Source organism: Duganella rivi, from assembly GCF_009857435.1.
Taxonomy (GTDB): Bacteria; Pseudomonadota; Gammaproteobacteria; order Burkholderiales; family Burkholderiaceae_D; genus Rugamonas; species Rugamonas rivi.
Window position 1 is genome coordinate 115,343 of sequence record NZ_WWCK01000008.1, and the last position, 57,142, is coordinate 172,484.

Below are 57,142 nucleotides of genomic sequence, written 5' to 3' on the forward strand. Positions count from 1 at the left end.
AGCCAGCGGCCCAGCCTGCTGCGTTTGGCGGCAACCAGAACGTTTACTCGATGCCGCCGCAAGGTGGTTCGGCTACGCCGGAAATCGGCTCGCGCCTGCAGCCAGCTGCGGCTCCAGTGCAAGCGAAGCAGCCAGTGCACAACCAGTGGGGCGTGCCGGGTGACTTTGACCAGACCACCTTCCTGCGCGTTGCCAAGGGTAACTTCATCCGTCTGCAAGCTGCCTGGGATAAGGGCGACGTGGCCGATATCCGTGAATTCACCACGCCGGAAGTGTTTGCTGAGATGAAACTGCAAATCAGCGAGCGTACCGTGGCTGATTACACGGACGTGGTCAGCATCGACGCTGAACTGCTGGGCATTGAGACCAGCGACACCGAGTACCTGGCCAGCGTGAAGTTCACCGGCATGATCAAGCCGGCGCCGGATGCATTGGCTGAGCCGTTCCATGAAGTGTGGAATCTGGCCAAGCCGGTCAACGGTTCGAGCGGCTGGCTGTTGGCTGGTATCCAGCAACTCGCGTAAAACCCCGCAGGGCCACACTGGGTCTGACCCCGTACGGGGTCAGACCCTGCGACGACTCACCGGTTTGGGGTGAAAGCTGGTTAAACTGGTAAGATCAAAACCGCCCGCTTTTCCGGGCGGTTTTGTTTTGAACGACAGGAACATGATTTCATTTAATCCGAGCAGTTTCTCCGCGGCGCCGGCCAGCGCCGCCATCAATCACTTGCTGGCGCAGGAGCCGTGGGCGCGGCAGGAGTTGTTGCGCCATGCCGGCAAGATCGCCTGCATTGACGCCGGCTCGGCCGCGCTGCGCCTGCGCGTGACCGCCGACGGCTATCTCGAAGCCGCGCCGGCAGACGAAGAGGCGCGCGTCACCATCCGCGTCAAACTGTCGGACCTGCCGCTGATCGCGCAAAACCGCGAGCGCGCTTTCTCCTACGTGCAAATCGAGGGCGATGCGGAATTCGCCAATGCCATCTCCAACCTCAGCAAAACGCTGCGCTGGGAAGCCGAGCATGACCTCGAAAAAGTGATCGGCCCAATTGCCGCCGTGCGCGCCGTCTCCGGCGCCAAGGCCGCCTTCGACGCCATCAAGACCGGCCATCAGAAGCTGGCCGAGAACGTCGCCGAATTCCTGCTCGACGAGAAACAAGTGCTGGTGCGTCCGCAAACGGTAGAAGCGTACTCGGCCGAGGTCACACGCCTGCGCGACGACGTCGAGCGCGCCGCCAAGCGCCTCGCGAAGTTGGAACAAAAGCTGGAACAGAAACTGGGATCCCAATAATGCTGAAATTCTTGCGCCTGCTGAAAATCCTGCGGGTCTCGGTGCGCTACGGCCTCGACGAAATTGCCATCTCCGGCCTGAAGAAGCCGCGCATCGCCAAGCTGATCGACACGGTATTTTTCTGGCGCGACCTGTCCGCGCCGCGCGGCGTGCGCCTGCGCATGGCGCTGGAGGAGCTGGGGCCGATCTTCGTGAAATTCGGCCAGGTGCTGTCCACCCGCAGCGATCTGATCCCGGCCGACCTGGTGATCGAACTGGCGCGCCTGCAAGACCGCGTGCCGCCGTTTGACACCGAGCTGGCCATCAAGCAGATCCGCAAGTCGCTGGGCGCGCACCCGGACGAGCTGTTTGCGACCTTCGAGCGCACGCCGGTGGCCTCGGCCTCGATTGCGCAGGTGCACTTCGCCACGCTGCGCGACGGCCGCCAGGTGGCGGTCAAGGTGCTGCGTCCCGGCATGAAAAAATCCATCGACGACGACGTCGCGCTGATGCACGTTGCCGCCGAATGGATCGGCAACCTGTGGGCCGACAGCAAGCGCCTCAAGCCAAAGGAGGTTGTCGCTGAGTTCGACAAGTACCTGCACGACGAACTGGACTTGATGCGCGAAGCCGCCAATGCCAGCCAGCTGCGCCGCAACTTCGCCGATTCGCAGCTGCTGCTGGTGCCGGAAATGTACTGGGATTACTGCTCGTCAAGCGTAATCGTCATGGAGCGCATGCACGGCATCCCGGTGTCGCAGATCGACCGCCTGGAGCAAGCGGGCGTGGACTTGAAAAAGCTGTCCAGCGACGGTGTGGAGATTTTCTTCACGCAGGTGTTCCGAGACGGTTTCTTCCACGCCGATATGCACCCGGGGAATATCCTGGTGTCGATCGAGCCGGAGACTTTTGGCCGCTACATCGCGCTGGACTTTGGCATCGTCGGCACGCTCAACGATTTCGACAAGGATTACCTGTCGCAGAACTTCCTGGCCTTCTTCCGCCGCGATTACAAGCGCGTGGCCGAAGCGCACATCGAATCCGGCTGGGCGCCGAAAGAGACCCGCGTCGACGAACTGGAATCGGCCGTGCGCGCTTGCTGCGAGCCGATCTTTGATCGCCCGCTGAAAGACATCTCGTTCGGCCAAATCCTGCTGCGCCTGTTCCAGACCTCGCGTCGCTTCAACGTGGAAGTGCAGCCGCAACTGGTGCTGTTGCAAAAGACGCTGCTCAATATCGAAGGCCTCGGCCGCCAGCTCGATCCTGATCTCGACCTGTGGAAGACCGCCAAGCCCTACCTGGAAAACTGGATGGCCGAGCAGGTCGGCGTGAAGGGATTCATGCAGCGCCTGAAAGCCGAGGCGCCGCGCTACGCCCACCTGTTCCCGCAACTGCCGCGTCTGGTGCATCAGGCGCTGGAGCGGCATGCTGAAAAGCCGGCCGACAACACCGAGCTCATCAAGGTGCTGATCAATGAACAGCAGCGCACCAATCGCTTACTCAGCTTGGTGATTTACTTTGCCGGCGCTTTCGGTCTCGGTATCGCCGGCTTCCAGCTGTATCTGCGCTGGCATCACCTGGGCTGAGCGCCGTGGCGGACTTCCAGCAGCGCGACCCAAGCTCGCCGGCGTTCTGGGATGAACGCTTCGAGCGCAACTTCACACCGTGGGACAAGGGTGGCGTGCCCCAAGCCCTGCGCGACTTCGCCGCCAACAGTGCGCCGCTGGTCACCCTGATTCCCGGCTGCGGCTCGGCTTACGAACTGGCCTTGCTGGCAGAACTGGGCTGGGATGCGACCGCCATCGACTTTTCCCCCGCCGCCGTGGCGCAGGGCAAGGCAGCGGCCGGCGCGCACGCGGCGCGCGTGGTCGAGGCGGATTTCTTCCAATGGCAACCGGCCGCGCCGCTGCAATTGATCTACGAGCGGGCGTTTTTGTGCGCCATGCCGCGCGCCATGTGGCCGCAAGTGGCGGCGCGCTGGGCGGCGCTGCTGGCCCCCGGCGCACTGCTGGCCGGCTACTTCTTCTTTGATGATGCGCCCAAGGGGCCGCCGTTCGGCATCGGCCGCGCGCAGCTCGACAGCCTGTTGGCGGCAAATTTCGTGTGCATCGCCGATGACGCCGTCAACGACTCCATCCCGGTGTTTGCCGGCAAGGAGCGCTGGATGGCGTGGCGCCGTTTATGAGTCGTCGCTTAGCGGCTTGGCCATCGCAGGCGTGATTCCTGCGTGATCGCGGCCCGAGGGCGCCAGCAACAGCAGCACCAGGCCGCAAGCGAGCAGGGCCAGCCCGGACGGTTCCGGCACCGAGCTCACCACCGGCGTCGCAGCGGTCGCCTTGGCGCGCTGTTCCGGCGTTGGCAACTGCGCTTCATCGGTATTGGACGCAGTCTCCAGCGCCGGCGCAATATTGATCGTTTGGGCGCGTTCAGCCGCCAAGGTGATGGCGGCGCGCTGGTCAGCGTCGATGTATTCGCGAGCCCGCATGGCGTAGGCCGGGCCCGCGCCCAGCAACGCACCCAGCAGGACAAGGGATATCAGCCGTTTCATGGCAGCCCCGCATGGTGAACGTTAGTTGTGATAAGTCGGCAACTCGTCGCGCTTGACGCGCGGACGGTGGCGATAGGCTTGCAGCCCGACCACTACCGCCATGCACACCAGGATGGCGCGACGATGCAACGGTTCTTCCGGCGATTGCGGTACAAACTTGGGAGCGGCGGCCAGCGCTGGGCCGGCGATGCTTACGGCCAAGAGGCCGGCGTAGAGGTATTTTTTCATGAGATTTCCCACTGAATCAAAGAGTTAGAGCGTCGTCGGTCGAGGACGGCAAACGAGGCGGCGATTCAGGGACTGGGAAATCTTCGCTTGGTAGGCAGTATTAAATCATGCTCCCGAACAATGCGCGAATAGATTTTTGCTATGAAATCCATAGGCGCCCAAAGCTTGGTGGCAGGAAACAGCCAAGTTAAGGGTAAAAGGCTTTATAATTCAGGGTTTTGATGATTTTTGCGGAGTAAGTAATGCCGATCTACGCGTACCGCTGCGAGGCTTGCGGTTTTGCCAAGGACGTCTTGCAGAAGATTTCCGACCCGCAGCTGACTGTTTGCCCGGAATGCGGCAAGGAGTCGTTTAAGAAGCAAGTAACTGCCGCCGGCTTCCAGCTGAAGGGCTCGGGCTGGTATGTCACCGATTTCCGTGGCGGCACGCCGCCGGCGACCGGCACCGCGACCGGCCCGGCCAAGACCGATTCTGCACCCGCTGCGGCGCCTGCACCGACGCCAACGCCAACGGGCGGCTCCAGCGACAACTGAAGCGCTCCATCCACCATCAAGGAATTCGATGCGTAAATACTTCATTACCGGCCTGCTGATTTTGGTGCCGCTGGCGATTACGGCCTGGGTACTGAACCTGGTGATCAGCACCATGGACCAGTCGCTGCTGTTCGTGCCTGAGCGCTGGCAGCCGCGGACCCTGATCGGTTTTGATATTCCCGGCCTGGGCACTTTGCTGACCATCGTCATCGTGTTCCTGACCGGCTTGCTGACCAACAACCTGGTCGGCAATTACGTGGTGAAGCTGTGGGAAAAACTGCTGACCCGCATCCCGGTGGTGAGCTCGCTGTATTCGAGCGTGAAGCAAGTGTCGGACACGCTGTTTTCGTCGTCCGGCAACGCCTTCCGCAAAGCGGTGCTGATCCCGTATCCGCACCAGAATTCGTGGACCATCGCCTTCCTGACTGGCACGCCGGGCGGGGACGTGAAAAACCACCTGGTCGGTGAGTATGTCAGCGTGTACATACCGACCACGCCGAATCCGACGTCGGGCTTTTTCCTGATGATGGCGAAGAAGGATGTGGTCGAGCTCGACATGTCGGTCGATGCCGCCCTGAAGTACATTGTTTCGATGGGGGTGGTGGCGCCGGAAGAAGCGCCTAAAGTCATCGTCGAAGACACCAAGCTGAACTAAGCAAGATTAACTGAGTAACCTAACCTGAACCGAGAAATAAACATGTCCTCAATGCGTACTCACTACTGCGGCCTCACCACTGAAGCGCTGCTTGGCCAAACCGTCAGCCTGTGCGGCTGGGTACATCGTCGCCGCGACCACGGCGGCGTGATCTTCATCGACCTGCGCGACCGCGAAGGCCTGGTGCAGATCGTTTGCAACCCGGAGCAGGCCGAGGTATTCAAGGCGGCTGAAGCCGTGCGTAATGAGTTCTGCCTGCGCGTGACCGGTGTGGTTAAAGACCGTCTGGCCGGCACCGTCAACGCCAACCTGAAATCGGGCAAGATCGAAGTGATCTGCTCGGAACTGGAAGTGCTGAACGCCTCCGTGGCCGTGCCGTTCCAGCTGGACGACGACAACCTGTCGGAAACCACCCGCCTGACCCACCGCGTGCTGGACCTGCGTCGTCCACAGATGCAAAACAACCTGCGCCTGCGTTACAAAGTGACGATGGAAGTGCGTAAGTACCTGGACGAACTGGGCTTCATCGACATCGAAACCCCGATGCTGACCAAGTCGACCCCGGAAGGCGCGCGCGACTACCTGGTGCCATCGCGTGTGAACGCCGGTAACTTCTTCGCGCTGCCGCAATCGCCACAGCTGTTCAAGCAGCTGCTGATGGTGGCGAACTTCGACCGCTACTACCAGATCACCAAGTGCTTCCGCGACGAAGACTTGCGCGCTGACCGCCAGCCGGAATTCACCCAGATCGACTGCGAAACCTCGTTCCTGAACGAACAAGAAATCCGCGACCTGTTCGAAGACATGATCCGCAAAACGTTCAAGAACACCATGGACGTTGACCTGCCTAACCCATTCCCGGTGATGGACTTCGCCGAAGCCATGGGCAGCTACGGTTCGGACAAGCCGGACATGCGCGTGAAACTGAAATTCACCGAACTGACCGAAGTCATGAAAGACGTCGACTTCAAAGTATTCTCTGGCGCTGCCAACATGCCTAACGGCCGTGTGGTAGGCCTGCGCGTACCGAAGGGCGCCGACATGCCGCGTTCGGAAATCGACGCCTACACCCAGTTCGTCGCCATCTACGGCGCCAAAGGCCTTGCTTACATCAAGGTCAACGAGAAGGCCAAAGGCCGTGACGGTCTGCAATCGCCGATCGTGAAAAACCTGCACGACGCCGCACTGGCCAAGGTGCTGGAGCTGACCGGCGCGGAAGACGGCGACCTGATCTTCTTCGGCGCGGACAAGGCCAAGGTAGTGAACGACGCCATCGGCGCGCTGCGCGTGAAGATCGGCCACTCGGAATTCGGCAAGGCCAACGGCCTGTTCGACGACGTCTGGTCGCCGCTGTGGGTGATCGACTTCCCGATGTTCGAATACGACGAAGAGTCGGATCGCTGGACTGCGACCCACCACCCGTTCACCGCGCCAAAAGACGGCCACGAAGACATGCTGGAAACCAATCCGGGCGCCTGCATTGCCAAGGCCTACGACATGGTGCTGAACGGCTGGGAACTGGGCGGCGGTTCGATCCGTATCCACCGCGAAGAAGTGCAGTCGAAAGTGTTCCGCGCGCTGAAGATCGACGCCGACGAAGCACGCCTGAAGTTCGGCTTCCTGCTGGACGCGCTGCAGTACGGCGCGCCTCCGCACGGCGGCCTGGCATTCGGTCTGGACCGTATCGTGACCCTGATGACCAAGTCCGATTCGATCCGCGACGTGATCGCCTTCCCGAAAACCCAGCGTGCACAAGATCTGCTGACCCACGCTCCTTCGGAAGTGGACGAGAAGCAGTTGAAAGAACTGCACATCCGTCTGCGCGCAGCCGAGCCAAAAGTGGCTGGCTAATTGATGGTGTAAAAGGGCGCTTCGGCGCCCTTTTTTTGTGCCTATGACGCCTTACAAGATTCCTGAATCAGTGCTGGTGGTGATCCACACGGCCGACCTGCAAGTGCTGCTGATCGAGCGCGCCGACAAGCCGGGCTTCTGGCAATCGGTGACCGGCTCGCTGGACGCGGCCGACGAACCGTTGCTGACCACCGCCACGCGCGAACTGTTCGAAGAAACCGGCATCGTCGCCGACGGCGAGAACATCGTGCTGCGCGACTGGCATCTCTCAAACATTTACACCATCTACCCAGTCTGGCGCCACCGCTACGCCCCCGGCGTAACGGAAAACACCGAGCACGTCTTCAGCGTCGAAGTCCCGCGCGACATCGCCATCACGCTGAGCCCACGCGAACACCTGAACCACGTCTGGCTGCCGCACCTGGAAGCCGCCGACAAATGCTTCTCCTCCTCCAACGCCGAAGCCATCCTCCAGCTTCCGAAGAAATTCGCTGGGCCAAAGAAATAGGCCAGAATCTAGTTGCCAACTTTTAGTAATTGCTATATTTTCACGTGATGCTTTAAGACCACATGTATTGCAACTAAAAAGACTAACTTTATGGAATTCGATAATAATTCGCTGATTGATGCTGCTCCTGAAAACAACTTTGAAGAACGTGCGGAGCGATTGTCTAAGGATGAGTTGACTCAGTGGACTGCGCAAAGTGAGTTTGATAGAAATATATTAGATAAAGTGAAAGGAAACGGAGTCAAGCTCCTGCTAGGGCCTCGAGGCTCAGGTAAGTCTACTTTGTTTCGGGTAGCGTACTTTGAGCTTTTGGCCCAAGAGAAATGCCTTCCGGTATATATTAATTATTCACAGTCATTGGCGCTTGAACCGCTATTTCATAATACGACTAATGCTACGAAAATTTTCAGACAATGGGTATTACATAAGGTAAGGGCGGCAGTCGGAGAGGCTCTAACTGAAAAGTATGTATCCGTTGATGATTTTAGTATTTCTGATTCATTGAGTGTAATTAGAGAGCTCGAGAAAGGAAATGCTCCGACCGAGGATATGCCAAGTATTGCCCCATCGGAATTGATCGAAGAGATTGAGGGTATTTTGAATGCGGGCGGACTTACTCGTGCCGTTTTGCTAATGGATGATGCTGCGCATGCATTTTCCGAGGAGCAGCAGCGTGAGTTTTTTGAGATATTTAGACAGCTCAAATCCCGTCGTATATCTGCTAAGGCTGCTGTTTACCCAGGTATCACTAGCTATTCGCACGGATTTAATGTTGGTCATGAAGCGGAAATTCTAGAAATTTGGTATCAGCCTACGCATGAGAATTATCTTCCATTTATGCGTGACATTGCTAATCGACGTTTGTCTGCTGAAATGAAATTGAAATTTGGGGATAATTACACTGATTATATTGACTTACTTGCACTAGCAGCCTTCGGACAACCGCGTGCTTTTTTAAATATGTTGTCTGATTGTCTGGATGCGAAGCGTACAGTATCAAGAAAAAATGTCCTAGACTCAATTGAAGAATGCGCTGCCTATGTTGATGGTGTTTTTTTGGCACTTGCAGATAAACTTCCGCGTTACTCAAGATTTATTGAGGAAGGTAAAAGTGTAAAATCAAACACGTTGTCTACTATAGCTTTTTACAATAGAAACAGGGACGGAAAATCAAAGACCACAACCATTGGTATTAAAGAACCTGTTCCTAGTTCACTTGATAAAATATTGCAGTTCTTCGAATATTCTGGTCTTTTTAGAAAAACAAAAAAACATTCTCGTGGCTCGCTAAGCTATGAGCGATATATGATTCACAATGCAGCGATAATTACATCAAATTCTCTTTCGTTAGGTCGATCGTTCTCAGTTAGAGATATTATCGACAGTCTACAGACTAATGATTCTCACATCTATGTACGAACGACTACCGAAAAAATTGTAGACGATGATTTTGCAAATCTTCGGCTTAATTTACCTCCTTGCGTGGCATGTGGTCATGAGAGAAGTGGGGAAAGCCAAAAATTTTGTGGTAATTGTGGAGCAAAGTTGAAGGATTCTTCTGTGTATATGGAACTGTTGCAGAAGCCGATTTCAGCTCTTCCACTGAGTGCCTCAAAATTAAAAGGAATCGATACAAAGACAAAGATAAAAACAATACAGGATCTTTTGCTGGATGAAAGTCAGTCGCTTTTGAAAGTCCCGCGGATTGGAAAGATTTGGGCGCGTCGTATTAAAACTATGGCCGAGGAGTTTATTAGTGTCTAAGCCTCCTCTGCCGCTGCCAAACGAACAGCCTAGTACATTGCAGATAAATATTACACAGTTTCTTCAATCTAAAGATTTTGAGGAGAAATCACCTTATAATGTCTTTTTGGAGGGGCAGAAGTTACTGATCGTAATCGCAAATCAAGACCCTACCGATGTCGCAAATATTCAACTTCTTACTTTAGGCCTTTCATCTTTAATTGAGCATTATTTTCGTTCGGTAATAAGTAAAGCATTATTGCTCTGTCCTCAATCGAAAGATGGGGCATTGCGCAATGCTCAAATTTCCCTGGCGGCTGCAAGTTATTATAAAAATGAAAATCTAGGTAGGGCGATTTTCGACAATGTTAATTTTTCAGATAGTAAGATCATCATGGAGCAAACTGATGATTTTCTCGGGATAAATTTGAAATCATCGTCGGATAATGTTAAGACAGCATTAAGTGACCTTCAGAAAATATTTATACTCAGGCATGCGGTAGTTCATGCTAACGGATTTTTAAGCCCTAAAAATTTAATGGAATTAAAATCGAATTATCAAACCATAACCGCTGTTTCAACGTCATATGCTTCTTTTGAAAACATGGTCGAGGTGGCTCTTAATTCCATTCAAACTTATAATTCTTTTATATTTTCATGTTTACTAAAGCGAGCATATCAAAAAGAATATATAAAATTTGATTCCGCAGAGGCCGATATTAAGGAATTCGAGAAATATTGGCTCTTGTTTCTTGGTGAAGATACGCCGGAAGCTGATGCAAGTATCTCTTCTAATTATCAAAAAGCGAAATTGCACTTTGCGAGTTAGTTTTCATGTAGTCACCGCTTCTTACAGGCGCAGCGATGAGATGCGAAGATTTTAGTGCAAGCAGAGTTGCATTGTTTTTACCATGATTTGACATGGAATTTTGCGTTGCTGAGCGTTTCTTAGATAACCCAGTTTGACGCAACTCAATCGGAGCATGGCGAACGCGGCCTAACATCAGGGTTCATTTCGACTCTGTGTGCCGCTTGCCATGCCTGTCATCTTGCGCTACAAAGGTTATGCGCTGTTTTTTTATTCCAGCGAGGGTTTTCCGCGCGAACCTATGCACATTCACGTCCGTGGCAACGGCGGTGACGCAAAGATCTGGTTGGAGCCGGAGATTATGGTGGCAAGCTCTGCCGCTATCCCGGCCAAAAAGCTGCGCGAGCTTATCAGCTTAGTGCGGGAGCAACGTGAGCTTTTTATTGAAGCTTGGAAGGGGTATTTCGATGAATAACGCTTTGGCATTGCGCTTGTCGTTCGACGATCAGACCATGTGGGTGCATCTTGTCGATGGGCGTACGCTGGGTGTGCCTCTGAGCTTTTTTCCTCGTCTCCAAAATGCGAATCCTGTACAGCGCTTGCAATATACTTTCAGCGGCAATGGCAAAGGCCTGCATTGGGATGCGCTCGATGAAGACATTAATGTTGAGCACTTGTTGATGGGGTATTGTGACACCACTAATGTGCGAAGCCGCACACCGGGAGGGGCGATCTCGGGAGTAAAATAGGGTTCATGAGACTCCGCGTTGCTACCTACAACATTCACAAGGGCGTTTCCGCCATCCGTGCCGAGCCGCGCGTGCTGGCGCTGAAGCAGGCTATCGGCATGTTTGATGCCGATGTGGTTTTTTTGCAAGAGGTGCAGGGCAAGCATGACCTCAAGGCCGCCAAGTATGGCGCCGAGCACCTCGGCCACAAGCATTGGCCCGCTGCAGCGCAGCATGAATTTTTTGCCGGCGAGTCGCGGCATTTGCACGCGGCTTACGGCATGAATGCGATCTACGATCACGGCCATCATGGCAACGCGCTGCTTAGCGCTTTCCCGATCGATAACCACGCTAATCATGATGTATCCGACCACGCGTATGAGCAGCGCGGGATTCTGCATTGTGTGCTCCGTACGCCGCAGGGGCCGGTGCATTGCTATGTGGTTCACCTTGGCTTGTTCGAGGGCAGCCGCAGGCGCCAGACGCAGGCCTTGATTTCGGCCGTGCGCGAGTCGGCGCCGAATGGCGAGCCGGTGGTGATTGCCGGCGATTTCAACGACTGGCGCAATACGCTCAGCGAGGAGCTGCGCAACGCGCTTGGCGTGGTGGAAGCCTTCGAAGAAATCGGCGGCAACTCGGCGCTGGATGACATCATGCGCAAGCTGCGCCGCAAGGCCGGCGTTGCCCCGGCCCGCACTTTCCCGGCCGGCCTGCCGTTCTTCCGTCTCGACCGCATTTACGTGCGCGGCTTCAAAGTGGAGACGGCAGAGGTAATGCATGGTAGTCTGTGGGCCAAGCTCTCAGACCACGCTCCCATCGTCGCCTCGCTGACGCTGGCTTGAGCACCGACTATGCGCCCAGTAAATTTTTTAGCCGATAACGAAGTCACGCTGCTGCACACCGGCACCGATTATTTCCCGGCGCTGATCAATGCTATCGACAACGCGCAGTACGAGGTGTATTTCGAAACCTACATCTTCGCCGGCGACGACACCGGCCAGAAGGTGCTGGCCGCGCTGATCAATGCCGCCCAGCGCGGCGTGCAGGTGCGCGTAATTACCGACTGGTGGGGCACCGGCCGTCGCCAAATCAACAGCATGCACCAGCAGTTCGCCGATGGCGGCGTCGAGCACCGCATGTTCAATCCCTGGTTCAAGCGCGGCATCACGCGCACCCATCGCAAGATTTGTGTGGTCGATCGCAAGGTGGCCTACGTCGGCGGCATCAATATCAACGACGATATGTTCTGCGATTACGATCACAGCAAGCCGCTGCCGGCGCCGCGCTGGGATTTCGCGGTGCAGGTGCGCGGGCCGCTGGTGGCCGATATCCAGCTGGAAGCGGTGACGCAGTGGCGCCGCCTCGGCAAGCTCAGCATCATTAAGCGGATCGGCCTGTACCGCGACATGCGCAAGGTGCAGAAGATCGCCGCCGAGCACGCCGTGCAAGCGGGCTTTGTGGTGCGCGATAATCTGCGCAATCGCCGCACCATCCAGCGCGCCTATTTGCAAGCACTGGGCCGCGCGCGCAAGACCGTGCTGCTGGCCAATCCTTACTTTGCACCGGGCCGCAAGTTCCGCCGCGCGCTGGCCGCCGCTGCCGAGCGCGGCGTTGAGGTGGTGCTGCTGATCGGCGTCGGCGAGATCTGGCTGCAGGACGCGGTCGCGCATTCCTTCTACCCCAAGCTGCTTGCAGCCGGCGTCAAAGTGGTGGAATATCACAAGACGCAATTGCACGCCAAGGTGGCGGTGATCGATGACGATTGGGCGACGGTCGGCTCCAGCAACGTGGACGGCCTGAGCCTGTTCCTCAACCAGGAAGCCAACGTGGTGATCAAGGACGCAGTGTTCGCGCAGAGCCTGCGCCGCCACATCGAGGAGGCGGTTGCCGACGGCAAGGTCATCACTTACGATGACTTCGAGCACGTCGGCCACGTGAAGCGCATCGGCTACGAGATCGCGTTCGTGTTTTACAAATTATTGATGCGGGTGTTCGCTGTGGAGAAATACGCGTGAGCGAAGGTGTACGACTGGATAAATGGCTGTGGGCAGCGCGCTTCTTTAAAACCCGTTCGCTGGCCACGGACGCGGTGGATCGCGGCAAGGTTACCGTCAATCGTGACCGCGTCAAGCCGGCGCGCACCGTCAAGATCGGCGATGTGCTGGAAATCGATAACGGCTCCGATCAATGGGAAGTGGACGTGATGGGCCTGTCCGATGTGCGCGCCGCGGCCCCGATTGCCCGCAATCTGTACGAAGAGACCGATGTCAGCGTTGCGCGCCGCGCTGCGGTCACGGAAAACCGCCGCCTGTTCCGCGAACCGAGCGCTGATTTCAAGGGCCGCCCGACCAAACGCGATCGCCGCTTGATAGGCAAACTCTAACTTAGTTTCCCTTCCGCATTGCTGCTATGCAGCAATAGAACGCCACCTCTAACGGTACTGTTTGACATTCACCTGTAAGTGGATAATAGTACGAGCGTTCGCAATTCTTTTCACACAGAGTAAATTTAACTGGAGCAGAATATTCCTTTCTCCTCTAATGACCTTTTACTCTGGGATGCAATCTTATTAATACCTCAACTAAATTTATGCGCAAAGGCGAGTTAACCCGCGCTGCAATCCTGGATGTGGCCCTCGATCTGGCCAGCCGCGATGGTCTGGAAGGTCTGACCATAGGATTGCTCGCGGATAAGATGAACATGAGCAAATCCGGCGTGTTCGCGCACTTCGGATCGCGTGAAGATTTGCAGTTGGAAGTACTGAAGCTGTATCACCACCGTTTCGAGCAGGAAGTGTTCTTCCCTAGCGTCAAAGAGCCGCGCGGCATTCAACGCCTCAAGGCCATGTTTGCGCGCTGGGTCAAGCGGGTCAGCGTGGAAGTGGCCTCGGGCTGCATCTACATCAGCGGCGCCGTGGAATACGACGACCGTCCCGGCCCGATCCGCGAAGAGCTGATGGCCATGGTCGGCGCGTGGCAAGGCGCACTGCTGCGCTGCGTGAAGCAGTCGGTCGAATGCGGCGATCTCAAAGCCGATACCGACCCGCAGCAGCTGGTGTACGAGATGTACGGCCTGATCCTCGCCCTGCACCACGATGCGCGCTTCCTGCGCATCCCAGGCAGCCTGGAGCGGGCCGGCAAGGGCTTTGAGCGCTTGATCGAAACGTATCGCAATCCGCAATCGCCGGCAGCGGTGGTCGCACAACTCAGTTAAGTTGCATTAATTAATTCAAACATTCAAAAGTAGTCATCAGGAGAAAATCATGGGTCAATACGTCGCGCCAATCCGGGATATGCAATTCGTTCTGCACGAGCTGTTGAAAGTGGAAGACGAACTGAAGGCGCTGCCGAAGCACGCGGAAATCGATGCCGACATCATCAATCAGGTGTTGGAAGAGGGCGGCAAGTTCACCTCGGAAGTGCTGTTCCCGCTGAACCACTCGGGCGACCGCGAAGGCTGCAAACACGACGCCGCCACCAGCACCGTGACCACTCCTAAAGGCTTCAAAGAAGCTTACAAGCAATACGTCGAAGGCGGCTGGGCTGCGCTGGCGTGCGATCCAGAATACGGCGGCCAAGGCCTGCCAGTGGTGATGAATAACTCGTTCTACGAGATGCTGAACTCGGCCAACCAGGCGTGGACCATGTACCCAGGCCTGTCGCACGGCGCCTACGAGTGCCTGAAAGAACACGGCACCGACGAACAGAAAAAACTGTACCTGCCGAAGCTGGTATCGGGCGAGTGGACTGGCACCATGTGCCTGACCGAGCCGCACTGCGGCACCGACCTGGGCATGCTGCGCTCGAAAGCCGTGCCACAGGCCGACGGCTCGTGGCTGATCACCGGCAACAAGATCTTCATCTCGGCCGGCGAACACGACATGTCGGAAAACATCCTGCACCTGGTGCTGGCACGCGTGCCTGACGCGCCGGAAGGCTCGAAAGGCATCTCGCTGTTCCTGGTGCCTAAATACCTGCCGAAAGAAGACGGCTCGATCGGCGAACGCAATCCAATCTTCTGCGGCGCCATCGAAGAAAAAATGGGCATCCACGGCAACTCGACCTGCCAGATGAACCTGGACGGCGCCAAGGGCTGGATTATCGGCCAGCCGAACAAAGGCCTGAACGCGATGTTCGTGTTCATGAACGCCGCCCGTCTGGGCGTTGGCATGCAGTCGCTGGGTCTGACAGAAGTCGCTTACCAGAACGCGCTGATCTACGCTAAAGACCGTATCCAGATGCGCTCGCTGACCGGCCCTAAAGCACCGGACAAGCCAGCCGACCCGATCATCGTTCACCCGGACGTACGCCGCATGCTGTTGACCGGCAAAGCCTACGCTGAAGGCGCGCGCGCATTCACCTCGTACGTCGCGCTGCAGATCGACCGCGAACTGAACCACCCGGACGAAGATGTGCGTAAAGAAGCCGCCGACGAAGTCGCGCTGCTGACCCCGATCATCAAGGCCTTCATCACCGACAACGCATGGATTGCCACCTCGGAAGCAATGCAAGTGTACGGCGGCCACGGCTACATCAGCGAGTGGGGCATGGAGCAGTACGTGCGCGACGCCCGTATCAACCTGATCTACGAAGGCACCAACACCGTGCAGTCGCTCGATTTGCTGGGTCGTAAGATCCTGGGCGACAACGGCGCCAAGCTGCGTAAATTCGGCGAGAAGATCAAGTCCTACGTGGAAGAGAACGGCCTGGACGAAAAAATGTCCGAGTTCATCACCCCGCTGGGCGACCTGGGCGACAAGGTCACCAAGCTGACCATGGAAATCGGCATGAAAGCTTTCCAGAACGCCGACGAAGTGGGCGCTGCCGCCGTGCCGTACCTGCGCGTTGTGGGCCACCTGGTGTACTCGTACTTCTTCGCTCGCATGGCACAGATCGCCCTGGAAAAAGAAGACAGCGGCGACACCTTCTACAAATCGAAACTGGCTACCGCGCGCTTCTACTTCGCCCGTCTGCAACCAGAAACCGCAACCCTGATCCGTCAGGCACGCTCGGGCTCCGCCAACCTGATGGCACTCGACGCCGACCTGTTCTAAGCAACCAGAGGAAACGACATGACCAATTTCATCGTTAAAAAAGTAGCCGTGCTGGGCGCCGGCGTAATGGGCGCGCAGATTGCGGCCCACTGCGTCAACGCCAAAGTGCCTGTGGTGCTGTTCGACCTGCCAGGTAAGGAAGGCACGCCTAAGAATGGCATCGTGCTGAAAGCCATCGAGAACCTGAAAAAACTGTCGCCTGCACCACTGGGCAACAAAGAACACGCAGCGCTGATCGAAGTCGCCAACTACGAAGACGACCTGGCCAAGCTGGCCGAGTGCGACCTGATCATCGAAGCCATCGCCGAGCGCATGGACTGGAAACACGACCTGTACAAAAAGGTCGCTCCACACATTTCGCCAAACGCGATCTTCGCCTCGAACACCTCGGGTCTGTCGATCACCAAGCTGTCGGAAGGCTTCGACGCGGATCTGAAATCGCGCTACTGCGGCGTACACTTCTTCAACCCACCGCGCTACATGCACCTGGTTGAAATCATCCCGACCGAGTTCACCAAGCCAGAAATCAGCGACCAGCTGGAAGGCTTCCTGACCTCGACCCTGGGCAAAGGCGTAGTCCGCGCCAAGGACACCCCGAACTTCATCGCTAACCGCGTTGGCGTGTTCGGCATCCTGGCCATCGTGCACGAAGCTGAAAAATTCGGCCTGTCGGTAGACGTGGTCGACGATCTGACCGGCGCCAAGCTGGGCCGCGCCAAGTCGGGTACCTTCCGTACCGCCGACGTGGTCGGCCTGGACACCATGGGTCACGTGATCAAGACCATGCAAGACTACCTGCCGAACGATCCGTTCGCAGCCGTCTACAAAACCCCTGCGGTGCTGGCCAAGCTGGTAGAGAAGGGCGCGCTGGGCCAGAAGACCGGCGCCGGCTTCTACAAAAAAGTAGGCAAGGAAATCCAGCGCCTGGACTTCGCTACCGGTGAATACGTCGCCGGCGGCGCCAAGGCAGCCGACATCGTGGCCCGCATCCTGAAAGAAAAGGATCCGGTCAAGAAGATGAAGGCCATGCGCGAATCGACCAACCCACAGGCGCAGTTCCTGTGGGCGATCTTCCGCGACGCTTTCCACTATATCGCCGTGCACCTCGACACCATCGCCGACAACGCGCGCGATGTTGACTTCGCCATGCGCTGGGGCTTCGGCTGGAACGTCGGCCCGTTCGAAACCTGGCAGGCATCCGGCTGGACTCAAGTGGCCCAGTGGGTGAAAGAAGACATCGACGCTGGCCACGCACTGTGCTCGGCACCGCTGCCGGCGTGGGTATTCGAAGGCCCGGTCGCTGAAAAAGGCGGCGTCCACACCCCTGAAGGTTCGTGGTCGGCTGTATCGAAATCGTTCGTGCCACGTTCGGAACTGGCCGTGTACAAGCGCCAGGAATTCCGCGCCCCAGTACTGGGCTCGGGCGAAGTGGACGGCCGCAAAGCCGGCACCACCGTGCACGAAGACGACGACGTGCGCATCTGGCACTCGGGCGACGACGTCCTGGTGATCTCGCTGAAGACCAAGATGCACGTGATCAGCCCAGGCGTGATCGCCGGCTTCCGTAAAGCACTGGCCGAAGCTGAGAAAAACTTCAAAGGCCTGGTGATCTGGAGCGCGGACGCAGCCGAAGGCGGCGCCTTCTCGGCCGGCGCCGACCTGCAATCGGCACTGCCAGCCTTCATGGCCGGCGGCGCCAAAGCAGTCGACCCGATCATCCGCGAACTGCAAGACACCTTCATGGCACTGAAGTACTCGAACGTGCCGGTGGTGGCTGCTGTTGCTGGCCTGGCGCTGGGCGGCGGCTGCGAAATGGCCCTGCACGCATCGAAGCGCGTAGCGTCGATCGAGTCCTACATCGGTCTGGTAGAAGTGGGCGTGGGCCTGATCCCTGCCGGCGGCGGCCTGAAAGAAGCGGCACAGCGTGCTTACAAAGAATCGAAGGGTAACGACATCCTGCAATTCCTGAAAACCGGCTTCACCAACGCGGCTACCGCGAACGTGTCGAAATCGGCCCTGGAAGCGCAAGCGATGGGTTACCTGAAAGAAGACGACGTGATCGTGTTCAACCCATACGAACTGCTGCACGTGGCTAAGGTTGAAGCGCGCGCCATGTTCGACCGCGGCTACCGCGCGCCACTGAAAGCACCAGTGCAAGTGACCGGCCGCTACGGCTGGGCCACCATCAAGGCGCAACTGGTCAATATGCGCGACGGCGGTTTCATCTCCGCACACGACTTCAAACTGGGCGACATGATCGCGCAGATCGTCAGCGGTGGTGATATCGACCAGGGTTCGTTCGTGAGCGAGCAGTGGCTGCTGGACATGGAGCGTAAAGCCTTCCTGGAGCTGCTGAACCATCCGAAAACCCAGGAACGCATCATGGGCATGCTGCAAACCGGTAAGCCAGTCCGCAACTAAGGAATAAGACAATGAGCAAACAAGTTCAAGACGCATACATCGTCGCCGCGACCCGCACCCCGATCGGTAAAGCACCGCGCGGCATGTTCAACAAAACCCGCCCGGACGACCTGCTGGTGCGCGTGATTCAATCGGCACTGGCACAGGCGCCTGGCCTGGATCCAGCGCTGATCACCGACGCCATCATCGGCTGCTCGTTCCCTGAAGCGGAACAGGGCTTCAACATCGCCCGTCAATCGGTACTGCTGGCAGGCCTGCCACGCACCGTCGGCGGCGTGACCATCAACCGCTACTGCGCATCGGGCATTACCGCGCTGGCCATGGCTGCTGACCGCATCCGCGTGGGCGAAGCCGACGTGATGCTGGCAGGCGGCGTCGAGTCGATGTCGATGGTGCCGATGATGGGCATCAAGCCGTCGATGAACATGAACATGTTCACCGACGACAACGTCGGCATGGCCTACGGCATGGGCCTGACCGCTGAGAAAGTGGCCGAGCAGTGGAAAGTGTCGCGCGAAGACCAGGATGCGTTCTCGGTTGAATCGCACCGCCGCGCGATCGCTGCACAGCAAGCTGGTTTCTTCAAGGACGAAACCACGCCAGTCGAGATCATCACCCGCACGCCAGACTTGGCCACCGGCGAGATCAAAGTAAAAACCCGCACCGTCGACACCGACGAAGGCGCGCGTCCAGAAACCTCGATGGAAACCCTGGGCAAGCTGAAGCCAGTGTTCGCCGCCAAAGGTTCGGTCACCGCAGGTAACAGCTCGCAGATGTCGGACGGCGCTGGCGCGCTGCTGGTTGTTTCGGAAAAGATCCTGAAACAACACAACCTGACTCCGCTGGCCAAGTTCTCGTCGTTCGCTGTGAAAGGCGTGCCACCAGAAATCATGGGTATCGGTCCTAAGTTCGCAATTCCAGATGCTTGCAAAGCTGCCGGCATCACCCAGGACCAGCTGGACTGGATCGAACTGAACGAAGCGTTTGCAGCGCAGGCGCTGGCCGTGGTGCGCGATCTGGGCCTGGACCCAGCCAAGGTCAACCCAATGGGCGGCGCAATCGCTCTGGGCCACCCGCTGGGCGCAACCGGTGCGATCCGCGCTGCGACCGTGGTGCACGCACTGCGCCGCAACAACCTGAAGTACGGCATGGTCACCATGTGCGTCGGCGCAGGTATGGGCGCAGCAGGCATCATCGAGCGCGTGTAATCACGACATCGCGATAAAAAAGGGCGCTGCGGCGCCCTTTCATTTTGGAGACACAAATGGATATTCTGAGCAGCATTAACGACGGCATCCTGACCCTGGAATTCAACCGTCCAGAACGCAAGAACGCGATCACCGCGGAGATGTACCAGCTGATGGCCGACGCCCTCAACGACGCCGAAGGCAACGCCGATGTACGCGCCATCCTGATCGTTGGCAAGCCGGAGATTTTCACCGCCGGTAACGACCTGGAAGACTTCATGAAAAACGCCCCATCGAGCGGCGCGATTGAAGACCGTTCGGTGTACAAATACATGATGGCCCTGAGTGGCTCGACCAAGCCTATCGTGGCGGCGGTCTCGGGCAACGCGGTCGGCATCGGCACTACGCTGCTGATGCACTGCGACCTGGTGTACGCAGCCGACAACGCCAAGTTCTCAATGCCGTTCGTGCAGCTGGGCTTGTGTCCTGAGTTTGGTTCCAGCCTGCTGCTGACCCAAATCGCCGGCTACCCGCGTGCAGCGGAAAAGCTGATGCTGGGTGAAGCGTTTGGCGCGCAAGAAGCGCTGGAGATGGGCCTGGTATCGAAAGTACTGCCAGTGGACGAACTGCGCGCCTTTGCAGAAGGCCAGGCCGCCAAACTGGTCGCCTTGCCAGCGAGCTCGATCCGCGTGACGAAAGAACTGATGAAAGCCGCCCGCAAAGCAACAGTGAGCGAAGCCATCGCCGCCGAAAACATCCACTTCGGAAAAATGCTCTCCTCCCCAGAAGCCCGCGAAGCCTTCATGGCCTTCTTCCAGAAGCGCAAGCCGGACTTCAAGCAGTTCTCGTAATCCTCAGTGAGGCAGGTAGCGCAGGGCAGCGATAATCAGGCTGCTTTGCGCTATCAAGCTTGCGACGAACCATTTCAGCATCTCAGCCTTAAGTCCCGCGATGTCAGCCCTGAGTCCCGCAATTTCGCCCGTGACTCCTGCTATTTGTTCTTTGATATAAAGCGCTACCCACTCTTTTAGTCTCACTTCGAGTTCCTTCAAGTCATCTTTGGTGGCGACTTGGCCCATCACCTCGGTCAATATCTGTGCGTGCACCTCCGCCTGCTCGCGCGGTACGCCGACCGCTTCAAGCCGTTTGCAATAACCGAGGGTGTCAAGTGAGTTCATTCGTTCAGTATGTGCTTTTCCTCGGCGATTGCAAGAGCGGCGCTATGAGCTGCGTCAATAACTAAATCTGAGACTCTGCCCAGACCAGATTCCATAGGTGGCCGTCGAGGTCTTCGAAGCCTTGGTCGTACATGAAGCCGTGGTCTTCGGGCGGGTGGGGGATGCGGGCGCCGGCGGCGGTGGCTTTGGCGATCAGGCTGTCGACTTCTGCGCGGCTTTCGCAGCTCAGGCAGATGATGACTTCGTTGGCTGCTTTGGCGTTCACTACCGGCTTGTTGATCAGGGAGTTGAAGAACGCTTCGGTCATCAGCATGGCGCGGATGTCGTTGCCGACGATTTCCATGAACGCCGCCTGGTCGTTGCTGAATTTGTCGCTGAAGGTGAAGCCCAGCGCGGTAAAGAAAGCCTTGGATTTTTCCAGGTCTTTGACCGGCAGGTTGAAGATGATCTGTTTGTGCATGACGCCTCCTCGGTTGAAAAGATAGGTATTACTATCTCACGACGAGCGGAGGCACACGACATCGACAAGCTTATTTCGAAGATTTTCGTTGCGACAAAATGAATTGCTCAAGATCCTTGCTGGCGTGCTCGATGTGTCGTTTCAGCAGGGCCGCTGCACTGCGCACATCGCCAGTCCGGCATAGCTGCACCAACTCTTCATGTTCCTGCTGCGCCTGGCGAATGCTGTCAGCGCTCAAGGACAACTGCATGCGCGTATAGCGATCGGTCTGCTGCAACAGCGTGGCCACGATCGCCGCCGTGCGCGGCTGTTCCGCGCGCGACAGCAGTACCTCGTGCAGGCGCGTGTTGAGCTCGCCCCAGCGGGTGGTGTGCTGGGCGTGCAGTTCCACCTTGTATTCGGCCAGGATGGCGTCGAGCTCGGCGTAGTCTTCGGCAGTCAGGCGCGGCGCGGATTTCTTCAACAGCACCGGCTCCAGCAAGCTGCGCAGCATGAACAGCTCGCTGATTTCTTCGATCGACAGGCCAGACACCACCGCGCCTTTGTGCGGGACGATTTTCACCAGTCCTTCGCCTTCCAGCTGCACCAGCGCTTCGCGCACCGGAATCCGGCTGATGCCGAACTCGGCCGCGAGCGCATCTTGCCGCAGCGAGACGCCTTCCGGCAACTCGCCCGACATGATCTTGCGGCGCAGGGCGTCCGCCGCCTGCTCCGCTACGGTGGTGACGGCAAATCCCTTCACGCCGACACTTCTTTCGACCAGCTGGCGTACCAGGTGCGGAACAGCGCGTATTGCGTTTCAGCGTAGCGGCGCTGGCTGGCGCTCAGTTCGTCGGTCTCGTTGAAGTGCAGGGTGTATTCCTTGTCGCCGTTCAGCACCATCAGGTACTTGTAGAACAGCACCAGGTCGGTGCCTTCGTCGAACGAGGACAGCACCAGCAGCGCGGCTTCCAGCTGGCGCGCCTGGCGGCGCGCCACCGCATCGCCGGCCGCCGCCTTGCGCGACAGCGCCACCAACTGCAGCACTTCGCGCGGCAGCGCATTGCCGATGCCGGTGATGGCGCCGGTCGCGCCGCAGTTGACGAAGCCATGGAACACCTGGGTATCCACGCCCACCATCAGGGTGACGTCGTTGTCCTGGCTGGTGATGTGTTCGGCTGCGTAGCGCAGGTCGGCGGCGCCGCCGAATTCCTTGAAACCGATCAGGTTAGGGTGCTTGGCGCGCAGTTCGAAGAACAGGTCGGCGCGTGTGGCGAAGCCGTAGTACGGGCTGTTGTAGATTACGGCCGGCAGTTTCGGCGCCGCTTCCAGCACGGCCGAGAAGTGGGCTTTCTGCGCCGCCGGCGACGAGCCGCGCGACAGTACCCGTGGAATCACCATCAAGCCGTGCGCGCCGACCTTGGCCGCGTGCGCCGCGTGCGATACCGCTTCCTTCGAGTTGACCGCGCCGGTGCCGACGATGGTCGGCACGCCGGCCGCGACCAGGCGGGCCACGCCTTCCTGGCGCTGTGCTTCGGTCAGCAGCGGCCAGTCGCCCATCGAGCCGCAATACACCACGGCGCTCATGCCGGCATCGATCAGTTCACGGCCTTTTTTGACCAGCGCGTCGAAGTCGGGCGTGCGGTCGGCTTTGCAAGGCGTCATCAGGGCCGGGATGGTGCCAGTGAAAATATTGTCGCTCATGGTGTTTCCTTCAGGCTGCGTTAGAGGGGTGCAGGCATCATACCTATTTTGGATATTTTATACAATCTGAAGTTTCGCTGGTTCCATTTCGCGTTACTGGGGTGATTGTTTTTGTTGTAATATTGACAGAATTTATTCCGCAAAAGCTTACGCATGCCTCTCTCTCATCCTGTTGTTCGCTCCCTCCGCGCCGGACTGTTGTTATTGGCAGTTGTTGGGTTGACCAGTCTTTATCTTGATCGCGTGTGGAGTGGCTCGGTTGACTTGGCCCACCATTACGCGCTGGTGGTGCGCTTAATGGAACATGGCCACGCGGCGTTTTCGTTTGATCCCAGCCTCAACGAGATGAACGTGTACCCGCGCCTCGCCCACCACGTGGCGGCGGGCATCGGCCGCTGGCTGGAGTCGCCTTTCATGGGCGTGCAGGTGCTGGCGGTGCTGAGCGTGGCGGCAGTGTGGGCTGCCCTGGCGTGGCTGCTGACCAGTTTGCCGCTGCGCGTCGCCGCCAAGGCGGTCGTGGTGCTGGCGGGCTTGCTGGCGCTGAACCGCTGGAGCATCCACATGCCGCTGCACGGCGATGAGGTGATAAATAATTTCTTCCTGCCGCAGTTGCTGGGCCAAGTGCTGTGCGTGGCGATCATGCTGCTCAGCCTCGAGTTGGAAAAGCGCGCCGTGGCGGCATGGCTGCGCTATGGCTTGCTGGCGCCGGCGATTTATTGGATGACCGGCTTGCACCTGCTGCCCGCGCTGACCCTGTTGCTGATGATGGGCGGCTTGATCGCGCTGGATTTACTGCAGCAGTGGCGCCGGCGGGATCCCAGCATCACGGTCAGCGCTGCGGTGGGCGTGGCTTGCTGGCTGGCGGCGCTCGGCGCCCTGATCAGCCATCCGGCGTTTGCCGCGATGCGCGAGATCAGCAAGGCCAACGGCTACTTGCCACTGCCCTACCTGGATAACGTGCCGGCATTGATGGGCTACAGCGTGGTGATCGTGCTGGTTTCGGTCGCGCTGCTGTTTTACTGGGCGCGCTTGCAGCAGGCGGTCGACTACCTGGCGTTGAAGTGGATCGGCTTGTATGGACTGGCCATCGCTGCAGGCTGCCTCGCGCAGGGCGTGGCGCTGTGGCTGGGCATGGGCTCGGACTACGCGATCCGCAAGTACGTGTACGCGCTCGATACCGCGCTGCTGCTGGAACTGGCACTGCTGCCGGCCTTGCTGTGGCGGCGCAAGGCTGCTGCTGCGCCGCAGGGCAAGCCGTGGGCGCTGGCGCAGTGCGTGCTGCCGGCGTTGCTGATGGTGCTGGCCTGCGCCGCCGTGGTGCCCGACCGCCAGGGTATGCATGCCCGCGACATCGTGGCACTGGAGCGCGCGGTAACGGCGCTGCGCGATCGCAGCCCAGCCATTAGCGGCAAGTCCGATTACGCTACAGGCTTGCCTGACGCTTCCGGCGTGATCGAGTACATGTTCTCCATCGGCCTGTTGCACGTGTCGCGCATGGATGATCCGAATTCCGTGAGCCTGCTCCACCAGCGCGACATCAATAGCTGGCACCGCGCCGGCCGCGTGATCGTGTCCGCGCACAGTTATTACGACCAGGCGCCGGCCTGCCGCCTCGGCGCGCCGCTGGGCGGGCTGGTGGCGCTGGACGCCGCCTGCGCCGGGCGGCACGTGGTGGTCGGCCGCCGCATTGAATTCTCCGGCATCGACCAGCGCGACCGCTGTATCCTCAGCGGCTTCAGCGTGCGCGAGCGCGACGGCACGTGGACCGATGCCGGGCAAGCCATCCTGCGCTGCCCGCGCGTGCCGGTCAGCGGCAAGGCGCCGGGCCATGTCGAGCTGACCGCCGCCGCCTTCCGTGGCGACCTCCGTCCGCAGCAGGTGCAATTGTCCGCCGATGGCCTGCCGCAGCAGCAGGCCGTGTATCGCAGCGGCGGTTACGAAAAAGTATTGCTGCCGCTGCGCGCCGACGCGTCGCCGGAAGTGGTGATCGTGTTGAATTTGCCGGACGCCGCCTCGCCCAAGCAACTGGGCTTGGGACAGGATGGGCGCCGGCTCGGCCTGTTCGTGCAATCCATCGAGTACAAGGAATAAATCATGCGCCGTGGCCTTCCATTGCTGGCGCTGGCGCATGCTGCTGGCCTGCGCCTGCCATGCCGCGCTGCTCCAGCAGCACCGACACGCCCAGCACCGCGATGCCGCCAACGGCCAGCAAGGCGCCCACCGGGCCGGTCGATTGCAAGCTCATGCCGTGCGCAATCGCCAGCCCACCGCACCACGCTCCGGCTGCATTGGCGCAGTTGAAGGCGGAGTGGTTGAGCGCCGCCGCCACGGTTTGCGCATCGCCTGCAACGTCCATCAGGCGCGTTTGCACCGCCGGGCACACGGCAATGCCGCAGCCGATGGCAAACAGGTTGAGCGCCACCGTCCACACGTTGGCGCTCGAATAATAAAACGCCGACAGCGCCAGCGCATTCCACACCAGCGCGCCGAAGATGGTCCACAGGCGCGAGCGGTCGGCAAACCAGCCGCCCACCAGATTCCCCACCGTCATGCCGACGCCCATCATGGCCAGCAGCACCGGCAGCGCGGCCGGCGACACCTTGGTCACTTCCAGCAAGGTTGGCGTGACGTAGGTGTAGACCGCGAACAAGCCGCCGAAACCGACCGACACCATCAGCAGCGTCACCCACACTTGCAGGCGGCGGAACACGCCCAGTTCGCGGCGCGGGCTGGCGTTGCCGGCGGCGATGAACGGCACGTAGCGGCTCACCATCAGCGCGGTGGTCACACCCAGCAGGCCGACCACGAGGAAGGTCGAGCGCCAGCCGAAGCCTTGGCTCAGCCAGGTCGCCAGCGGCACGCCGAACACGTTGGCAATGGTCAGCCCCAGCAGCACCCGCGATACCGCCTGCGCGCGCTTCTCCGGCACCGCCATGGCCGCTGCCACCAGCGCCGCCACGCCAAAGTAAGCGCCGTGCGGAATGCCGGCGATGAAGCGGGCCAAGATCAGCGCGCCGTAGCCGGGCGCTGCAGCACTGAGCAGGTTGCCGGCCGCGTACAGCGACATCAGCATGATCAGCATGGCGCGGCGCGGCATGCGCGCGAGGAAGATGGTAATCAGCGGCGCGCCAAACACCACGCCCAGCGCGTAGGCGCTGATCATGTGGCCCATGTCGGGCAGGCTGGTGTGCAGGTCGCTGGCCACCACGGGCAGGATGCTCATCGAGGCGAATTCGCCGGTGCCGATGGCCAGGCCGCCGATCGCCAAGGCCAGGTTGGCGAGGCCGGCGCCGCGCGGCGCAATGATGAGGGGAGTGTCGGAAATCTGTTCGTGCTGCATGGGGAGAGGCGCAAAACTGCGGGCAAAAAGGGTCAACCTTAGCACGTTTGGCCCGGCCCTGCAGGCGGCCGGCCGCTACGGTTCGCCGTAGCGGCTGCGTATCGCGCCCAGTACGCCTTGCTGTTCCAGCCGCGCGATGGCGGTGTTGATGCGGTCGAGGTCGGCCTGCGTGGTGCTGGTTTTGTTGAGCATCAGATGCACCGGCGCGCGCAGCGCCACCAGCGGCACCGGGCTGATGGCGACGCCCTGCGTTTTCGCTTCATGGCGCAGCGCCAGGCTGTCGCCCATGATCAGGTCGGCCCGGCCCGCATCGAGCATGCGCAAGCCCTGCTGGAAGCTGAGGAAAGTGCTGAGCTTGCCGGTGGCGGCCAGCGTCGGCTGCACCCGCGCGTAGGCGGCACCGTACCAGCCGACCTTGGGCGCGAGCAGCGCCACTTTATCGCCCAGCAGCGCGTCGAAGCTGGTGATGTGCTGCAAGTGCCGGCTGGCGCTGCTGCGTGCAAACACGCCCACCGTCTCATGGCGGTAAGCGATGCTGAAGCGCGCATAGCGGCGCCGCTCGGCAGTGTTGGAGGCGGACAGCGGCAGGTCCAGCTTGCCCTGCTCAAACAGGCGCTGGCGCCGCGCAGTCGGCAGTTCGGGCTGCACGTCCAGCTTGCAGCCGGCTTCCTTGAGGATGGCTTGCGCCAGATCCCAGTCCAGCCCGGTCGGGGCGGCATTGGGCGGACTGTACAAATAGGGCGGCCATTGTTCCAGCGCCATGCTGAGTTCACACGCGGGAGCCTGCGCGGCCACGCCCAGCAGCGCGATGGCGGCAATCACGTAACGCGCTTGCATGCTGCAACCCTTTCTTGTCCGATGGCTACAATTTGCCAGACTGGGCGCGAATGTCAAGCGTGCGGCGCGGCGGCATCAGTTGTCATAAAGAGTTGCAAATTTCGTAAATAGTGCACTAAAATAGCTTCAAGGAAACTTTTTATCGTGCCGGGAGCCGCATGAACCTGATTTACAAGAATGAAACAACGCTGTTCGGCATCATGCTGGCTGTATCGCTGCTGATCTGGGCGGCGCTGGTGATCGGCACGGTGGGCATGGCGCTGTTGTACCTGCTGCTGTTTTTTATCAGCTACTGCTTCGCGCAATCGGCGCTGGTGTCCTACCTGAAGGGCACGGCGGTGCAGATTACGCCGGCGCAGTTCCCCGACCTGCACCAGCGCATTGAAGCGTGTTGCCAGCGCCTCGCGCTGGACGAAGTGCCGGAAGCCTACCTGCTGCAAATGGGCGGCGCCTTCAACGCCTTTGCCACCCGCTTCCTTGGCAACAATTTCATCGTGCTGTACTCGGACGTGGTGGACGCGCTGGAAGACCGGCCGGACGCCATCAACTTCTACATCGGCCACGAGATCGGCCACATCAAGCGCAACCACCTGCGCTGGTCGGCGCTGCTGGCGCCAGCGGCGGTGCTGCCGCTGCTGGGGGCGGCCTATGCGCGCGCCCGCGAGTACACCTGCGACCGTCACGGCTTCCACGCCTGCGACGATTTGAAAAGCGCGCAAGTGGGGCTGGCGGCGCTGGCGGCCGGCGGCAAGCGCTGGCGCCAGCTCAGCGTTAGCAACTACACGGCGCAGGCGCAGCAGAGCAATGGCTTCTGGATGTCGTTCCACGAGCTGGTCGGCGATTACCCGTGGCTGGTCAAGCGCATGGCGGTGGTGCGCGGGCTGGCGCAGGGTAACGAGGTGGTGGCGCCGGGCCGCCACGGCCTGGCTTACCTGCTGGCGCTGTTCGTGCCGCGCTTGGGCGTCGGCGGCGCTGGTTCGGTGCTGGCGCTGATGGCCTTGATCGGCGTGCTGGCGGCGGTGGCGGTGCCGGCCTACAGCGATTACACGGCCAAGGCGCGCATGGCGCAAGCGGTGGTGGTCGGGCATGACGCCACGGCGGCGGTCGAGCGGTATTTCTACGCCAACGGCCGCGGCCCGGAAACCTTGGAGCAGGCCGGCTACGCCATGGCCGATCCCAACCACGCGGTGCAAGACATCACGGTCGATCCCGGCAACGGCATGGTGCGGGTGTTCCCGTCCGACCTGAACTACCGTGGCAAGGCTATTGCGTTCACGCCGCGCGTGGACGAGAATAAGCGCGTCGTCTGGCAATGCGCCAGCGAGGACATCCCGTCGCGCGTGTTGCCGGCGGAGTGCGTCCACTAACCAGGAGCGCCGTTGACTTCCCCGCTGGAACTTGCCGCCAATGCCGTCATGGCCGTTTCCATCGTGCTGTCGGGCCGCAATAGCATTCATTCGTGGTGGCTGGGCATTCTCGGCTGCGCCATGTTTGCCGCGCTGTTCTACAGCGTCAACCTGTACGCCGACGTGGCGCTGCAACTGTTCTTCATCGTCACTTGCGTGATCGGCTGGCTGCAATGGCTGCGCGGCGCCGGCGGGGCGCCGTTGCCGATCTCGCGGGCGCGCCTGCGCACGCTGTGGTGGATGGCCGGCATCGGCCTGTTAGCTACCGCTGGTTACGGCTTGATGCTGCAAATCTACACCAACGCCTACGCGCCGTTCATCGATTCCTCGGTGCTGATGTTTTCCATCGTGGCGCAATTGCTGCTGATGGGACGACGGCTCGAGACATGGCCGTTCTGGCTGCTGGTCAACACCATCTCGGTGCCGCTGTACGCCAGCCGCGGCCTGTACCTGACGGCGGTGCTGTACGCCGGCTACTGGATCAACGCGCTGGCCTCGTGGTACTTCTGGCGCCGGCAAATGCAGGCGCAGGCCGCCGCCTAGGGTTTTTTGTGGATCGCCTGCCGGTAGGCGGTGGGCGTGACGCCCATGCGCTCGCGGAAGGCGGTGGCAAAGTTGCCGGCGTTGTTAAAGCCGATCAGCAGGGCGATGTCCTGCACGTCGATATCGGTGTCCTTCAATAATTCCTCGCCGCGGCGGATGCGTTCCTCGCGGATGAAGCCGAACACCGTCATGCCGGTTTGCTCGCGGAATACCTGCGACAGCTTCTCGCGGTAGGTGCCGACGCTGCGGGCGATCTCGGCCAGTCCGGGCAGCGCCGCCAGGTTGTCGCTGATCAGCCGCTTGACGGCGTTGACCAGCACCGCGTCCGGGTCGCTCTCGGCTTCCATGTGTTCTTCATCCTCGGCCTCGGTCGGCGGCGCTTGCTGCTGGCGCTTGGCCAAATTCAGATGCACCTGGATGCGCGCCGCCAGCTCGCCCGGCGAGAACGGCTTGGAGACGTAATCGACGCCGCCGATCGACAGGCCGAGGATGCGGTCGTCGTCGGCATCGGCGCCGCTCAGGAAAATCACCGGGATGTCCTGCGTCACCGGGTTGGCCTTGAGCAGGCGGCAGGCGGTGTAGCCGTCCATATTCGGCATGCGCACGTCAAGCAGGATCAGGTCAGGGCGATTAGCGAGCGCTAGTTGGTAACCCTGCAGGCCATTGAAAGCCACCGAGACCTTGTACGGCATCTCGCTTAGCAAATCGGCCAGCATGCGCTGCTCAAACGCGGAGTCGTCCACGATGAGAATCTTAGAACGACTGCTTTCAAGGGTGGTCGGCATGGCGCCCCCGGCAATTTAATTGATAAAGTTTTATCACGGCCTGTTGCGTATTATGCCTATCTTTTAAATATTTTTGATAGTTTTCTACGCTTGCAAAATAGTTGTCGCTTCCGCCAAAAGCATAATTTTTTTAGATCATTAATAATGGAATCGAGTGTTGAGCGAAAGCAATGTTGGGGGCTGGATGACAGGCGTACGCGCACGAATCTTAGGGCTGATGACCGCAATCGGGCTGGCGTGGCCGGCCGTTGCCGCCAATTTGCAAATCTCGCCGGTGATGATCAACCTGCGCGCCGGCCAGGGGGCCACCGGCATCAATATGCAGAACCTGGGCGAGGCCCCGGTGTACGGCCAAGTCCGGGTCTACCAGTGGGAGCAGAAGGAGGGGGACGACGTGCTGACCCCCACCCAGGACGTGGTAGCCAGCCCGCCGATTATCCAGATCGAACCGAAGAGCAGCCAGATGATACGGCTGGTAAGGCGCAGTGACCAACTGCCGGTTAGCGAGCTGTGCTACCGCATCCTGATCGACGAGATACCGAAGGGCGACAGCGGCCCCGTCAGCGGCGTCGACATCCGCTTGCGCTACTCGGTGCCGCTGTTTGTGCTGCCGGCCGACGACCGCGCGGCGCCGTCGCTGGCGTGGGCGGTGTACAAAAAAGATGGTTTTTGGATGTTGCGAGTCCGCAACAGCGGCACCCAGCGCGCACAGATCGGCGCGCTGGAACTGAGCAACGGCGCCGGCCAGCAGTTTGTGATTGCGCCGGGCTTGTTCGGTTACGTGCTGGCAGGGAGGCTGCGCGAATGGCGCTTGCCCACGTCTGGCGACGCCGATCTGAACGGGACGTTGGCGGTGAAAGCCACGATCAATACCCGGCCTTTCAGCGCCAGTACAGTCGCTAAGGTGGACTAGCCCGGATGCGCCGGCGCTGGCTGTGGGCTTGGCTGTTGACATGGTGGGTCATGGGCAGTGTGCTTGCGCAAACGCCGCCGGCGCCGCCGCCGCAGGAAGAAGAGCTTTTTCTGGAGGTAATTGTGAACGGTGAAGCGACCGGCTTGGTAATGCGTTTTACCCGGGGCAAGACCTCGGGGCTGCGCAGTAGCGTGCAGAATCTGCGCGATATCGAGCTCGATCCCAAGCTGTTTGGCGTCGAGGGGAAGGAAGAGTTCGACCTCGACGACATCAAGGGGCTGGCCTACACCTACGATGCCGCGCGCCAGACCATTGCGCTGCGGGTCGACGATGCGCTGCGCGCGCCGCTGACCGTATCCAGCCGCACCGTGCGCAAGGCCGGCAAGGCCAGCGTGACGCCGGGCGTAGTGCTCAACTACGACGCCTTCAGCGTGCTGGGCCAGAACCGCAGCACCTCCATCACCAACGAAGTACGCTACTTCAACAGCGCCGGCGTGCTGACCAGCACCGGCATCATCAACTATAGCCCGCAGCTGCGCCAGTTCGTGCGCTTCGATACCGCCTGGGTGCATTCCGATCCCGACACCATGGAAACGTGGCAGGTGGGCGATTTCATCTCGTCCTCGCTGCCATGGTCGCGTTCGCTGCGCATGGGCGGGGTGCAGTGGAAGCGCAGCTTTGACCTGCGGCCCGACTTGCTGACCTTCCCGGCTGCCGCGCTGTCCGGCTCGGCGGTGGTGCCCAGCGCGGTCAGCCTGTACATCAACGGCGTGCGGCAAGTGGAGACGGCGGTGCCGTCCGGCCCCTTCGTGGTCAATCAGGTGGCCGGCATCAATGGCGCCGGGCAAGCCACGCTGGTCACGCGCGACGCGGCCGGGCGCGCCATCAGCACCACCTTGCCGCTGTATGTCGACACCCGCATGCTGGCCGAAGGCTTGACCGACTATTCGTACGAGCTGGGTGTGCTGCGCCGCCGCTACACCACCGATTCATTCGGCTATGCGCGCACGCCGGTGGCCAGCGCCTCGCTGCGGCGCGGCCTCAGCGACACGCTGACGCTGGAAGCGCACGGCGAGGGCGGCAGCGGCTTGCTCAATGGCGGCGCCGGCATGCTGTGGCGGCTGGGGCAGGCCGGCGTGGTCAGCGCCTCGCTGGCGGCCAGCGGCGGCAGCGGCGAGACCGCGCGGCGCGGCGCCCAGGCCACGCTGGGCTACCAGTACCTGAGCCCGCGCTTTAGCATCGACCTGCAATCGCAGCGCGCCAGCGCCAATTACAGCGATCTCGGCACGCTGGAAGGCGCGGCGGTGCTGCGCGCCAGCGACCGTATCAATTTCAACCTGTCGCTGTTTGCCGGGCAGGGACTGGGGCTGAGCGCGATCAGCGTGCGCTCGCCGGAGGCGCCGCCGGCGCGCGTGGTGGCGGCGTCGTACACGGCCACGCTGGGCCGGCGCCTGTTCTTGAGCGTGAGCGCTTTCCGCGACGCGCGCGACGCCAAGGCGCGCGGCGTGTTCTTCAGTGTCAGCGGCACTTTTGGCGACCGCATCTCGGCCAACGCCAGCCGCAGCCGCCAGGCCGATGCGCGCAGCACCACCGTCACGCTGGCGCGCTCGGCCGATTATGGCGGCGGCTTTGGCTGGGGGCTGCAAACGGTCAACACCAATGGCAGTGCGCTGCGGCAGGCGCAGGCGACTTATCTCGGCAACTACGGCCAGGTCACCGCCTACCTGCAAGACACCGGCAACCAGCGCACCAGCTCGGTGGACGTGGCCGGCGCGCTGGTGCTGATGGATGGCAGCGTGCACGCGGCGCGCCAAGTCGGCGCCGGTTTCGCGCTGGTCTCCACCGACGGCGTCGGCGGCGTGCCGGTGCTGCAAGAAAACCAGGTGATCGGCAAGACCGGGGCCTCCGGCTATCTGCTGGTGCCGAATTTGAATGCCTACGTGACCAACCAGGTCGACATCGATCCCTCCAGCTTGCCGCTGGACGCGCGCATCTCCAGCACCGGCCAGGGCGTGGTGCCGGCCCGGCTGTCCGGCGTGCTGGTGCGCTTCCCGGTCGAGACCTACGAAGCGGCCAGCGTGATCTTGCACGACGCCGGCGGCCAGCCGCTCGGCGCCGGCATCGAGGTGCTGCACGTGGAAAGCGGCGCCACCACCGTGGTCGGCTATGACGGCATGGCCTTCATCGACCACCTGCAGGCGCTCAACCACCTGCGCCTGACTATCGAGGGCAAGCCCTGCCTGATTGAGTTCCGCTATGAAGCGGTCAAGGGCAACGCCATGCCGGTGCTGGGCCCGTACCGCTGCCAGGGAGGGCAATGATGGCGCGCCGCTGGCTAATCCTGCTCGGTATGCTGCTGGCGCTGCTGGCCGGCCAGGCGCGCGCCGATAGCTGCGCGATCACGCCCAGCGATATCGTGTTCCCCAGCGTCAGCTCGATTTCCACCACCGACGTTTTTTCCGGGAGCGCCAATCTGACCGTGGTCTGCACCTGGACTAACATCCTCGGCACGCTGCTGACGCCCAACGTCTCGGTATGCCTGTATCTTGGCGCCGGCACCAATTCATCCTCCACGGTGACCGCGCCGCGCCAGATCGGCAACGGCAGCATCAAGGCCAACTACAACATTTACACCGACACCAGCTACGCCGCCTCCAAGATCTGGGGCGGCTGGGCCGGCACCAGCACCAGCAGCGCTTCGCAGGCCATCACCTTTACCATGACCAAGAGCGGCGGCGTCGGCACCATGTCGCAAGTGATCCCGCTGTACGGCAAATTGACGGCGGACGCCACCTTGTCTGCCAATGCGGTGGGTGCAGACGACCTCAGCGCGACCTCGGACTTTGGCAGCGGCAGCGCCCTGATGCAATACAGCTTCTTCCTCAGCCCGGCCCTGAGCTGCACGCTGGGGCCGGTCGTGGCCATTCCGTTCCAGGTGCGCGCGCCGATTATTAACGACTGCAATATCAGCATCGGCAATCTCGCCTTCCCGAACAGCAATTTATTGAGCAGCACCCTGCGCTCGACCGCCAACATGAGCGTCCGCTGCAGCAAGAGCACGCTGTACAGGATCTTGCTGTCGTACGGCAGCAATCCGGTATCGACCACCTCGCGCCGGATGAAAAAGCTGAGCGGCGCGGAGATGGTGTCCTACCAGCTATCCAACACCCTGGACGGCACCAATTGGGGGGACGGCGGCAACGGTACGGTGACGGTGAATGGTTCGGGAGACGGCAACAGCGCGACGGTGACAGTGTATGGGCGGGTACCGTCACAAACGACGCCGTCGCCGGGGGACTACAAGGACACGATCACGGCGACCGTGCAGTTTTGAGCGGAGTTTAGAAGTAGACAGTCCACTCGCCGGCGGCGGCTTCCTGGCGGATGGCGCTGGATTTGCTGTCGGCGCTGTTGGCGGCGGCAGGCTGGTTGGCGCGGGTCAGCTGGTAAGGCGTGTTGAGCTGGCAGGCGACGGCTGGCGCAGCCTTGGTGTCCGGGGTGGCAGTGGTAGCAGCAGCGCTGGTTTGCACCGTGCAGGATTCCTTGACTTCAAACGTCACCTGCATGGCGGCACTGGCGGTCTTACCGGCGGCATTCGACAGCAGTGGCAGGCTGAACAGGGTGATAGCAACGAGTTTGGCAAAAGTTTTCATTTTTTACACACGTTTTTGAGGTGCGCAGCAATCTTGTTCGACAGCTACGGATTCCTGGTAGCCATCAAGGCCGCGGAAGTTAATCTACAGGAAGAATTTTATCCTGAAGGAACAATCTCGCGAATGTTCACATTTTACACAGAAATTTACGTGTGGAAATAAAGTGATTTTTGGAGAGTTTTGGACGGGATTTTTTGTCCTATTTTTGAGGGTAAAAAACAGGCGACAAACAGCGGTTTTCATAGGAGAAATTTTCAAAAACGCAGGGCAAAAGAGGAGACGAAATTGGCACTTGAAAATACACACATTATCACCGACGTGGCATCACCTAAAAAAGTCACACTTTCTTGCATCAAACATGCAAGTAACCCGAGCTAAAGAGCATCCACCTTCAACTTTGAGGAGTAGAAAATGAAACATACCGACTTTGGCAGCATGCCGTGCCCGATCGCTCGCAGCCTGGGTAAAGTGGGCGAGTGGTGGAGCATCCTGATCCTGCGTGACGCCTTCTACGGCCTGACGCGTTTCGACGAGTTCGAAAAAAGCCTGAAGATCGCCCCGAATATGCTGACCCGGCGCCTGGCCGGGCTGGTCGAGGGCGGCCTGATGGAGCGCCGCCAGTACAGCGCGCGGCCGCCGCGCTATGAATACGTGCTGACCAAGGCCGGCCGCGACTTCAAGCCGGTGCTGCTGGCCTTTGTCGCCTGGGGCAACGACCACCTGGCGCCGGAAGGGGCCAGCCTGCTGGTGGTGAGCCGCGAAACCGGCAAGCCGGCCGACCAGGTGCTGGTGGACGCCAACAGCGGCCTGGCCATCAACGACGAGGACTATATGTTCGCGCCGGGCCCGGCCGCCACCGAGGGCATGCGCACGCGCCTGGTGCAAATTAATCAACCTGCGCGCGCTTAAGCGTCGCGTCTTCCCCGCGTTCAACGCAGCGCCGGCCGGCACGGCCGGCTTTTTTTTGTCCCAAAACGGTGTAACTCGCATCAAACTAGTTTCCATGTGGAACCAAAAAACCTTTGATATCAGTCACTTAAAAGGCCGATACAGGAGGGCCTGCAAACTGTGGAATAATGCGGTAGCAGCGCAACGGCGCGCTGCGGCGACACAGTAGAGGAAAGTCACTTGGTGGACATGTTTGCGCTCGACGATGAGCTGGCGCAGTGGGATGTAATATTGCATGAAGTGCAAGGCGCGGAGCGGCTCCGGCCGCTGACGGCGCTCGCTTGGCATTTGCGCCAGCGCGACCCTGCGCGCGCGCAGCAGTTAACAGTTGAAATTACCGCCTTGCTGGCCTTGTTGCCGCCGTCGGAGGCCGCCTTGCAGCGCGCCCGCCTGCAATTGATTGCCGCCGAGTCGGCATGGCTGCGCGGCGAACTCGACACCGCCCAATACCATCTGGAACAGGCTTTGCTGCTGTGCGAGCAGGCCGCGCCGGCGCTGCCGGCGGACGCCGCCGCCTGCCGCGCCGATGCCTGCTGGACGATGGCATGGGTGTCGAACGACCGCGGCGTCAGCGCCGCCGGTGACAGCTGGCTGCGCAAGGCCGCCGCCGCTGCCCGCCTGGCGCAAGATCCGCTGCGCATCGACGTGATCGACGCCGCCGCCGGCATCTGCGACGCTTTTGGCGACTGGCAGGCCGCGCAGCAGCGCTGGCAGGGCCGTTTCGGCGCCGACCTGAGCGGCGTGCCGCCGATTGCGGCCGGCTGGATCAGCGACTACTTCGGCACCTGCGCCTTCCAGCGCAGCGAGTACGGGCGCGCCATCGGCCACCTGATGCTGAGCTTTGAAACGGCGCTGGCCACCGGCCAGATCCGCCGCGCCATCATTGTCGCCACCAACATCGGCAACGGCTTCACCAGCTTGAACGCGCACGAGGCGGCGCTCGACTGGATGCAGCGCGGGCTCGATCTCGCGCGGCCAACCGGCTGGCCGCTCAGCATCGGCATGTGCTTGATGCAGACCGCCGAAACGCTGCGCCAGCTGGGCCAGCGCGACGCCGCGCAAAGCCTGCTGCGCGAGGCGCTCAACACACTGGCGCCGCTGTCCGGTTCGCGCGCTTACGCGGTGGCCCTGGAGTATCAGGGCGACCTGGCGCTGGATCTGGGCAACCACGCGGCGGCGCTGGACAGCTTCACCCGCCTGGCCGCGCGCGGCGACGCCTTGTGCCAGAACGATTTCCAGAGCAGCGCGCGGCGCGGACAGGCGCACGCGCTGTCGCACCTTGCGCGCCCCGAGGATGCGCTGGCCGCAGCACAAGCGGCGCTGGCGCTGGCGCGCGATCATGGCGATGCGTCGAGCCAGATCGCCGCCCTCAATGTGCTGGCCGATATCCACACGCGCCACGACTTGCCCGGCCCTGAATTGATGATGGCGCCGAACGCCGTGCTGCACTACTTGCAGCTGGCGCTGGAAATCGCCGCCACCATCGAAGGCTACACCGTGCCCGGCACGTTGCTCGATGCGGCGGCGCGCGAATACGCGGCCATCGGCGATTACGAACGTGCTTACACCATTTCGCTGCGCGCCAACGCCGCGCGCGATCAGACCCACAGCAAGGAAGCCACCAACCGCGCCATCGCGATGCAGGTGCAGTATCAAACCGAGCGCGCGCAGACCGAGGGCGAGCACCATCGTCAACTGGCCGCCGCCGAGGCGCAGCGCGCCGAAGTGCTGCAACAGACCAGCGCCACGCTGGAGCACTTGAGCGCGATCGGCCAGGAGATCACCGCGCACCTCGATGCGGCGGCGGTGTTCCGCGCGCTCGATCGCCACGTCCATGGCCTGCTCGACGCGACGCACTTCTCGATCTTCCTGCTGGAGCCGGATGGTGAAACGCTGGTGTGCACCTTCGGCATTGAAGCGGGAACGCCGCTGCCGCCGCTGCGCGTGCCGCTGTCCTCTGCTAGCGCTAACTCGGCGCGCTGCGTGCGCGAACGGCGCGAGATTTTGATCGAGCTGGATGAGGAGGGCGTGACGCCGCACCTGATTCCCGGCACCTTGCCGACTTTGAGCCTGCTGTTTGCACCGCTGCGCGTTGGCGACCGCGTGCTCGGCGCGATGACGGTGCAGTCGCTGCAAGCGCATTCTTACGGCGAGCGCGAACGCCTGATCTTCCGCACCTTGTGCGCGTACGGCGCCATTGCGCTCGATAACGCCAGCGCGTATCGCCAGGTGGCGGCGACGCAGGAGCAACTGCTGGAAAAAAACCTGGAACTGGAACAGGCTTACAAGGCGCTGGAGGAAGTCAGTCTGACCGACCAACTGACCGGCTTGCGCAACCGCCGCTTCTTCCTGCAAAACGTCGACGCCGATGTGGCGCTGTCCTTGCGCGGCTACGAAGCCGGCCAGCACCGCGAGTTGACCGAGTGCGATATTGCGGCGCCCAAGGACCTCGTGTTCTTCATGGTCGACCTGGATCACTTCAAGGAAGTGAACGACCGCTATGGCCACGGCGCCGGCGACTCGATCCTGGTGCAGATGCAGGAGCGCTTGCGCGAAGTGTTCCGCGAATCGGACTACGTGATTCGCTGGGGCGGCGAGGAATTCCTGGTGCTGGCGCGCGCCACCCAGCGCGATGAAGCGGCCGGCGTGGCAGAGCGCATGCGCCGCGCGGTGGCCGAGCGTGACTTTGAATTGCCGGACGGCGGCCGCTTGTCGCGCACTTGCTCGATCGGCTTTGCCTGCTTCCCATTCCTGCCGGATCAACCGCGCTTGCTATCATGGTCGCAGGTAGTGGAGTTGGCTGACCAAGGCCTGTACATCGCCAAGCGCTCCGGCCGCAATGCGTGGGCGGCTTTGTACAGCACCGAATCGACGCGCGCCGAGGGCGTGTTCCCGCGTTTGATGCAGCACTTGAGCGAAGCGGTGGCGGACGGCGAGGTACGACTGGTAAGCAATCTGACTGGCCCGCTGGTGCTGGGCGGCGAGCGTCGCCGCATCGGTTTGTCCAGCGACTTGGAACTCGGTTAAGTTCATGGAAAAGACACGCTGTAGCTGGGCTAATCCAGCGAACCCGGTGTACCTCGAATATCACGACACTGAGTGGGGCGTGCCTTGCCACGACGAGCGCCGCTTGTTCGAGATGCTGAATCTGGAGGGCGCGCAGGCTGGCTTGAGCTGGGAGACCATCCTCAATAAGCGCGAGAATTATCGCGCGGCGTTTGACCAGTGGGATGCGAAAAAAATTGCGGCCTATGGCCCGGACAAAGTGGCGGAGCTGCTGGCCAATCCGGGCATCGTGCGCAATCGCTTGAAGGTGGCGGCCGCGATTACCAATGCGCAGGCGTATTTGCGCCTGGTGGAGAGCGGCAGCAGCCTGGATAAGCTGTTGTGGTCTTATGTCGGCGGCAAACCGATGGTGCGCGGCAAGGAAGCGCGTCCGGCCAAGACCGAGCTGTCGGATCGGATCTCGAAGGATCTGGCAAAGCTGGGTTTCAAGTTTGTCGGCTCGACGATTATTTATGCGTACATGCAGGGCATCGGCATGGTGGACGACCATGCGCCGGATTGCTTTTGCAGGAAGGCGCGCAAGTGATGATGCGAGTCGCGCTCGACACGCAGTTCAGTGACGAGCGGTTTGCGGCAGCGCGCGCGCAGGGCGGGCGTTTGCATTACATTGCGATGGCAGCTGCGCTGCCTCCTGCGGCGCAGATTGCTGATGCCGAATTGCGCGCCGCGTGGCCGCTCAATGTGCCGGGCTTCCATCGCGTGATTCTCAATGATGACGTGACCTTGGATTTGCTGGTCGGCCCAGCGGATGCCGTGCTGCCGCAGATCCGCGCGCGCGTGAACGAGTTCCATCTCGCTTCCAACGCATCGCCGGCGTGGGGGCGCATGCTCGCCAAACTTGCAGTGCGGGGCGCGACGCTGCACGCACCCGCTGCCTGCGAGGCGCTCGTGTGGGCACTCACCGCTGCCGGTTTCGCATGCCGCCTGGCCGCTGCTGATTCGCTGGACATCGTGGCGGTTTATCGCAGCCTTCGGCCGCAGCTTGCGGCTGCGCCGGAGCCGGTGCGGCGGGCGGTGGTGATTGGCGCTGGACTGGCCGGTTCGTCGGCTGCGCATCGCTTGTGCGCGCGCGGCTGGCAGGTCACGCTGATCGAACGCCACGCCCACCCAGCGCAGGAGGCTTCCGGCAATCTGGCGGGCATCTTCATGCCGCTGCTTTCTAAAGACGACAACATCCCCACGCGCCTGAGCCGCGCAGCCTACCTGTTCGCGCTGCGAGAATGGCGCCGCCTCGGCGGCGTTGGCAGCGCCTTTGCAGGCGCCGATTGCGGCGTGCTGCAACTCGCGCGCGACGAGCGCCACGCCACCGTGCAGCAAGAAGCGCTGGCGACATGGAACTATCCGCAAGCCTACGCCCGCTGGGCCGACGCCGACGAAGCCAGCTCCCTGATCGGCGCAAGCACGCCGCACGGCGGCTGGCTGTTCGAACAAGGCGGCTGGGCGCGGCCATCGTCGCTGTGCGAGGCCATGCTGGCCATTTGCGGCAACCGCCTGCAACGCGTGTTCTGCCACGAGGCCGTGAGCCTGCAACGCGTTGACGGCGAATGGCAAGTACGCGACGCCGGCGGCGCGCTGATCGCGCAAGCACCAACCGCCATCCTTGCCAGCGGCGCCAGCGCCAACGGCATCGAACAAGCCGCCGAACTGCCGCTATTCAAACTGCGCGGCCAAGTGACTCATCTTGCGCAAGAAGCCGGCCCGCCGCAACTGCCGCTGGTGGTATGCCGCGAAGCCTACGTCACGCCGCCCGCCAACGGCATCGTCTGCGCCGGCGCCACTTACGACAACGACGACGATCCCAAGCTGCGCACCAGCAGCCAGCTGGAAAACCTCACCCGCCTGGCCGAGATCATTCCCGGAGACGCCGTTGCGGCGCTGGCGCAGACCGCGCCACTGGAAGGCCGCGTAGGCTTCCGCTGCGCCGCGCCCGACCGCTTGCCATTGGCTGGTGCCTTGCCCGACTACCCCAACGCCGGCCGCCTGGAATTCCTGCCCGACGTGCCGCGCCACCAGGGCCTTTACTGCCTGCTGGGCTACGCCTCGCGCGGCCTGATCTGGGCGCCATTGATGGCCGAACTGCTGGTATCGCAACTTGAACACACACCACCGCCGCTGGAAGCCGCACTGGTAGACGCCCTGGATCCCGGCCGCTTCCTGCTCAAACAACGCCGCCGCAGCCAATAAATACAGCTTCGCGGGTTACTGCCGCAGAGTTATCGTTCAACTGAACTGACGGCTGTTGTTAGTACCCCGAGCGAAAGGGTCTGACCCCGTACGGGGTCAGACCCTGGCCGCAGCGGTGTGCGGGTTGGATTAGTGCCGCGCGCTTTAAGGCGAAACGCAACGTCAACCCCGCCATAATTGGCGGTCGCTGGGGCGACAGGCTATAATCTGGCACAGAACAACCATCCCGCGCCGTCCGTGGAGAATCACCGCAATGGATGACCAAGAAGAAGCGCTGCAGCACGAAGGCTCACCGGAGCTGTTCATGTTTTTGGCGTCCACCGTCCACGACATGAAAAACTCGATCAGCGTCCTCAGTGGCACGCTGGAGAACCTGCTCGCCGCCCATCCATCCAATAGCGCTCCCGAATATGGGCAAATGGCGCACATGCTGTACCAGACCAAGCGCCTGAACGATAACCTGATCCAGCTACTGGCCCTGTACAAGGACGTCGGCAAACCCGGCTACCCGTTCGATCCCGCTCCGCGCAGCGTGCGCGAACTGGTGGAGCAGGTCTGCGGCCAAGCCCACATGCTGCTGCAATCGCGCGGCATCACGCTCGATGTCGAATATCCGCAGCACGCCATCTGGACGCTGGATGAAGACCTGGTGATCGGTGTACTCGTCCACGCCATCAACAACGCCATCCGCTACACGCGCGACCGCGTGCGCCTTGCCATCAGTATCGACGGCGACTTCCTGGAACTGCGCGTGGAAGACAACGGCAGCGGCTTCCCCGCCAGCATGCTGGAAGCGGGCGTCAGCGCCATGGATCCTCAACGCGCGCGCATCGACTTCCTCAGCAACAGCAGCGGCTTGGGCCTGTACTTCTCCAGCGAAGTCGCCAAGATGCACAAGCACCGCCAGCGCAGCGGCAGCATCGCGCTGGAAAACGGCGGAACGCTGGGCGGCGGCTGCTTCGTTCTGCGGCTGCCATGACGATGAGCGACATCATGACCACCACCTCGAATCCTGCCGAAAGCGGCATCGACTGGGCGGAAAAGCGCTATCTGATCATCGACGATTTCGTCGGCATCCGCCAATTGCTGCGCGAGTCGCTGCGCAACCTCGGCGCCAAGCATATCGACCAGGCCTCCAGCGGCGGCGAGGCCATGGTGCTGCTGTCGAAAACCCGCTACGACGTGGTGCTGTGCGATTACAACCTGGGCGACGGCAAGAACGGCCAGCAAGTGCTGGAAGAAGCGCGCATCCGCAACCTGATGCTGCCATCTAGCGTATGGCTGATGGTCTCCGCCGAAAAGAGCGTGGAATCGGTGATGGGCGCGGCCGAGCACCAGCCGGACGCTTACATCATCAAGCCGATTACCGAGGGTGTGCTGCTCACGCGCCTGAACCGCGTCTGGCTGAAGAAGCAGATCTTCCGCGAAATCGACCAGGCCTTTGCGGACAAGGACTACTTGCGCGCAGCGCGCCTGTGCGAAGAACAAATCGCCCACCACCCGCTGCACGCCATCGACCTGCACCGCATGCGCGCCACGCTGCTGCTCAAGAGCGGCGACCCTGATCAGGCGGGCGCCGTCTACGAGCAAGTGCTGCAAGAGCGCGAGTACAACTGGGCGCGCTGCGGCCTCGGTAAAATCCGCATGGCGAACGGCGATGCCGATGCGGCGCGCATGATGTTCCAGGCCGTGATCACCGATAACCGCTTCTATATCGACGCCTTCGACCAGCTGGCCGAATCGTTCCAGCAGCAAGGCAAAACCGAAGAAGCGTTCGACGTGCTGCAAAAAGCCGCCAAGCTGTCGCCCAACTCGGTGCCGCGCCAGCGCGCGCTCGGCACCACGGCGCTCAAGCTGGGGAATATCCCGGTGGCGGAGAAGGCCTTCCGCAAGTGCATTGAGATCGGCGAGTTCTCGGTGCGTAAAACGGTGGACGCGTATCTGGGCTTGGCCCGTGTATGCGGCCAAAAGAACGACACCAAGGAAGCGATCCGCCTGCTCAACGCGGCGGTTCACCAATTCGGCGGCGACCAGGTCACGCTGCGCGCCAAGATCACCGAAGGCTTGGTCTACCACGAGAGCGGCGACTTCCGCCGCGCGCGCAAATCCGGCGACGAACTGGAAGTGATGCTGGCCGACGAAAACCGCCAGCGACCCGATACCGAAACCTGTCTCGATATGGCGACCCTGCTGTTTGCCGTCGGCGTGAAAGAAGCGCCGGTCAACCTGCTGTGCTACGTCACCCGCAATAACCACGACAACGCGCCGCTGCTGGACGACGTGCAGAAAATCTTCGACAAGGCGCGCATGGCCGACGAAGGGCAGGAGCTCATTAAATCCGCGCGCCAGGAAGCGGCAGACCTGATGAACAAAGGCGTGCTGCTGTGGAAGACCGGTAAACTCACCGAGGCGGTCGAATGGATGCGCGGGGCGCGCAAGCAGCTTCCGCACAACATGCGTGTGCTCTTCAATTCGGCGCAAATCCTGATCTCCCATTTGCAGGAAAACGGCTACCAGCGCGGGCTGGCCGACGAGGCCATCGGCGTGCTGATGCACGTCGACGCCATCGCGCCAGGCCAGCAGCGTTTTGCCCAGCTGATGGAGCAGTTGGCGCTCTTGGCGCCGGTGTCCGGCGTGGTGGCCGCAGCCGCTGCCAGCGAGTACGAAGCGGCCAATGGCCCGGTGCCGGAATCGACCCGCTGGAGCGGCGCCTGAGTGGCGGCCAAGCGTCCGCGCCGCGCAACAGCGTGCTTGTTTCAGTTCCGCCAAATGATTACACTGGGCTGAGCGCAGCCCGGTCTGCGCTTGATTCGCTGTCAATATTGAGGGCAAATTAAGGGCACAAAAATATGCGCGATCTGGCAAAAGAAGTGTACAAAAAAATGAAGGTCGGCAGCGTGGCGTGGATACGCCCAGTCGCTGCAAGGGGCGATACCCTCGATAGTTTTCAAGCCGCGCACGATAGCGCCAAGCTGCTTGAAGAAGAGGGCTTAATCGATATCGAGAAAGTGCAGCGTCAGGCCGATGGCTTGATCGACGCCATCCGCATTCAGCGGCTGGCGTAATTCCCGTTACGGTTTATCCGCAGCCGGTTTCGCAACCGGCTTGACGGCGGCTTTTTTCGCTGCCGGTTTTTTCGCGGCAGGCTTCTTGACAGCTGCCGGCGCTTTGTCTGGCGCCGCGGCCGATGCTGAAGCAGCAGGCGCCGAGGTAGGCTTGGCGGCGGCCGGCGGCGTACCGGCGCCCGCAGCGGCAGCGGCAAATTTGACGGCGGCGTCGGCCATCATCGTTTCGGACGCGATGGCGGTCGATACGGCTTGCTTGAATTGATCTTGCAGCAGGTTCCACCAGGCGTTGGGCTGCCCCGCGCCTGCGCCCAGTGTTGGGCCGGCGGACTTTGGCGCTTCCGGCGTCGGCGTCGGCGCGGCCTTGGCGTCCGCTTCAGCGGCGGCTGGAGCCGGCGTAGGCGTCGGTGCAGTTTGCGCCTTGTCGGCTTCGCGCGCGTGGTGGAAGAAGGCCGAGGCGTATGGATTGGAGTCGAAGATCGACTTGTCGTTCACGCCGGTGTTGACCGCAGAGGCCAAGCTGGCGCCGACCGATTTCAGGGTGGCGATGGTGCCGCGCTGGACTTCCAGCGCCTGTATGCTCCCGCGCAGCATGCTCATATTCAGATTGAGCCAGCTCTCAACGGCTTTGAGGTCGTTGATTTTCTTGTCCAGTTCTTCCACCGACAGGGTGGGGGCGGTCAGGCCCGGCACGCTCATGCTGCCCCACAGGTTTTTTACGAAATCCAGCGTGTCGTTCATTGGGTTATGCGCCATGAAATTCTCCTGTGGGATGTGCGGTTAGCGTAGCAGATATTTGTTTGTCATTCAAAAGGTTTTGACAACATTTCGGCGGCAGCCCCACTGTTCTTGCCGATCCCGTTTAAACTAGCGGCCATGACGATTGCTTCCTCCCTTGCCCGGCACCGGCGCGTACTGGTTTTGTGTGTCGCCACCGTGGCGCTGCACTATGCCGCCATTGACTGGGTGGGTGGGCGCTTGAGCGCGCAGACGCACCGGCCGTCGGAGCTGCCGCCATCGCTGATGACGGCGCAGCTCAGACTAGCCTTGCCGAAGCGGGTAGATAGCACGCCGCTGGCCGAGGTAGCGCCATTGGCGGCCGCGCCGCGCAGACCGGCGGCCAAGGCCAAGCCGGTGGTGGAGCCGGTGGCCGCGCCGGATGCGGGCAGTGGTGCCATGGCCGCGACAGCAGCGGTAACGTCGGAAATCGCGGCGGAAGCCGGCGCCGCGCTGGCCGGCGTGCAGCCAGGCGCTGAACAAGCCGGCGCCGCGCAAGCGCAGACCGGCACGCCGCCGCCCGCCGTGGCGCAAGGCGAGACGCCGGCGGTGGCCGTGCCGGACGCCGCGCCCAAGCAAGGCCTGCGCCGCTACAAGGTCAACCTGCCGCCATCGGCCACCTTCGACATGACGGTCGACCGCGTCGACGCCGACGGCACCAAGTGGACGGGCTCCGCGACCATGACGTGGCATACTGACGGTAGCCGTTACAAGGCCTCGGTGGAAGCGGGCGTGAGCCTGCTGGTCACGCGCATCAACCTGCTGGTACTGCGCAGCGAGGGAGAGATCGACGACTACGGCATCGCCCCGGTCACCGTCACCGAGAAGCGCGCGCGCCGTGCCGAAACCGCGACCCATTTCAATCGCGACGCCGGCACCATCAGCTTCTCGGCGTCCGAGCGTAGCTTCCCGCTGCTGGTGGGCGCGCAGGACAAGGCGACCGTGCCGTTCCAGCTGGGCGGCATCGGCCGCGCCGACCTGAATCAGTTCGGCGGCGATATCGACATCCAGGTCGGCGAGGAAAAGGACGCCACCATCTTCCGCTTCCAGCTGGTGGGCGAGGAGGAAATTGAAACGAAGCTGGGCAAGCTGGTGACATGGCACTTGAGCCGTCCGCCCAAGCCGGGCACTTACTCGTCCAAGCTGGATATCTGGCTGGCGCCGGGCGTGAATTGGTTCCCTGTCCAGATACGCAACACGGAGGCCAACGGTGCGCTGACGACGCAGACCGTCTCCAACATAAAGATGACAGACAAATGAAAAAACTCACTACCCTTTGCGCCGCCTTCATGTTAGCGGCTGCCGCAAATGCGGCCGAAGAACATCCAAGCGCCAAGCGCGCCACCAATCCGCCGCCATCGGCAGACCTGAGCTACAACTTGAAAATCAAGCAAAGCGGCTTGTCGCTGAACGGCGTGGCCACGGTGCAGTGGCGCGCTGGCGATGGCAAATATTCCATCGTCACCGAGAGCCGCGCCGCCATCTTCGGCAAGGTGGTGGAAAACCGCAGCGAAGGCGGGATCGATGATTTTGGCCTCGCGCCGGTGAGCTTCCACGAGAAGCGCCTCCGCAAGGAGCCGTACACCACCACCTTCAAGCGCGACGCCAAGACCATTGCATTTACCGAAAGCGACGTCACCTACCCGATCCTGGGGGGCGAGCAGGATCGCAGCAGCGCCCAGTGGCAGCTGGCCGCCATCGCACGCGCCGCGCCGGACAAGTTCAAGCCGGGCAGCGAGTGGCATTTGTTCGTGGCCGGCCGCCGCGACGCCGAGCCGTGGAGCTTCAAGGTCGAGAAGACCGAGAATATCGATATCGGCTCGGGCCAGATCAGCGCCGTCCACCTGGTCAAGGCGCCGCCGCCGGACGCCAAGGGCCAGCAGGTCGACCTGTGGCTGGCGCCGTCCATGGACTGGTATCCGGTGCGCGTGCGCTTTAACGACACCGACGGCGACTTCGTCGACCAGACACTGGAAAAAGTCGTGAAAAAGTAGGCTCCTGCTATACTGACGCCCCCGCAAAAAAATGACGAGTTGTTTCATTTTTTATAATTTTAGCGGAGTACAGAATGGCAAAGAATGATCGAACCTATAACTAGTGAAGCCGCACCGGATCCGCAGGTACAAGACAGCCTGCAGGCCCACTTCCAGCCGCACATATCCGCCGACGAGATCGAGCAGGTCTACCACCTGAAGCGCGCGCAGCCGCTGCTGCAGGTGTTCACGGCCCTGTTCCACGGCGGTTTCGACGGCGTGCTGGTACGCCTGCTGGTGCTGCGCGAGCTGGCCGGCGACACTTCCTCGACCAGTTTCACCCGCGCCGACATCAACACCCGCCTCGCGTACCTGCTGCCGGAATCGCTGGAGACGGTGCTGATGCGCCTGCGCTCCAACCAGCTGCTGGCATGGGATGCGCAGCAAGCCGTGTACCGCGTCACGCCGATGGCGCGCAACGTGCTGTCGGCTATCGACGCGCTGCTGGCACTGGGCAAAGAAGAAGACGACAACGCCGAAATGGGCTTCCTGCTGTCGCAGGTGGCCGGCGCCCAGGTGATGGGCGGCGTTACGGTCGACCAGCTGAATCACCTGCTGGGCCGACTGGTGGAATTGACCGAAGAATTCTCCGACGCGATTGCGTCCGGTTCCGAATTCCGCCTGCGCGCTTCCCAGGCCAAGTGGCATATGGCGTGCGACTGGGTGGAGAAGGGCTCGGAAATCCTGCGCGCCATCACCACCGACGAAAACGCCGACAGCGCCACGCACAAGGCGGCGCAAGCCATCGGCCGCGCGCAATCTGCGCTGCTCAATATGCAGGGCATGTTCTCGCGCGCGCTGAATCAGATTGAGCGCCAGCGCGTGCACCTTGGCCAGTCCGGCCTGTCCACCACGGACATCAAGCGCTGGCTGCTGGAACACGAAGACCTGGCCTCGCTGGCCACGGACGCCATCGACCAGCCGGTAGTCCCGCTGTTCATGACGCCCGCAGAAATGATAGACGTAGCAGAAACAGAATTAATGGCCGACCGCGTAAACACCATCGTATCCAACGGCCTGCCGGCCGGCACCGATGCACCAACCACCATCAGCGAAGGCCCTGCCATGCAGCAGGAGCTTGATGATTGGCTGGCGCGCCTGTCCGACTTCGCCGCGCTGGGGAATTTCCCGAGCATCGCGGAAGAAGCGCCGAAATCCATCCAGGCGCACGAATCGCTGCTGCCGGCTACCTTTGCCGTGGCCTCGTACCGCGCTTCGCTGCTGCCGCTGCTGGGCGACGCCGACGAGGCGCGCCTGCAAGGCGCTACCGCCGAACTGGCGCGCTTGCCGGTCAAGTTTGCGCCGCAAGATGAAATGGTTCAGCTGCCCGACCTCGAGGTCGCAGCGATGTCCCTAGCCTCCCTCTCACTGTCTTTGAACCCGGAAGGCGACAAGTCCGATGAATGACGATTCCCAAATCCTGATCGCGCGCCTGCTCACGCATCAAACCCTGCGCCGCGACGACAAACTCGTAAAGCGCGTGCTGTCGGACGAACAGTTCCGCGCCGAAGTCGACGCGCGCCTGCTGGCCACCGGCCTGAAACTGCTGGACAACGTGTATGCAGATCACGTGACGCTGGCCCTGCACCGCGCCATCGAACCGAAAGTGTTCGGCGCCAAGGACGTCTGGCAAAACAATAACTTCGGCCTGTCGCGCGACGGCGTGGCCTTGCTGGTGGTGCTGTGGGCGCAGATCATTCTGCCCAAGCGCGAACGCCAGGAGACCCACCAGCACGCGGAGGACAACCAAAACGATATGTTCGGCACCGAGAAGCCGCTGCCGCGCGCGGAAGACACTTCCATCGGCATCGCCTACAAGGCGCTGCTGGCGGACTTCGGCGATAAGCTGGGCAAGAAAACCCGTCTCGATATGAACCTCGGTATTTTGTCCAAGCTTGGTTTCATCGAGCGCCGCGGCGACGTGATCGTTGAAGGCCCGCTGCTCGACTTGCTGATGGATACCGACTTGCTGAAAGAGCGCATCGTCAACGGCGCGCTGGCCGACGTGTTCAAACGTTCGCCGCCGCAAATCGTCGCCGTGCCGCGCAGCGAGCCGCCGATCGAAGTGGAGACGCCGGTTGAAGCGGAAGAGGAAATCCTTCCTGCCTTCGACGCGCCGCCACCGGCCCCCATCGTCATCGACGAAGACACTCCAGCCAAGGACTAAGCCATGTTTCATATTAAATCGCTAGAACTAGTCCACTGGGATTACTGGCAACGCATCAAGAACATCCCGCTGGACGCCAAGATCATCACCATCGCGGGCCAGAACGGCTCCGGCAAGACCACCTTGCTGGACGCGCTGCGCACGCTGTTCGGTCTCGATTGCTCGATGGGCCGCACCTATAAACACTACGCGCGCCACAGCGGCCAGCAAACCGCTTGGCTGCGCGCCGTGGTCGATAACAAGCCGATGGGACGTCAGCTGTCCAACCGTCCGTTCCGCAGCTCCGGCTTCTTCGCGGAAGACGAGGTGACGCTGTTCTGCCAGATTCAAAAGAACGGCGGCGACTGGAAGCGCCAGTACCTTATGCGTCCCGGTAATGTGCAGATCGAGGAAATCGGTGAAGCCGGCAACGACTGGCTGGGCGTGGAAAACTATCGCAAGCGCCTGGCCAATGCCGGCCTGTCGCCGGCCATGGCCAAAGTGCTGGCGCTTGAGCAGGGCGAAACCGACAAGCTGTGCGAATACGCGCCGCGCCAGTTGCTGGATCTGGTGTTCCAGGTGTTCGGCGACAAGGAAGTGCTAGATGCGTACGACGAAGCGAAGCGCCACCAGCGCGACACCGAGACCGAACTGAAACGCTTTGAAGCGGAACTGGAAGCCTCCAAGACCAACCTGGAAGGCCTGCGCCTGCGCGTGGCCAACTACCACCAGTGGGAAGACCTGAACAAGGAACGCCGCAACCTGCAAGAGGAAGTGCTGCCGTCGCTGGAGTACCACGAAGCGCGCGAGAAACACGCCAACCTCAGTCGCCAGCTGCGCGAAGCGCGCAAGCCGCTGATGCAGGCCGACGCGCAACTGGCCGACAAGCGCGCCATGCTGGCTGCACAAGCCAAGGCGCTGTCGGACGCGCAAAGCCACGAGACCGTGCTGGAGCAGGAATCGACCTCGCTGCAAACCCGCCTGACGCACATCAACGGCAAACTGAAGCCGCTGGAAAGCCTGCTGGAACAAAAGGCGCGCCTGGAGAAGCTGGCCTCGGACTCCGGTTCGGATCTGGCCGAAGTGGCGAAGACGCTGCAAGAAAAAGAAATCGAACTGGCGCGCCAGCGCACCGCGCGCGACGCCATCGCGTCGAAAATCGCCAGCGAGTTGTCGACCATCTCGGCGCTGCAAGGCAAGACCGCGATGCCGGAACCGGAAGCGCAGCGCGCCATGCGCAAGGTGCTGAACGACGCCGGCATCGGCCACATGATGCTGTCGGACGTGGTCGAAGTCACCGATCCGAAATGGCAGGGCGCCGTGGAAGGCGTGCTGTCCGGCTATGCCTCCGTGGTGCTGCTGGATAAATCGTCCGACGCCGCTGCTGCTTACCGTTTGGCGGAGAAGGAGCGCTATCGCCACTTCATCGTGCCGGATCTGGTGAACGCGCCGTCGACCAAGGACGACACCCTGATGTCGGTGGTGAAGTTCTCGGCCAAGGTGCCGGCATGGCTGGTGGAGCAGCTGTCGCGCATCACCCGCGTGGACAGCGTGGATCAAGGCGCCAAGCTGGGTAGCCACGAAGAATGGATTACGCCGGAAGCCTACCACCGCGAACGCCGCGGCGGCCGCTCGCTGTTTGTGGAAGCCTCGCGCTACCGCTTCGGTTCCGCAGGCCGCACGCAGCGCGCGGAAGCAATTCAAAAATCGCTGCCGGCGCTGGAAGCGCAGGAAGATCAACTGACGCTGCAAGTATCCAAGCTGGCGACTGAAATCAGCTCGCTGAAAACCCGCCTGGCCGGTGTCGACGCCGCCAAGGAACTGGCGGCACGCGCAGAGGAATTCGACGAAGCCGCGCGCAACGCCGTACCGCTGCGCACCGAGCGTACCGAGGTTGGTGCGCGCCTGGGCGAACTGCAAAACCTGATCAAGACCGCCGTGGTCACGCGCACCCGCGCCGACACCACGTGGCAGAACGCGCGCTTCGCATTGTCGGAAGCGGAAGCCGGTATGCGCATGAATCACAAGCGGCAACTGGAGCAGCGCAGCGATCACGCCAAGGCCTTGCTGGCATTGCGTAAGAGCTGGCGTCACCTGCCGCAAGGCTGGCGCCGTCCTGCGCGCCGCGCCGCGCTGGTGAAAGAACACCAGAACGCGCACCAGGTGACGCTGCGCGTCCACAGCCTGGAAGCGAGCCTCGCGCGCAGCGACTGGGAGCTGGATGCCACCGTGATCGACCAGTACCAGCGCCTGAACGACCAGCTGCACGCGCGCCAGTCGGAAACCGAAGAGCGCCGCTACCAGAACAACCGCGCCATCGAAGCGACCGGCAATGCACGCGGCGCCTACATGGAGCGTTTGCGCTACACCATCAAGACCTACGCCGCCAACATCAAGGAGCTGGGCCAGCTGGCCGGCATCGAGGTGAGCGCGGATCCGGTGCGACTGGAGAACGACGATGTGCAGCTGGCGCAAGCCGGCCTGCACGTGCGCTTCAAGTTCGACGGCAAGGGCGTGATCGGCATGAACGACGGTGAAGCGTCGGGCGGCCAGCAGGTGATGAAATCGCTGGTGCTGCTGATTGGTTTGCTGAAGTCGGAAGATGGTTCCGGCGGCTTCGTGTTCATCGATGAACCGTTTGCCCACCTGGATATCCGTAACATCCAGCTGGTTGGCGAGTTCCTGAAGAACACCGATGCGCAGTACCTGATGACGACGCCGCTGACTCACAACACCGACGTCTACGATCCTTCCGAGCTGACGCTCATCACGAGCAAAAAGAAGAAGGACACGGAATGGGCGCAGCCGATCTTCGTGCTGCAGCGCCGCAAGCAGGAAGAGAAGGAAAAGGCCGCAGCTTAATCAGCCAATTAGTTGGCCAGCAGCTGATCCAATTGTTGGGCGAGGAGGGCCGCGGTATCGCGGCCCTTTGCTTTTTGCACTGCCTCCACGTAGGGATCGCGCAGCTGGCGCAGTTCGTCCACCGAGCCGGCTTTTTCGACTCTCAGTTGCAAGGTGAAACCGCGCAGGCCTATGGTGCTTTTGATGGTCTTGTTGTAGAAGTCGTAAACCGAGCGGAATTGTTGGACTTGATCCACGGTTGGCAGGACGGCAGTTTCAGGTTCCGGTTCGGGCTCCGGCAGCGACACGTAACTGGTCGCCAGCAAGATGTAATCCTCCGCCAGCAATTCCTGCAGCGCGCTCTCCGTCAGGCCCAGTCCTGCCACATTGCGCAGCAGTTCGTCCTCAGTCCTGTGGCCGTCCACCAACACCAGCAAGGCGCGCAAGCGCGACGCAAGCTGGTACTTGCGCGTCGCGATCTCCTCCCGGCCTTTATTGGTCTTATCGTAAATTGACGTATTCATAGCGTGCTATCAATGGCTACGTGTGGCCATGATAGCACCGCGATTTTACTTAATGTCGAAAATGTCAATCGGGCGCGGTACGGGTTTTTGCGTACGGCGCCACTGTATCAGCAGCCACGAATACACGCCGTAGAAACCGCCCAGGAGACCAAACAGCCAGGACGAAATCGGATTGCCAAGGAAGTCAGGATCGAGCGGCAGGCCGTTGTGCATGTGCAGGTAAGCCTCGAACAAGCGGTAGATCAGGCGGCTGATGAACAGCATGATGACCAGCAGGCCAAGCTTGCGGTTCTGCGTGTAGAAAAAACCGTCGGGACGATTCTCAAGCCGGCTCAACTTCATGCTGCGCTGGCCGAGCAGCGCGCCCACCACCACGCCGGCCAGCAGCGCCGCCAGCGCCACCCAGTTGCCGAGGATTTGTACCGCCACGGCCAGCACCATCACCACCATCACCGCCAGCGTGGCATAGTGGCGCCACAGTTCGGACTTGGTGCGGCCCAGGACGACTTTCAGTCGCGAATAAATGCGCCAAACGGCCAGGGGCACGAGCAGCAACAGTACGAGTGTGGTCATTTCCATAATCTGTCCGAATGCGAAAGCTTAAAACCGTGATTGTACGGCACTGATTGACAATCACGGTTAGCATGAGCAAACTGAACCGCAGCAGCCTTCGCTTCTGGACCGAAAGGATCTCCATGAACAAACCTTTATCTGTGCTGCCTCTGAATTTAGGCCTGATGGCCGCCTCGCCGCAAGCCGGCGCCCAGCAGGGCGGATATCGCCTGCCGCCGGCCGCCTTGCAAGCCATCGTTGATGCGGCGCGCGCGCCGGCACTGAGCTTGAGCCCTCAACGTAACATCGTCGCCGTGGTGCAAACGCCGCCGCTGCCCGGCATCGCCGAAGTGGCGCAGCCGGAATTGAAGCTGGCCGGCTTGCGCATCAATCCGCGCACCTGTTCTTCCTCGCGTTTTTCGTTTGGCACGGACTTGTCCTTGCTGGACGTGGGCACGCGCAAGGAGAGCCGCATCCGTGGTTTACCGCGCGGCTTGCGCCTGGCGGATTTGAGCTGGTCGCCCGATCAGCGCTACCTCGCTTTCTCGCACGTGGCGCTGCAGGGCGAACGCGGTGCGGTGGAGTTGTGGGTGCTCGATATCGCAGAACGCAAGGCGCGCAAGCTGTCGCCGCAGCCCCTGTCGGCGGTGCTGACGCGCGGCTTTAACTGGCTGCCCGATAGCAGCGGCTTGCTGGTGCATTGGCGGCCTGCGGGCATCGGCAAGCCGCCGGTGGCTAGCGGCATTCCATCCGGGCCGATAGAGCAGGACAGTACCTCGGACGGCCATGTGCGCCAGCTGCGCACCTATCAAGACCTGCTGAAGAACGAGGAAGACGCGCGCCTGTTCGAGTACTACATCACGGTGCAGATGGCGATTGTGGACTTGCACGGCAAGACGCGGCTGGTCGGCGCGCCGGGGCAGTTCTCGCGCACCTCGATCGCGCCGAGCGGCGAGTATCTGCTCACGCAGAGCATCACGCGGCCGTATTCCTACATCGTGCCGGCGTCGAGTTTCGGCGAGCGCCTGGAAGTGCGCGATATGCACGGCGACGTGGTGCACACGGTGGCCGATCTGCCGCTGGAAGAAGGCCTGCCGCCGGGGAATGATGCGGTGTCGGAAGGCGTGCGCCATGTGTCGTGGCGCGCCGATGCCCCGGCTTCGCTGGTGTGGGCCGAGGCGCAGGACGGTGGCGATCCAGTGCGCGAGGTGATCGACGGCATCCGCGACCTGGTGCTGCTGCATGCCGCGCCGTTCCGCGAACCGCCGCGCGTGCTGGCGCGCCTGACGATGCGCTATGCCGGTATTGCGTGGGGCCGTGATGATGTGGCGCTGATCAACGAACGTTGGCACAAGACGCGCGATTACAAGCAGTGGATGATACAGCCCGGCCATCTATCGACGCCGCCGGAATTGATTTATGCCGGTTCCTACGAGGATCGCTACAGCAGCCCCGGTTCGCCGGTGATGCGCGCGGACGCCAACGGCTTCCCGCGTTTGCTGATCGGCCCCGGTACCACGTTGCTGCTGGACGGTGCCGGTGCGACGCCGGAAGGCGACCGCCCCTTTATCGACCGTCTGAGCTTGACCACCAGGCACAAGGAACGCCTGTTCCAAAGCGCCGCGCCGTATTTTGAAAACGTGGCGGCGGTGCTGAATGATGACGGCACGCTGCTGCTCACCACGCGCGAGTCTCCGACCGAACGGCCCAATTACTACTTGCGTGATTTGACCAAGCCGGAAAACGAGCAGTTGACGGCGCTGACCAATTACCCGCATCCGACGCCGCAGCTAAAGGACGTGTTCAAGGAGCAGATTCGCTACTCCCGCAACGATGGCGTGGAGTTGACGGCGACGCTGATGCTGCCGCCGGGTTACGACGCGGCGCGCGATGGGCCGCTGCCGATGCTGATGTGGGCCTATCCGCAGGAGTTCAAATCTGCTGGTGCGGCCAGCCAGACTACCGGTTCGCCGTATCGTTTTAATTCGGTCAGCTATTGGGGGCCGGCGGTGTTTTTGGCGATGGGCTATGCGGTGCTGGATAACCCGTCGTTCCCGATTGTCGGCAGCGGCGACGATGAGCCTAACGATACTTACTTGCCGCAGCTGGTGGCGTCGGCCGAGGCGGCGGTGGAGGAGGTGGTGCGGCGCGGCGTGGCGGATCGCCATCGCATTGCAATTGGCGGGCATTCGTATGGCGCATTCATGACCGGGAATCTGCTGGCGCATACGCGCTTGTTCCGCGCCGGGATTGCGCGCAGCGGAGCGTACAACCGTACTTTGACGCCGTTTGGTTTTCAGTCCGAGGAGCGGCCATACTGGCAGGCGCCGGAGGTGTATCAGGCGATGTCGCCGTTCAATAACGCCGACAAGATCAAGGACGCCATGCTGCTGATACACGGCGCGGAGGATAGCAACTCCGGCACCTTCCCATTGCAGAGCGAGCGCATGTTCCAGGCGATTAAAGGCTTGGGTGGCACGGCGCGGCTGGTGATGCTGCCGAACGAATCGCACGCCTATCGCGCGCGCGAATCCATCATGCACATGCTGTACGAGACCAACGCATGGCTGGAGAAATACGTGAAACACGCCCAACCCTAGGCCAAAGGGCCAGACCCCGCAGGGGTCTGACCCATGAGCGGAGCCTCGGGGTAGAATGAAGCCATGTCCGCGCCCCCAAGGAGACGATCATGAAATTATTCCACCGCGCCCCCGATCCCGTCCCTGTGGATGATCCTGCGCCGCCGAATGCACCGCACCCGGCGCCGCAGGATGATCCTGTCCCGGATCACAATCCAAGTTAACTAATCAAACGCCCACGTGTAGAGTATGTCCAGCGCATTGTTGGTGCCGGTCTGGAATTGCAGCGTAATGCGTGGGTTCAGTTTGTATTTGAGCTTGACCAAACTGGTGGCGGTACTCGCGCCTTGTTCAAAGCTCAGGTAAGCGCGCGACGACAAGCGCTTGCCGACGGTGACCACCGTGTTCTGCAAACCGGTGGCCGCGCCTGCGGTGGCGGTGCCTGCTGCCTGGCCTACTCCCAATTCATCCACGCCCAGGGCGTTGGCCAGCTTGCCTTGGCCTGCGCCGCCAAACAGCGCGCCTGCTGCGGTGCTGAGCAGGGCCATATCGTTACCCGCCGTGTTGTCGATGCCGTGGCCGAGCACCAGCCACGCCAGCTTGTCGCTGTCCGAGACGGTCGGTGTGGACACTAGCTTGGCTTGCGGCGCCAGGGCGGTGCCGCGTACTTCCACGCCGGCTTCCACGTTGGTTTCGCTCAGCGCTTCGCCTTCCGGGCGGCGGCGCACGGCGAGAATATTCAGGCCCGGATTGTCGTATGCGCCGGTGAAGTTAATCACGCCGCGATCGATCGCCAGCTTTTGTCCGTAGGCCGCATACGTTCCGCTCACCACACGGATGCTGCCGTTGACGCGCGGCGGGCGGCGGTCGGCCACGCGGATGCGCAGCGTGCCTGCCAGTTCAGCTTCGAGGCCTTTGCCTTTGAGTTTGAAGTTGTTGCCGAGATCCGCTTCGAGGTCGATATTCAGCGGCATGCCTTGTGCTGCTTTGACTGGCGCTTTGCCTTTGCCGAGGATGACCACGTCGTCGCTTAGCGTTGGCGTATCGGCGCCGGCCAGTTCGATGTTGGCGCGGTCGGCGCGCAGTTTGCCGTCCAGCTGGAAGTGCCTGGCGTCGCGCGTCAGGCTGGTGGTGCCGCTGATGGTGAGGATGCGATCAGGGCGCGACAGTATTTCCAGCTTGTCGGCGCTCAGCTTGAGTTGCATCGTGGTTTCGTTATTGGCATAGCGTATCCAGCCATCGGCGAGGGCGCGGCCTTCGGCGCCGTCGAAGGCCAGTTTTTGCAATTGCAGCTGGTCGCCGGTGAGGTGGGCTTGCAGTTGGCCGTTGCGCAGCTTGATGCCTTGATCGAGCCAGTTGATGCTCAACTTGTCGCCGCTGATATCGCCGCTCAGTTGTGGCGCGGAGATGGTGCCGTTGCCGGCGATGGCCATCTTCAGCGTGCCGTCGATTTCGAGGCCCGGCTGGCCGGCCAGTGGCGCCAGCCAGGCGAGGGAGCCCATATTGGCGCTGCCGTTCAGGGTGAAGCTGCTGTTGTCGGCGAGGCGGCCTTCTTGCAACTGGGCGCTGCCATCGAGTTTCGCTTGGCCGGCGCGGGTGCCGTCGACATTGAGTTGGACGCGCAGCGTGCCGTCGGTGACGTCGGCACGGGCATCCAGCGTTTTCAGGCCGAGCGCTTGCGGCAGGTCTGCGCCGGTGATGGTGAGGTCGCCCTGTTCGCGGAACACGTGGACGCTGCCGGCCAGCGTGCGGGTGGCCGCTTGCAGGTTCAGGCCCCAGTCGGCGCCGATGGTCATGGTGCTGCGGACGTTGTCGCGCCATGCGTCTGAGAGCTGGGCGAGGTAGTTGACTGGCACGCCGGCGGCTTGGCCCTTGCTGCGCCATGTGGCGGCGTTCTTTTCGAGGTAATCGATGCGGATCGAGCCGGCGGGCAGGTTGATGGTGGCGTTGCCCAGCGCGATTTGCTCGGGCTTGAGCAGGCCGGCGACGCCAGTGTCGTTCGGTGCGACGAGTTTGAGCGGCGCTGGCGCGGCGAGAGTGAGGGCGAAGCGGCCACGGTTTTGCAGCGTGTCGATCGCGCCTGTCCAGGTGTCGTCGGCC

At 61.4% G+C, this 57,142-nt stretch carries 53 protein-coding genes (2 of these 53 cut by a window edge); 39 read left to right on the forward strand and 14 right to left on the reverse strand.

Annotated elements, in window-relative coordinates:
* The 4 genes from GTP45_RS25530 to GTP45_RS25545 all read left to right on the forward strand — a co-directional run.
* A protein-coding gene (locus GTP45_RS25530; protein ID WP_161016644.1) for a Tim44 domain-containing protein crosses the window boundary here: on the forward strand, positions 1–524 show its 3' portion. The gene continues 397 nt to the left of window position 1, outside the view; the window shows 524 of its 921 coding nt (coding positions 398–921); its start codon lies beyond the left edge, outside the window; the stop codon is at positions 522–524.
* Positions 525–666: 142 nt separating this feature from the next.
* A complete protein-coding gene (locus GTP45_RS25535; RefSeq protein WP_161016645.1) occupies positions 667–1,287 on the forward strand; it encodes a ubiquinone biosynthesis accessory factor UbiJ in 621 nt (206 codons plus the stop codon).
* The gene (ubiB, locus tag GTP45_RS25540; protein ID WP_161016820.1) at positions 1,284–2,852 is read left to right on the forward strand and encodes a ubiquinone biosynthesis regulatory protein kinase UbiB; all 1,569 of its coding nucleotides are present in this window, start codon (positions 1,284–1,286) and stop codon (positions 2,850–2,852) included. The genes GTP45_RS25535 and ubiB overlap by 4 nt, the downstream gene beginning before the upstream one ends.
* Before the next feature lie 5 nt (positions 2,853–2,857).
* Positions 2,858–3,451, forward strand: a complete 594-nt coding sequence (locus GTP45_RS25545; RefSeq protein WP_161016646.1) for a methyltransferase domain-containing protein — start codon at positions 2,858–2,860, stop codon at positions 3,449–3,451.
* Here the strand turns inward: GTP45_RS25545 and GTP45_RS25550 are convergent.
* Positions 3,446–3,814, reverse strand: coding sequence for a hypothetical protein (locus GTP45_RS25550; RefSeq protein WP_161016647.1), 369 nt, complete (start codon positions 3,812–3,814; stop codon positions 3,446–3,448). The genes GTP45_RS25545 and GTP45_RS25550 overlap by 6 nt on opposite strands.
* 21 nt (positions 3,815–3,835) lie before the next feature.
* Positions 3,836–4,042 carry a hypothetical protein gene (locus tag GTP45_RS25555; protein ID WP_161016648.1) on the reverse strand — a complete coding sequence of 69 codons (207 nt, stop codon included), beginning with the start codon at positions 4,040–4,042 and terminating at the stop codon, positions 3,836–3,838.
* Positions 4,043–4,284: 242 nt separating this feature from the next.
* Between GTP45_RS25555 and GTP45_RS25560 the strand changes: the two genes are divergently transcribed.
* From GTP45_RS25560 to GTP45_RS25635, 16 genes are all read left to right on the forward strand, one after another.
* On the forward strand, positions 4,285–4,575 hold the full coding sequence (locus GTP45_RS25560) for an FmdB family zinc ribbon protein (RefSeq protein ID WP_161016649.1): 291 nt from the start codon (positions 4,285–4,287) through the stop codon (positions 4,573–4,575).
* Between the two features lie 28 nt (positions 4,576–4,603).
* Positions 4,604–5,230: a DUF502 domain-containing protein gene (locus tag GTP45_RS25565; protein WP_161016650.1), complete on the forward strand. Its 627-nt coding sequence runs from the start codon at positions 4,604–4,606 to the stop codon at positions 5,228–5,230.
* A 51-nt stretch (positions 5,231–5,281) separates the two neighbouring features.
* Positions 5,282–7,081 carry an aspartate--tRNA ligase gene (aspS, locus tag GTP45_RS25570; protein ID WP_174821678.1) on the forward strand — a complete coding sequence of 600 codons (1,800 nt, stop codon included), beginning with the start codon at positions 5,282–5,284 and terminating at the stop codon, positions 7,079–7,081.
* 43 nt (positions 7,082–7,124) lie between these two features.
* Complete coding sequence (gene nudB, locus GTP45_RS25575) at positions 7,125–7,589, forward strand: dihydroneopterin triphosphate diphosphatase (RefSeq protein WP_161016821.1); 465 nt, start codon at positions 7,125–7,127, stop codon at positions 7,587–7,589.
* Between the two features lie 90 nt (positions 7,590–7,679).
* Entirely contained in the window at positions 7,680–9,353 is a 1,674-nt protein-coding gene (locus tag GTP45_RS25580) for a zinc ribbon domain-containing protein (protein WP_161016652.1), read from the forward strand.
* On the forward strand, positions 9,346–10,161 hold the full coding sequence (locus tag GTP45_RS25585; protein WP_161016653.1) for a hypothetical protein: 816 nt from the start codon (positions 9,346–9,348) through the stop codon (positions 10,159–10,161). Before GTP45_RS25580 ends, GTP45_RS25585 begins: the two co-directional genes overlap by 8 nt.
* A gap of 208 nt (positions 10,162–10,369) precedes the next feature.
* Positions 10,370–10,615, forward strand: coding sequence for a DUF4160 domain-containing protein (locus GTP45_RS25590; RefSeq protein WP_161016654.1), 246 nt, complete (start codon positions 10,370–10,372; stop codon positions 10,613–10,615).
* Positions 10,608–10,889, forward strand: a complete 282-nt coding sequence (locus tag GTP45_RS25595; RefSeq protein ID WP_161016655.1) for a DUF2442 domain-containing protein — start codon at positions 10,608–10,610, stop codon at positions 10,887–10,889. The genes GTP45_RS25590 and GTP45_RS25595 overlap by 8 nt, the downstream gene beginning before the upstream one ends.
* Before the next feature lie 5 nt (positions 10,890–10,894).
* Positions 10,895–11,710 (forward strand): endonuclease/exonuclease/phosphatase family protein, encoded by an 816-nt coding sequence (locus GTP45_RS25600; protein ID WP_161016656.1) that lies wholly within the window; start codon positions 10,895–10,897, stop codon positions 11,708–11,710.
* Positions 11,711–11,719: 9 nt separating this feature from the next.
* Positions 11,720–12,883, forward strand: a complete 1,164-nt coding sequence (gene clsB / locus GTP45_RS25605; protein WP_161016657.1) for a cardiolipin synthase ClsB — start codon at positions 11,720–11,722, stop codon at positions 12,881–12,883.
* Positions 12,880–13,251 carry an RNA-binding S4 domain-containing protein gene (locus GTP45_RS25610; protein WP_161016658.1) on the forward strand — a complete coding sequence of 124 codons (372 nt, stop codon included), beginning with the start codon at positions 12,880–12,882 and terminating at the stop codon, positions 13,249–13,251. The genes clsB and GTP45_RS25610 overlap by 4 nt, the downstream gene beginning before the upstream one ends.
* A 206-nt stretch (positions 13,252–13,457) precedes the next feature.
* On the forward strand, positions 13,458–14,081 hold the full coding sequence (locus GTP45_RS25615; protein ID WP_161016659.1) for a TetR/AcrR family transcriptional regulator: 624 nt from the start codon (positions 13,458–13,460) through the stop codon (positions 14,079–14,081).
* Between the two features lie 49 nt (positions 14,082–14,130).
* Positions 14,131–15,921 (forward strand): acyl-CoA dehydrogenase C-terminal domain-containing protein, encoded by a 1,791-nt coding sequence (locus GTP45_RS25620; RefSeq protein WP_161016660.1) that lies wholly within the window; start codon positions 14,131–14,133, stop codon positions 15,919–15,921.
* 18 nt (positions 15,922–15,939) lie between these two features.
* Positions 15,940–18,342, forward strand: coding sequence for a 3-hydroxyacyl-CoA dehydrogenase/enoyl-CoA hydratase family protein (locus GTP45_RS25625; protein ID WP_161016661.1), 2,403 nt, complete (start codon positions 15,940–15,942; stop codon positions 18,340–18,342).
* Positions 18,343–18,353: 11 nt separating this feature from the next.
* Positions 18,354–19,550 (forward strand): acetyl-CoA C-acyltransferase, encoded by a 1,197-nt coding sequence (locus GTP45_RS25630; RefSeq protein WP_161016662.1) that lies wholly within the window; start codon positions 18,354–18,356, stop codon positions 19,548–19,550.
* Positions 19,551–19,606: 56 nt separating this feature from the next.
* Positions 19,607–20,380: an enoyl-CoA hydratase gene (locus GTP45_RS25635; RefSeq protein WP_161016663.1), complete on the forward strand. Its 774-nt coding sequence runs from the start codon at positions 19,607–19,609 to the stop codon at positions 20,378–20,380.
* 3 nt (positions 20,381–20,383) lie between these two features.
* On the opposite strand, the gene GTP45_RS25640 is transcribed toward GTP45_RS25635, so the two are convergent.
* The 4 genes from GTP45_RS25640 to GTP45_RS25655 all read right to left on the reverse strand — a co-directional run bounded on the left by GTP45_RS25640 (position 20,384) and on the right by GTP45_RS25655 (position 22,850).
* On the reverse strand, positions 20,384–20,707 hold the full coding sequence (locus GTP45_RS25640; RefSeq protein WP_161016664.1) for a CCDC90 family protein: 324 nt from the start codon (positions 20,705–20,707) through the stop codon (positions 20,384–20,386).
* 61 nt (positions 20,708–20,768) lie between these two features.
* Entirely contained in the window at positions 20,769–21,167 is a 399-nt protein-coding gene (locus GTP45_RS25645; RefSeq protein WP_161016665.1) for a VOC family protein, read from the reverse strand.
* Positions 21,168–21,237: 70 nt separating this feature from the next.
* A complete protein-coding gene (locus GTP45_RS25650) occupies positions 21,238–21,909 on the reverse strand; it encodes a GntR family transcriptional regulator (RefSeq protein ID WP_371874522.1) in 672 nt (223 codons plus the stop codon).
* Positions 21,906–22,850 (reverse strand): dihydrodipicolinate synthase family protein, encoded by a 945-nt coding sequence (locus GTP45_RS25655; RefSeq protein WP_161016666.1) that lies wholly within the window; start codon positions 22,848–22,850, stop codon positions 21,906–21,908. Before GTP45_RS25655 ends, GTP45_RS25650 begins: the two co-directional genes overlap by 4 nt.
* Positions 22,851–23,069: 219 nt before the next feature.
* Between GTP45_RS25655 and GTP45_RS25660 the strand changes: the two genes are divergently transcribed.
* Entirely contained in the window at positions 23,070–24,941 is a 1,872-nt protein-coding gene (locus tag GTP45_RS25660) for a hypothetical protein (protein WP_161016667.1), read from the forward strand.
* Between the two features lies 1 nt (position 24,942).
* On the opposite strand, the gene GTP45_RS25665 is transcribed toward GTP45_RS25660, so the two are convergent.
* Together GTP45_RS25665 and GTP45_RS25670 are read right to left on the reverse strand one after the other, a co-directional pair.
* Positions 24,943–26,190 (reverse strand): MFS transporter, encoded by a 1,248-nt coding sequence (locus GTP45_RS25665; RefSeq protein ID WP_161016668.1) that lies wholly within the window; start codon positions 26,188–26,190, stop codon positions 24,943–24,945.
* 75 nt (positions 26,191–26,265) lie between these two features.
* Positions 26,266–27,027 (reverse strand): substrate-binding periplasmic protein, encoded by a 762-nt coding sequence (locus GTP45_RS25670; protein ID WP_161016669.1) that lies wholly within the window; start codon positions 27,025–27,027, stop codon positions 26,266–26,268.
* 158 nt (positions 27,028–27,185) lie between these two features.
* On the opposite strand from GTP45_RS25670, the gene GTP45_RS25675 reads away from it, so the two are divergent.
* Positions 27,186–28,394, forward strand: a complete 1,209-nt coding sequence (locus GTP45_RS25675; RefSeq protein ID WP_161016670.1) for a M48 family metalloprotease — start codon at positions 27,186–27,188, stop codon at positions 28,392–28,394.
* A 12-nt stretch (positions 28,395–28,406) separates the two neighbouring features.
* Complete coding sequence (gene pnuC, locus GTP45_RS25680) at positions 28,407–28,976, forward strand: nicotinamide riboside transporter PnuC (protein WP_161016671.1); 570 nt, start codon at positions 28,407–28,409, stop codon at positions 28,974–28,976.
* Here pnuC and GTP45_RS25685 read toward each other — a convergent pair.
* On the reverse strand, positions 28,973–29,761 hold the full coding sequence (locus GTP45_RS25685) for a response regulator transcription factor (RefSeq protein ID WP_161016672.1): 789 nt from the start codon (positions 29,759–29,761) through the stop codon (positions 28,973–28,975). The genes pnuC and GTP45_RS25685 overlap by 4 nt on opposite strands.
* Positions 29,762–29,978: 217 nt before the next feature.
* On the opposite strand from GTP45_RS25685, the gene GTP45_RS25690 reads away from it, so the two are divergent.
* Genes GTP45_RS25690 through GTP45_RS25700 form a run of 3 tightly spaced genes read left to right on the forward strand, consistent with a single transcriptional unit; the run spans position 29,979 to position 34,008 of the window.
* A complete protein-coding gene (locus GTP45_RS25690; protein WP_229258640.1) occupies positions 29,979–30,674 on the forward strand; it encodes a fimbrial biogenesis chaperone in 696 nt (231 codons plus the stop codon).
* A 50-nt stretch (positions 30,675–30,724) separates the two neighbouring features.
* Positions 30,725–32,995 carry a fimbria/pilus outer membrane usher protein gene (locus GTP45_RS25695; protein WP_229258641.1) on the forward strand — a complete coding sequence of 757 codons (2,271 nt, stop codon included), beginning with the start codon at positions 30,725–30,727 and terminating at the stop codon, positions 32,993–32,995.
* Complete coding sequence (locus GTP45_RS25700; protein ID WP_161016675.1) at positions 32,992–34,008, forward strand: Csu type fimbrial protein; 1,017 nt, start codon at positions 32,992–32,994, stop codon at positions 34,006–34,008. Before GTP45_RS25695 ends, GTP45_RS25700 begins: the two co-directional genes overlap by 4 nt.
* 7 nt (positions 34,009–34,015) lie before the next feature.
* Here the strand turns inward: GTP45_RS25700 and GTP45_RS25705 are convergent, their stop codons facing one another.
* Complete coding sequence (locus GTP45_RS25705; protein WP_161016676.1) at positions 34,016–34,327, reverse strand: hypothetical protein; 312 nt, start codon at positions 34,325–34,327, stop codon at positions 34,016–34,018.
* 411 nt (positions 34,328–34,738) lie between these two features.
* Between GTP45_RS25705 and GTP45_RS25710 the strand changes: the two genes are divergently transcribed.
* The 7 genes from GTP45_RS25710 (at position 34,739) to GTP45_RS25740 (ending at position 43,590) form a co-directional block, all read left to right on the forward strand.
* A complete protein-coding gene (locus GTP45_RS25710; RefSeq protein ID WP_161016677.1) occupies positions 34,739–35,236 on the forward strand; it encodes a winged helix-turn-helix transcriptional regulator in 498 nt (165 codons plus the stop codon).
* A 228-nt stretch (positions 35,237–35,464) separates the two neighbouring features.
* Complete coding sequence (locus tag GTP45_RS25715; RefSeq protein WP_161016823.1) at positions 35,465–38,302, forward strand: GGDEF domain-containing protein; 2,838 nt, start codon at positions 35,465–35,467, stop codon at positions 38,300–38,302.
* Positions 38,303–38,306: 4 nt separating this feature from the next.
* Positions 38,307–38,867: a DNA-3-methyladenine glycosylase I gene (locus GTP45_RS25720; RefSeq protein ID WP_161016678.1), complete on the forward strand. Its 561-nt coding sequence runs from the start codon at positions 38,307–38,309 to the stop codon at positions 38,865–38,867.
* Positions 38,867–40,525, forward strand: a complete 1,659-nt coding sequence (mnmC1, locus tag GTP45_RS25725) for an FAD-dependent 5-carboxymethylaminomethyl-2-thiouridine(34) oxidoreductase MnmC1 (RefSeq protein ID WP_166454745.1) — start codon at positions 38,867–38,869, stop codon at positions 40,523–40,525. The genes GTP45_RS25720 and mnmC1 overlap by 1 nt, the downstream gene beginning before the upstream one ends.
* A 253-nt stretch (positions 40,526–40,778) precedes the next feature.
* Entirely contained in the window at positions 40,779–41,504 is a 726-nt protein-coding gene (locus GTP45_RS25730; RefSeq protein ID WP_161016680.1) for a sensor histidine kinase, read from the forward strand.
* On the forward strand, positions 41,501–43,240 hold the full coding sequence (locus GTP45_RS25735; protein WP_229258642.1) for a tetratricopeptide repeat-containing response regulator: 1,740 nt from the start codon (positions 41,501–41,503) through the stop codon (positions 43,238–43,240). The genes GTP45_RS25730 and GTP45_RS25735 overlap by 4 nt, the downstream gene beginning before the upstream one ends.
* A gap of 134 nt (positions 43,241–43,374) precedes the next feature.
* A complete protein-coding gene (locus tag GTP45_RS25740; RefSeq protein WP_161016681.1) occupies positions 43,375–43,590 on the forward strand; it encodes a hypothetical protein in 216 nt (71 codons plus the stop codon).
* Positions 43,591–43,596: 6 nt separating this feature from the next.
* On the opposite strand, the gene GTP45_RS25745 is transcribed toward GTP45_RS25740, so the two are convergent.
* The gene (locus tag GTP45_RS25745; RefSeq protein WP_229258643.1) at positions 43,597–44,346 is read right to left on the reverse strand and encodes a PhaM family polyhydroxyalkanoate granule multifunctional regulatory protein; all 750 of its coding nucleotides are present in this window, start codon (positions 44,344–44,346) and stop codon (positions 43,597–43,599) included.
* Positions 44,347–44,466: 120 nt separating this feature from the next.
* On the opposite strand from GTP45_RS25745, the gene GTP45_RS25750 reads away from it, so the two are divergent.
* The 5 genes from GTP45_RS25750 to GTP45_RS25770 all read left to right on the forward strand — a co-directional run bounded on the left by GTP45_RS25750 (position 44,467) and on the right by GTP45_RS25770 (position 51,408).
* Positions 44,467–45,627, forward strand: coding sequence for a DUF3108 domain-containing protein (locus GTP45_RS25750; protein WP_161016682.1), 1,161 nt, complete (start codon positions 44,467–44,469; stop codon positions 45,625–45,627).
* Entirely contained in the window at positions 45,624–46,361 is a 738-nt protein-coding gene (locus GTP45_RS25755) for a DUF3108 domain-containing protein (RefSeq protein ID WP_161016683.1), read from the forward strand. The genes GTP45_RS25750 and GTP45_RS25755 overlap by 4 nt, the downstream gene beginning before the upstream one ends.
* A gap of 84 nt (positions 46,362–46,445) precedes the next feature.
* The gene (locus GTP45_RS25760; RefSeq protein WP_161016684.1) at positions 46,446–47,807 is read left to right on the forward strand and encodes a hypothetical protein; all 1,362 of its coding nucleotides are present in this window, start codon (positions 46,446–46,448) and stop codon (positions 47,805–47,807) included.
* Positions 47,800–48,567, forward strand: a complete 768-nt coding sequence (locus tag GTP45_RS25765; RefSeq protein ID WP_161016685.1) for a hypothetical protein — start codon at positions 47,800–47,802, stop codon at positions 48,565–48,567. The genes GTP45_RS25760 and GTP45_RS25765 overlap by 8 nt, the downstream gene beginning before the upstream one ends.
* Before the next feature lie 3 nt (positions 48,568–48,570).
* Positions 48,571–51,408 carry an ATP-binding protein gene (locus GTP45_RS25770; protein ID WP_161016686.1) on the forward strand — a complete coding sequence of 946 codons (2,838 nt, stop codon included), beginning with the start codon at positions 48,571–48,573 and terminating at the stop codon, positions 51,406–51,408.
* Positions 51,409–51,416: 8 nt separating this feature from the next.
* Here GTP45_RS25770 and GTP45_RS25775 read toward each other — a convergent pair whose 3' ends face one another.
* Together GTP45_RS25775 and GTP45_RS25780 are read right to left on the reverse strand one after the other, a co-directional pair.
* Positions 51,417–51,911 (reverse strand): hypothetical protein, encoded by a 495-nt coding sequence (locus GTP45_RS25775; protein WP_161016687.1) that lies wholly within the window; start codon positions 51,909–51,911, stop codon positions 51,417–51,419.
* Between the two features lie 45 nt (positions 51,912–51,956).
* Positions 51,957–52,484 (reverse strand): CcdC protein domain-containing protein, encoded by a 528-nt coding sequence (locus GTP45_RS25780; RefSeq protein ID WP_229258644.1) that lies wholly within the window; start codon positions 52,482–52,484, stop codon positions 51,957–51,959.
* Between the two features lie 122 nt (positions 52,485–52,606).
* Between GTP45_RS25780 and GTP45_RS25785 the strand changes: the two genes are divergently transcribed.
* Positions 52,607–55,063, forward strand: coding sequence for a S9 family peptidase (locus tag GTP45_RS25785; RefSeq protein WP_161016689.1), 2,457 nt, complete (start codon positions 52,607–52,609; stop codon positions 55,061–55,063).
* Between the two features lie 203 nt (positions 55,064–55,266).
* On the opposite strand, the gene GTP45_RS25790 is transcribed toward GTP45_RS25785, so the two are convergent.
* Positions 55,267–57,142, reverse strand: the end of a protein-coding gene (locus GTP45_RS25790) for a translocation/assembly module TamB domain-containing protein (protein ID WP_161016690.1). 2,528 nt of this gene lie beyond the right edge of the window; 1,876 of the gene's 4,404 nt are visible here — the last part of the coding sequence; its start codon lies off the right edge, out of view; its stop codon occupies positions 55,267–55,269.

Excerpts from the sequence above, each read along its gene's own strand:
- GTP45_RS25535 (WP_161016645.1), top strand. The coding sequence starts at position 667 with ATGATTTCATTTAATCCGAGCAGTTTCTCCGCGGCGCCGGCCAGCGCC.
- GTP45_RS25550 (WP_161016647.1), bottom strand. The coding sequence starts at position 3,814 with ATGAAACGGCTGATATCCCTTGTCCTGCTGGGTGCGTTGCTGGGCGCG.
- GTP45_RS25555 (WP_161016648.1), bottom strand. The coding sequence starts at position 4,042 with ATGAAAAAATACCTCTACGCCGGCCTCTTGGCCGTAAGCATCGCCGGC.
- GTP45_RS25560 (WP_161016649.1), top strand. The coding sequence starts at position 4,285 with ATGCCGATCTACGCGTACCGCTGCGAGGCTTGCGGTTTTGCCAAGGAC.
- GTP45_RS25565 (WP_161016650.1), top strand. The coding sequence starts at position 4,604 with ATGCGTAAATACTTCATTACCGGCCTGCTGATTTTGGTGCCGCTGGCG.
- aspS (WP_174821678.1), top strand. The coding sequence starts at position 5,282 with ATGCGTACTCACTACTGCGGCCTCACCACTGAAGCGCTGCTTGGCCAA.
- nudB (WP_161016821.1), top strand. The coding sequence starts at position 7,125 with ATGACGCCTTACAAGATTCCTGAATCAGTGCTGGTGGTGATCCACACG.
- GTP45_RS25580 (WP_161016652.1), top strand. The coding sequence starts at position 7,680 with ATGGAATTCGATAATAATTCGCTGATTGATGCTGCTCCTGAAAACAAC.
- GTP45_RS25590 (WP_161016654.1), top strand. The coding sequence starts at position 10,370 with ATGCCTGTCATCTTGCGCTACAAAGGTTATGCGCTGTTTTTTTATTCC.
- GTP45_RS25595 (WP_161016655.1), top strand. The coding sequence starts at position 10,608 with ATGAATAACGCTTTGGCATTGCGCTTGTCGTTCGACGATCAGACCATG.
- GTP45_RS25600 (WP_161016656.1), top strand. The coding sequence starts at position 10,895 with ATGAGACTCCGCGTTGCTACCTACAACATTCACAAGGGCGTTTCCGCC.
- clsB (WP_161016657.1), top strand. The coding sequence starts at position 11,720 with ATGCGCCCAGTAAATTTTTTAGCCGATAACGAAGTCACGCTGCTGCAC.
- GTP45_RS25615 (WP_161016659.1), top strand. The coding sequence starts at position 13,458 with ATGCGCAAAGGCGAGTTAACCCGCGCTGCAATCCTGGATGTGGCCCTC.
- GTP45_RS25620 (WP_161016660.1), top strand. The coding sequence starts at position 14,131 with ATGGGTCAATACGTCGCGCCAATCCGGGATATGCAATTCGTTCTGCAC.
- GTP45_RS25625 (WP_161016661.1), top strand. The coding sequence starts at position 15,940 with ATGACCAATTTCATCGTTAAAAAAGTAGCCGTGCTGGGCGCCGGCGTA.
- GTP45_RS25630 (WP_161016662.1), top strand. The coding sequence starts at position 18,354 with ATGAGCAAACAAGTTCAAGACGCATACATCGTCGCCGCGACCCGCACC.
- GTP45_RS25635 (WP_161016663.1), top strand. The coding sequence starts at position 19,607 with ATGGATATTCTGAGCAGCATTAACGACGGCATCCTGACCCTGGAATTC.
- GTP45_RS25640 (WP_161016664.1), bottom strand. The coding sequence starts at position 20,707 with ATGAACTCACTTGACACCCTCGGTTATTGCAAACGGCTTGAAGCGGTC.
- GTP45_RS25645 (WP_161016665.1), bottom strand. The coding sequence starts at position 21,167 with ATGCACAAACAGATCATCTTCAACCTGCCGGTCAAAGACCTGGAAAAA.
- GTP45_RS25655 (WP_161016666.1), bottom strand. The coding sequence starts at position 22,850 with ATGAGCGACAATATTTTCACTGGCACCATCCCGGCCCTGATGACGCCT.
- GTP45_RS25665 (WP_161016668.1), bottom strand. The coding sequence starts at position 26,190 with ATGCAGCACGAACAGATTTCCGACACTCCCCTCATCATTGCGCCGCGC.
- GTP45_RS25670 (WP_161016669.1), bottom strand. The coding sequence starts at position 27,027 with ATGCAAGCGCGTTACGTGATTGCCGCCATCGCGCTGCTGGGCGTGGCC.
- GTP45_RS25675 (WP_161016670.1), top strand. The coding sequence starts at position 27,186 with ATGAACCTGATTTACAAGAATGAAACAACGCTGTTCGGCATCATGCTG.
- GTP45_RS25685 (WP_161016672.1), bottom strand. The coding sequence starts at position 29,761 with ATGCCGACCACCCTTGAAAGCAGTCGTTCTAAGATTCTCATCGTGGAC.
- GTP45_RS25690 (WP_229258640.1), top strand. The coding sequence starts at position 29,979 with ATGACCGCAATCGGGCTGGCGTGGCCGGCCGTTGCCGCCAATTTGCAA.
- GTP45_RS25695 (WP_229258641.1), top strand. The coding sequence starts at position 30,725 with ATGGGCAGTGTGCTTGCGCAAACGCCGCCGGCGCCGCCGCCGCAGGAA.
- GTP45_RS25700 (WP_161016675.1), top strand. The coding sequence starts at position 32,992 with ATGATGGCGCGCCGCTGGCTAATCCTGCTCGGTATGCTGCTGGCGCTG.
- GTP45_RS25705 (WP_161016676.1), bottom strand. The coding sequence starts at position 34,327 with ATGAAAACTTTTGCCAAACTCGTTGCTATCACCCTGTTCAGCCTGCCA.
- GTP45_RS25710 (WP_161016677.1), top strand. The coding sequence starts at position 34,739 with ATGAAACATACCGACTTTGGCAGCATGCCGTGCCCGATCGCTCGCAGC.
- GTP45_RS25715 (WP_161016823.1), top strand. The coding sequence starts at position 35,465 with ATGTTTGCGCTCGACGATGAGCTGGCGCAGTGGGATGTAATATTGCAT.
- GTP45_RS25720 (WP_161016678.1), top strand. The coding sequence starts at position 38,307 with ATGGAAAAGACACGCTGTAGCTGGGCTAATCCAGCGAACCCGGTGTAC.
- mnmC1 (WP_166454745.1), top strand. The coding sequence starts at position 38,867 with ATGATGCGAGTCGCGCTCGACACGCAGTTCAGTGACGAGCGGTTTGCG.
- GTP45_RS25730 (WP_161016680.1), top strand. The coding sequence starts at position 40,779 with ATGGATGACCAAGAAGAAGCGCTGCAGCACGAAGGCTCACCGGAGCTG.
- GTP45_RS25735 (WP_229258642.1), top strand. The coding sequence starts at position 41,501 with ATGACGATGAGCGACATCATGACCACCACCTCGAATCCTGCCGAAAGC.
- GTP45_RS25740 (WP_161016681.1), top strand. The coding sequence starts at position 43,375 with ATGCGCGATCTGGCAAAAGAAGTGTACAAAAAAATGAAGGTCGGCAGC.
- GTP45_RS25745 (WP_229258643.1), bottom strand. The coding sequence starts at position 44,346 with ATGGCGCATAACCCAATGAACGACACGCTGGATTTCGTAAAAAACCTG.
- GTP45_RS25750 (WP_161016682.1), top strand. The coding sequence starts at position 44,467 with ATGACGATTGCTTCCTCCCTTGCCCGGCACCGGCGCGTACTGGTTTTG.
- GTP45_RS25755 (WP_161016683.1), top strand. The coding sequence starts at position 45,624 with ATGAAAAAACTCACTACCCTTTGCGCCGCCTTCATGTTAGCGGCTGCC.
- GTP45_RS25760 (WP_161016684.1), top strand. The coding sequence starts at position 46,446 with ATGATCGAACCTATAACTAGTGAAGCCGCACCGGATCCGCAGGTACAA.
- GTP45_RS25765 (WP_161016685.1), top strand. The coding sequence starts at position 47,800 with ATGAATGACGATTCCCAAATCCTGATCGCGCGCCTGCTCACGCATCAA.
- GTP45_RS25770 (WP_161016686.1), top strand. The coding sequence starts at position 48,571 with ATGTTTCATATTAAATCGCTAGAACTAGTCCACTGGGATTACTGGCAA.
- GTP45_RS25775 (WP_161016687.1), bottom strand. The coding sequence starts at position 51,911 with ATGAATACGTCAATTTACGATAAGACCAATAAAGGCCGGGAGGAGATC.
- GTP45_RS25780 (WP_229258644.1), bottom strand. The coding sequence starts at position 52,484 with ATGACCACACTCGTACTGTTGCTGCTCGTGCCCCTGGCCGTTTGGCGC.
- GTP45_RS25785 (WP_161016689.1), top strand. The coding sequence starts at position 52,607 with ATGAACAAACCTTTATCTGTGCTGCCTCTGAATTTAGGCCTGATGGCC.